Genomic DNA, 55980 nt, shown 5'->3' with positions numbered 1-55980 from the left:
TCTTGCCGCCGGTGCGGCGATAGACGATCACGCTCTTGACTGCCTCGCAGCCGCCCATCGCGAGTGCCTCGTCGGCGATGCTCTTGAGCGGCAGCGTCTTGCCGCCGCGCGCCTGCTCGTCGGCGGTGATGAGCGCCACCGCGCCGACGTCGACGAGGCGCTCGTTCAGCGACTTCGCGGAGAAGCCGCCGAACACGACCGAGTGCGTGGCGCCGATGCGCGCGCAGGCCTGCATCGCGACGATGCCTTCGATGGACATCGGGATGTAGATGACAACGCGATCGCCCTTGCCGATGCCGCGTTTTTTAAGCGCATTCGCGAAGCGCGACACGCGTGCGAGGAGCTCGGCGTAGGTGACGCGGGTGACGGCGCCGTCGTCGGCCTCGAAGATCACCGCGACGCGCTCGCCGTTGCCGGCTTCGACGTGACGGTCGAGGCAGTTGTACGACGCGTTGAGCTCGCCGTCGTCGAACCACTTGTAGAACGGCGCATTGCTCTCGTCGAGCACCTTCGTGAACGGCTTGTGCCAGCTCAGGCCCTCGCGTGCGAGGCGCGCCCAGAAGCCTTCGTAATCGCGCTCGGCTTCGGCGGCCAGTGCGCGGTAGGCCGGCATGCCGGAGACGGTCGCGTGCTCGCGCGTGTCGGCCGTCGGTTCGAAGATTCTGTGTTCCTGAAGGATCGATACGAGGGCGCTCAAGGTGTTCTCCATGAAAATCGTGCAGTGATCGCGTGACTGTCGAAACGCAACTTGCATGCCAATCGATGCGGCACTCGCTCGAAACGGCCGGCATCCCGAGCCGCCATGCGGTTCATGACGTTCGATCGGTACTGCGAAGCCTGAACGAACCGGACGATCGGCGCTTCCGCCCGGCAGCCGGTTGCGTCGAAATGCAGCAGTGGCTGTTGCACGCGTCAACACGGCGAACCGCACCGCGGCGGGCGCGCAGCCGTGCTACGCGATGAATGACCGGAGCGCGCCCAGCGCGTCGGATGCGCGCAGGCGCGCAAGTGCCGCCGCTTCGATCTGCCGCACGCGTTCGGCGGACAGGTTCAGCTGGCGTCCGATGTCGCGCAGCGAGCAGCCCTCGTCCGTTTGCAGCCCATAGCGCAGCCGGAGGACCGTCGCTTCGCGCGATGGCAGCCGGTCGATCGCGGCGGCGATCGTTCTGCGCAGTTGCGCGGCGCCGGCGGCCTCCTCCGGCGACGGCGACGACAAGTCCGGCGCGACGTCCGCGAACGTCATGTCGCCTTCCGGCGAGATCGGCACGTCGGCCGATACCGGTTCCTTGACGATCGCCATCAGGTCGCGCACCTTGTCGACCGGTTCGCCCATGTGAGCGGCCAGTTGCGCGGGCGTGGGCGCCGTGCCCGCGCGTTGCCGGTGTTCGCGCGCGATTCGCGCGAGCTTGTTCAGCGCGTCGGCCGTATGCGTGGGCACGCGGATCGTGCGGCCGAAATCGGCGAGCGCATGCGTGATCGCCTGCCGGATCCACCAGGTTGCGTAGGTGGAGAACCGGAAGCCGCGCCGATAGTCGTAGCGCTCGATTGCCTTCAGCAGGCCGATGTTGCCTTCCTGGATCAGGTCCGCGAACGGCAGCCCGCGATCGGGATAGCGCTTCGCAATCGACACGACGAGCCGCAAATTCGCATCGAACAGCCCGGTGCGGGCGGCGTGCATCGCGCGTTCGATCGCGCCGAGGCGCGCATCGAGCGTTGCGGTCGCGTCGGGCGGAAGCGCCGATGTCCGGGCATCGCGCACGATCGTGTCACGCGCATCGACGAAGTCCGCCGCGCGCCGTGTGAGGATCGGCACGCTGGCCGGATGCGCGGCGATGCACGACGCGAGCCAGCCCGCGTGGTCTGCGTCGGCCGCATGCGCGAACGACGACGCAACGCCCACCTCGGCCAGCATGCGCGCCAGCCGGCCGCGCAGCATGCGCTGTCGGCGTGCGCGGGCGCGCAATGCTTCGCTCATGCGCTCGAGCGCTCGAGCGGACAGATGCAGCGTGCCGAGCAACGCCGCAGCGTCGCGGACATTTGCCCGATAGGCGGCCGACGCCGTGCCGCCGGTCGCGAGCGCCGCGCGCATGCTGCGGGCCAGCGCGTCGAGACCGGCGAGCCGTGCCACGATCGCGTTGCGCTGTACGGAATCGTCGTGGCGTGGGCCCATGTCGTCGCCTTCGTCGGCGCGGATGGATTCACCTGCGATGGCCGGCGCAGCGCGTGCCGCGGCGTCGACGGATCGTGCATCGTCGCCCGCGACCTCGGCGAGACAAACCACGTAGATCGATGCCGGGCTCCGGCATTCGGCGATTTCCGTGCGGATGGCAACCAGCGCGTCGAGTGCTTCGGGATCGCCGCACAGTACCGCGACCGATGCCGCGCGCCCGCGTTCGAGCCGCCGGGCATAGGCGAATTCCTCGTCGCGTGTGAGAAGCGGCGTCATGCCCATTTCGCGCAGGTACAGCCGGACCGGATCAGTCGTGCGCGGCGCGAGCAATTCCGCCGCGGCGAGTGCGCCGGCCCCGTCGACCCATGCGCGCGCGGCCGGCGCCGGGCGGAAGTAGCGCTCGAGCGTCCAGCCGCTCGCGGTATCGGTACGGTCGCGCACGGCGATGCCGAGCTCGCCGAGCACCGCGGCCGCCGCGTCGACGCCGCTTTCGTGCGCGTCGTCGTCGGGCAGTGCGTCGATGATGTCGCCGCGCGTGACGAAACCGCGCGACAGGCCCGTCGCGATCAGCGCTTGCAGATGCGCGGCGGCGTGCGGCAGTGTGCCGCCACCGCCACCGCCACCGCCTGCCGCGGATGCCGGTGCGGACCGCACCGGCATCCCGCCGCGCGCTGCGTCACGCGCGCTTCGCATAGACGTTGCACCAGCCGTCCGCCGCGACCAGCTTGCCACCGAACATCGGACACGTGCCGCTCGCATCCGCTGCTTCGCCCTTGTAGAAGCGGCAGTTCGAGCAGCGCTGGCCGGCCTGGTATTTCGGGAACTGCGCCGCGTCGACGCTCGACGCGTGCGCGCGGTAGCCGAGTGTTTTCGCGGCGGCATCGTTCTCGTCGACGAGCGGCGGCGCCGCGAATCCGGTGCGTGCGGCGGCGAGCGTCGCGCACAGGCCGACGGCGTGGACGAGGAAGGTTCTGCGGGAGGTCGGATATGTCACGTTCGTTTCCTGATGAAGATGAAATTGTGGAGAAGGGCGCGGCACGCATCGCATCGTTCTGCCGCTCGGGCCGGTGTTACTGGCTCGCCTCCTTGTGCCCGGCCGGACCGACGACGAGCGGCGCAGTCGACCCGCGCGCGGTATCGGCCGTCAGCTTCGCGTTGCTCGCGACATAGCCGTTGGACGCGAGCAGGAACGCCATCAGGTCCGCGTATTCGTCGTCCTTCAGCTTGCCGGGCTGGTCCGCCGGCATGTTGGTCGCCATGTAGCCGAATACGCCGCCGATCGTCAGATGCGAATGCGACAGCGGCGCGAACGACGGGCCGCTCAGCGCGGGCGCGGTATTGCCTTCGAGGTCGGCGCCGTGGCATTTCGCGCAGGCGTTGCCGTAGATCTCCTTGCCATGGGCGACTTGCGCGGCGTCGAATGCGGGCGCTGCGTCGCCCGCGCTCGCGCCGACCCGGATGAAGCCCCCGCCTGCGCGCACGTTGCGCGCGTGCAGCAGCCCGGATGTCGAACGGCCGCCTGCCGCCATTGCACCGTCGAGGAAGCGTGCAGGCGTGCTCGACCGGTGCGACTCACGCGACTCGTGCGCTTCGAGCGCACTGCCGGGCAGCGCCCACTTGCGCGTCAGCGCGGCGAGCCGGCCGTCGCGGTTCATCTGCGTGAGCGCTGCGTCGATGCGCTGTTGCAGCACGGCCGAGCGCGGCGCGAACGTGAACGTGAGCTGCCAGTCCGCATACGGCGACGACGTCGCGCCGATACGGAACGCCTGCTTCGGATGCGCGGCCTGATACGCGACGACTGCCGGATACCAGACGATCGCGCGATGCGCACGGCCGCGGGCGACCGCGTCCACCGTTTGCGCGGACGTGTTCTCGAGATCGAAGCGCGCGTCCTTCTGCTGTACCGCGATCAGTTGTGCGGGGCTCGCGTAGGTTGCCGCGACGATTTCCCGGCCGGCCGCCGGCGTGCCGGCGTCGCGGCGCGTGACGCTCACGTAGCCCGAACGCAGGTAACCCTGGGAAAACAGCAGTTTCGTGTCGGATGCGTCGGCGATCGCCGAGCGCGGGAAGCCGGCGAGCACGTCGCAGTCGCGTTCGAGGATGCCGGCGAGTTCGTGTGCGGACACGCCGTCGTCGTCGCTGCCGCCGGCCTCGTGCGCGGCAAACGTTGCGGCGATGCCGGCCGTGCGGAACACGGCGCGGGCGACGGCCTTGTCGAGGGCGGCCGTCGGCGTGCCGGGCAGCGAGCAGACGCGCACCGGCGTCGCGGCCGTGGCCGGCGCCGGAGACAGCGCCGTGCATGCCGCGAGCGCACAGGCTGCGGCGACGCGGGAATATCGAATGTTCATGATCGGACGCTCGGTTGAAAGAGTGACGGGGAGAAGGCGCCCGCGCCGGCGGCGCGGGCGTCATGCGGTTGAAGCGGACGATGCTCAGCCGCGGTTCAGCGCGAACACGTACAGCGTGCCGCCGCGCGGCACATCGTCTGCCGCCTTCGCCATCGGGCCGCCCCAAATCGGATTCGCGCCGCCGTAGCCGGCGAGCACCGCTACGTACTCCTTGCCGTCGACCTCAAACACGGACGGCTGCGCGATGATTCCGCTCGCAAGCTTCGGGCTTTCCCACAGCACCTTGCCGGTCGACACGTCGAACGCGTACAGATGGCCGTCGAGCGAGCCGCTGAACGCGAGGCCGCTTGCAGTCGTCGCGACGCCGCCGTTCCATGGCAGCTTGCTCCAGTGGCTCCACACCTTCTTGCCGGTGTTCACGTCGATCGCCTGCAGTTCGCCGTAGCCTTCGCTGCCCGGCTCCGGCTTGATCTCGAAGCCTTCGCCCAGGTACGGCAGCCCTTCCATGTAGTTGACCGACTTGCCCGACAGGCTCATGCACGCATGCAGCGACGGCACGATCGCGAGATGGCGCTCCGGGTCGTACGACACCGACCACCAGTTCTTGCCGCCGAGGAAGCTCGGACACGTGTCGATCGTCGTGCCGACCTTCGGATACTTCGCGGGATCCTGGATGGGCGCGCCGTCTTCCGTGTAGCCGGTGACCGACGTCGCCTTCACGAACGGCTCCGCGTAGATCAGCTTGCCGCTGTCGCGGTCGATCGCGTGGAAGTAGCCGTTGCGGTCGGCGTGGATAATCGCGTCGTGCTCCTTGCCCTTGTACTTGATCGTCGCGAGCACGGGCGTGTTGACGCCGTCATAGTCCCAGGTGTCGTGCTTCGTGTACTGGTAATGCCATTTGAGCTCGCCGTTCTTCGGATCCAGCGCGAGCAGCGAATCGGAATACAGGTTGTCGCCGGGGCGCAGATCCGCGAGCCACGGGCCCGGGTTGCCGACGCCCCAGTACAGCGTGCGGGTCGCCGCGTCGTAGGTGCCGGTCAGCCACGCCGGTGCGCCGCCGTGCGCCTGCATCCCGTCCGGCCACGTATCGCCGTGCTTCTCGCCCTGACCGGGGATCGTGAAGCGCTTCCACAGCACCGAGCCGTCGGTCGGGCTGAGCGCGGCGATGAAGCCGCGCGCACCGTATTCGCCGCCCGAGCTGCCGACCACGATCGCGCCGTCGATCGCGAGCGGCGCGAGCGAGAACGCATAGCCGAGCCCCGGCTCGAACATCTGCTTCTTCCACACGAGCGCGCCCGTCTGCGCATCGAGCGCGGCCACTTCGCCGCTCAGCATCGCGACGTACACGTTCTTGCCGTACAGCGCGACGCCGCGGTTCACGACGTCGCAGCAGGCCGTCTTGAACGATTCCGCACCGAGCTTCGGCTCGTACTTCCACAGCTGCGCGCCGGTGGCCGCATCGAATGCGTACACGTTGTCTTTCGGCGTGGTCACGAACAGGTAACGGCCGTTGATGATCGGCGTCGCTTCGAAGCCCTGCTTCAGCTCGGCCGGAAACTTGTAGCTCCATGCCTGGGTGAGCTGATTTACGTTCGAGGGGTCGATCTGCTTGAGCGGGGAATGCGCGTGGCCGTTGTACGTACGGTAGTAGGTGAGCCAACCCGGATCGCGCTGCGCATCGGTGAGACGCTGGTACGTGACGGCCGGGTAATCCGCGGCGGCATCCACGACGCCGGGATTCAAGGCGATCGCAGCTGCCGCCGCGATTCCGATCATTGCCAGTCGGCTCGTCGAAGCCGAGAGATTCTTCATGGTTGTCTCCTAAGTCATTGTGGTCGCACCGCGGCCAACATCCGGCCAGGCCGGCTGGGTGGGGTTCCGGGTTCAGTGCGCAGCCAGTCACGCAAATCGCATGCCATTGCTTCGCGAAGGTTGCGCTGCAAGGCAGAGCTGGCGATTGAGCGCGCGGCGGCGACGCGCGCGGAGTAGTGGGGTTGATCCGCGTGTGTTGCGTTCAGGGACAGACGTTGCCCAAGTGTTGCGAAACATGACAGCGCAGCGCTGACGGTGCGGCGCGGACGGCGTCCGTATCGATTCCGTCTGTGGCGGAACGCATGCACGCAGCGGGCAATGACCGTCGGACATTCCGACGGATTGCGGCAGATGTGCGCGTGGATGTCGCGCGCAGCGGCGAGGTGCGGGCCGGCCCCAGCCGGCATCGCGCGGCGACCGCGCGCAGCGGCGGCGTTGATCCAAATTGACACAGGTGCAACGGCGTTGTCACGGGCTGCAACAGTCGAGCATCGCGCTTGTCTGCGCAGCCGCGGCAGGGTGGCCGCGGCGGAACGGTTCGGCGATCGGCATGCTTCTTGCCGTTGTCCACGCCGTGCGACGCAAGCCGTGCGATGTTCCGTCGCTCTCCGATGTAGTGCGTCGGTCAGAGCGAGCTCGAGCGCTGCAGCGGCGTCTACTGTCGATGCATCGTTACGGATAACGACATAACAACAGGCTGGAGGAGACAGGAGATGAAGGGACTGCACGCATCGAAGCGCTGCGTCGCCGCACGGCGCGCGAGCGTCACGCTATGCGTTGGCGGCATGCTGGGTGGCTGGGCGGCGCCGGCGTCGTCGCAGGCAACGCCGGCCGACGACGTCGCTGCGCCGATGCTCGCGCCGATCGTGGTCGTCGGCACGACGCCGCTGCTCGGGATCGGTACGCCGCTGTCGCGCGTGCCGGCCAATGTGCAGACCGTTCGAGGCGGCGACGTCGCCGGTCAGCACCGCAGCGTATTGACCGACTATCTCGAGAAGAACGTGTCGAGCGTCGACATCAACGAGGCGCAGGGCAACCCGTATCAGGCAGACGTGAATTACCGCGGCTTCACCGCGTCGCCGGTCGTCGGCACGCCGCAGGGCCTGTCGGTGTTCGTCGACGGCGTGCGCGTGAACGAGCCGTTCGGCGACGTCGTGAACTGGGATCTCATTCCGCAGGCAGCGATCGACACGATGCAACTGATTCCCGGTTCGAATCCGACCTTCGGCCTGAACACACTCGGCGGCGCGCTCGCGATCACCACAAAGAACGGCAGGACGAGTCCGGGCGGCGCGGCGGAGGTGTCGATCGGGTCGTGGGGCCGCAAGACGGCGCAACTCGAGCAGGGCGGGCGCATCGGCAACCACGTCGACTACTACGTGACCGGCAACGTGACGAACGATAACGGCTGGGCCGATCACAACGGCAGCCGCGTGCGGCAGGGCTTCGGCAAGCTGCGCTATACGGATGCCGATACGACGCTGTCGATCTCCGCCGGCGGCGCCGAGAATTCGCTGCAGGGCACGCAGACGATTCCGCGCTCGTTCCTCGACAACCGCGCGCAGGCGTACACATATCCCGACCTGAATCGCAACAGCGCCGCATACGTGACGATGTCCGGCGATCATTCGTTCAACGATCACGTGCAGCTCAGCGGGAACGTTTATTACCGTCATTACCGCAACACCAACATCAGCAGCAACGTGAACGATGATTTCGGCAGTGTCGACGACAACGGCGCGACCCAGACCCGGCAGGCGACCAACGATCGATCGGCGATCGCGACCGACAGCTATGGTGCGAACCTGCAACTGACACTGCTCGGGAAGGTCGCGGGCATGGAGAACCAGTTCGTCGTGGGCGCGTCCGCCGATCTTGCGAACTCGGGTTTCGACCAGTCGTCGCAGGATGCGACGTTCACGCAGACGCGCGCGACGATCGGCATCGGCGACTTCACGCCGACGACGCGCGCGAAGACGCGCAATGCGAACTACGGCGTCTACTTCGACGATACGCTCGCGCTGACGCGGCAGTGGTCGCTGACGCTGGCTGGCCGCTACAACTGGTCGCGCGCGGCGATCGAGGACGTGAGCGGCCTGCAGCCGTTGCTCGACGCGCGGCATACGTTCGCGCGCTTCAACCCTGCCGTCGGCGTTACGTGGAATCCAGTGCAGGGATTCACCGCGTATGCGACGTACAACGAGGGCATGCGCTCGCCCACCGCGATCGAGCTCGCATGCGCCGATCCAGCCGCGCCGTGCTCGCTGCCGAACGACTTTCTGGCGGACCCGGCGCTGAAACCGGTGATCGCGAAAACGATCGAATTCGGCGGGCGCGGCCGCATCGCGGACGCGACGACATGGAGCGCGGCCGTCTACCGCACGACGCTCGACGACGACATCCAGTTCATCAGCAGCAACGGCGGCGCGGGCACGCTCGGCTATTTCCAGAACGTCGGCAAGACCCGCCGTCAGGGTGTCGAACTCGCGGGCCATACGCGGCTGGGCCCCGTCGGCATCGGTGTCAGCTACAGCTATGTTGATGCGCGTTACCGGTCGACATGGACCGAAAGCAGTGCGAGCAATTCGAGCGCGAACGCACAGGGCAACATCGTCGTGCGGTCCGGCGACCGCATGCCGGGCATTCCGTCGAGCACCGTAAAGTTGCGGCTCGACTATGCGGCGACCCCGAAGTGGAACGTCGGCGCCAACGTCACGTACCGCAGCGGCGTATTCGCGCGCGGCGACGAGAACAACCGGGATGTGAACGGCAAGATCCCCGGCTATGTCCTGGTCGACGTCGATACGACATGGCAGGTGACGAAGCGCATGCAACTGTTCGCGTCGGTCACCAATCTGCTCGACAAGCGCTACGCGAGCTTCGGGACGCTTGGGCGCAACTTCTTCAACGGCCCGAATCACAGCTTCGACGGGCTCAACCCGGTCAACGAGCAGTTCATCGGCCCGGGCGCGCCGCGCGGCGCATGGATCGGCGCACGCTACGCGTGGGACTGAACCGGCGAGTCGACAGGCTGCGCAGTGTCGGGCACGGAGACGGCGAGCATGTCGCGCACCGCACGCGTGACGCCGCGCGCGAGCGCATCGTCGCTCGCGAGGTGACCGGCCCGCACACGTTCGACGATCGCGGCCGGCACCGCGCGAGCGAGACGATCGACGTTGTCGACCGGGCATACGCGGTCGCGCGTGCCGTGCACGGCGCGGATCGGCACGCCGGCCTGCGCGGCCCGTCGCGCAAGCGCGAGCAGCCGGCGCTCGCCGAGCCAGCAATGGCGCTGCAGGTAGTGCGCCTGGATTCGATATTTGTCGACCAGTCGATCGATCGCGGGTTGCGTCGGCCGCGCGCCGCGTGTCGGCCGGCCGGTGAGGATCGCGTCTTCATACGCGTTCCACGCGAGCGCGAGCGCGCGTTGCCGCGCGACGCCGGCACCGGGCTGCAGGCGTCGCGCGCAGCTGTCGATCAGGCGACGGCCGCATGCGGTGCCGGCGGCGGCCGTCAGGCGTCGCCACGCGCGGGGCGCCCGCGCGCGCGCGCCGACGAACAGGCCGCGCACTTCGCGCGGCGATGTGAGGAACAACCCGCGCAGCACGACGCCGGTCACGTGCTCGGGATACCGTCCCGCATACGCGAGCGCGAGCGCGGCGCCCCATGATCCGCCGACGACGCCCCAGCGTGCGATGCCGAGCCGCGCGCGCAGCGCGTCGAGGTCGCCGACCAGCCTCATCGTGTCGTTGTGCCGCAAGCCCCCGCGTGGCAGCGACGCGCCTGCGCCACGCTGGTCGACCAGCACGACGCGCATGCACGTGAGGTCGAACAGGCGCAGCACCGCGGGACGGCTGCCGCTGCCGGGGCCGCCGTGCAGTACGACGACCGGCTCGCCGCGCGGGTCGCCGGCTTCGGTCCACGCGATCGTGCACGCATCGCGGGACAGGTGGCGCATGCGGATGGAGGAGCGGCGGAGCGGTTGCATATGTCGATCGTTCGTGGCGGCGAGGGCAGCGGCGCCGCGCAATGCGGCCTCCGGTGAGATGAAACGTATGAAGCCAGAATCGCACCCGTAATGAAGATAGGGATTCGTCCGGGTGGCGACGCGAGCGCGTTTCACGCTATCACGTTCGCGATGGGCTGGAACGGTCTGCGCAGCGCTGCGCACGTCCCGCTGTCATTCTTGCGTTTTCCTTTCATGTTGCGCAGCACGGCGCCGTGGCCGGACAACGCCGCGCGCATAACCCGTCGTGGCCCGATGTTTGCTTGCACCTATGGGAAACAGTCCGGCACCGACCGGCAGGATCCCCGGAGGAGACAATGCGCGATGACGTTCATCCGACGGCCAACGCACGGGCTACGCAGGTGCCCGGCTGGCCGACGCCGACGATCCAGAAGTCCCATCAGCGGTCTGAAACGTTCGGCCTGCAGGCGTCCGCACGCCCCGACTACGATGTGCTGTCCGGCGCCGCGCTGGCGCTCAAGCGCGAGCAGAACCGCGTGCTGTGCGTGCATGCGATGCCCGTGATGGAGACGTTGCACGAGCAGATCGTGAACACGCAGAGCATGATCGTGCTGACCGATGCGGAAGGGCTGATTCTTCACTCGATCGGCGACGACGACTTCCTGCGGCGCGCGGAGCGCGTCGCGCTGCGCCCCGGCGCGAACTGGGCGGAGAACCGGCAGGGCACCAACGCGATCGGTACCGCGCTGGCCGAGCTGTGCCCGATGGTCGTGCACGGCGATCAGCATTTCCTGGCCGCGAACCATTTCCTGACCTGCTCGAGCGTGCCGATCCTCGATCCGTACGGCGACGCGATCGGCGTGCTCGACGTGACCGGCGACCACCGCAGCTATCACCAGCACACGATGGCGCTCGCGAAGATGTCGGTGCAGATGATCGAGAACCACCTGTTTACGACGACGTTCCAGGAGACATTGCAGGTGTCGTTCCACGGCCGCCCCGAATTCCTCGGCACGTTGATGGAAGGGATCGTCGCGTTCACGGCCGACGGCCGCTTCCTGTCGGCGAACCGCAGCGCGCAGTTCCAGCTCGGCATGCCGCTCGCGGCGCTGCGCGCGCATACGCTCGCGTCGCTGTTCGACGTGACGAGCGCGCAGCTGATCGACCGTATGCGCGCGAGCACGGAGCCGCACGTGTCGCTGAACCTCGGCAACGGCGCGGTAGTCTGCGCGCGTGTGCAGTTCCGGCGCGCGTTGCGCGCCGAAGGCAGCCGGCCCGCCGAAGTGCACGACGGCGCCGCGCCGCCCGCGCGGTCCGGCGCGCCGCAGGGTGCGGCAAACCTGTCGCGGCTCAGCTATCTCGACACCGGCGATCCGCAGGTTGCGGCCGTGATCGCGAAAGTCCGCAAGGTGATCGGCAAGGACATCCCGGTGCTGATCACAGGCGAGACCGGGACCGGCAAGGAACTGCTCGCGCAGGCGATCCACAACGACTCGCCGCGCCGCGACGGTCCGTTCGTCGCGGTCAACTGCGCGTCGATTCCCGAGACGCTGATCGAATCGGAACTCTTCGGTTACGAGGAGGGCGCATTTACCGGCGCGCGCCGCAAGGGTGCGACCGGCAAGCTGCTGCAGGCGAACGGCGGCACGCTGTTTCTCGACGAGATCGGCGACATGCCTTATCCGCTGCAGGTGCGACTGCTGCGCGTGCTGCAGGAGCGCATCGTCAATCCGCTCGGCTCGACGAAGGCAATCGGCGTCGACATCGCGATCATCTGCGCGACGCACCGCGACTTGCGCGACATGATTGCGCAGAACCGTTTCCGCGAGGACCTGTACTACCGGCTCAACGGCCTCGTCGTGCGCCTGCCGCCGCTGCGCGACCGCACCGATCTGGCGGTGGTCGTGCAGAAGATGCTGCAGCGGGAGACGCTGTCGGGGCCCGGCCGCCGCCCGCTCAGCGTCGCGTCGGACGTGATGGCGCTGTTCGAGCGCTGTGCGTGGCCGGGCAACTTCAGGCAGCTCGCGAACCTGCTGCGAACGGCGGCCGCGATGGTCGACGACGACTGCGAGATCCGGTGCGAGCATTTGCCCGACGATTTCTTCGACGACCTGCGCCGCGACAGTGCGCAGACCGCGCAGCACGGCGGCGCGGCGACGGCGCCGTCCGCCGCGCAAGCCGCGACATTCGCGCCGACGGCGAGCGCCTGCGATGCGCGGCTGCAGGACGTGGCGGCCTCGGCGATCGCGGCCGCACTTGCGCGCCATGGCGGCAACGTGTCGGCCGCCGCTCGAGCGCTCGGCGTGTCGCGCAATACGATCTATCGCAAGATGCCGGCCGCCGGGACGGACGCGCGGGAGCCGGACGAACATTGAGCGCGGGCGCAAGTGTCACAGGGGTGTGTCAGGTTGCAACACCCCGGTGTTCACGGATTCAACACCTGCTCAGTCGTCGGCGCACACCGCGAACCATCGGTCGATGGTTTATGAAATAAAGCTGTATTGAAATCGTAAGAATGCCGGTGGCATGCGCACCCGTTGGCAGCCGCATGCGCGCGCGGGCCGTCGCACGCCGCAAAACCGTCCCCGGCACACTCCTTGCTGAATGAGTATCGGCCGCTTGATCGATGCGGTTGTTTCGACTCACCAACTCAACAAGGAGACACATCATGCAGTGGACCACTCCCGCCTATACCGACCTGCGTTTCGGCTTCGAAATCACGATGTACATCGCCAACCGCTGATCGACGCGCGCAGTGCCGCCCGCATCGACGTACACGATGCGGGCGGCACCGGGAGCACACGCAGATGAAGATCAAGATACTCGGGTCGGGCGCCGGCGGCGGGCTGCCGCAGTGGAACTGCAACTGCGGCAACTGCCGTCGTGCGCGGGCCGGCACCGACGGCATCGTGCCGCGCACGCAATCGTCGATCGCGGTCAGCGGCAACGGCATCGACTGGGTGTTGGTGAATGCGTCGCCGGACATTCTCGCGCAGTTGCGCGCCAATCCCGACCTGCAACCGGCCCGTGCGATGCGCGACACCGCGATCGTGGCCGTCGTGCTCTGCGACGCGCAGATCGATCACGTCACCGGATTGCTGATGCTGCGCGAGCGCACGACACCGCTGCCGCTGTACGCGAGCGCGCCGGTGCTCGACGATCTGTCGACCGGCTTGCCGATCGTGCCGCTGCTCGGCCACTACTGCGGCGTCGACGTGCACGCGATCGCATCGGCCGAACCGTTCGCGATTGCGGGCGCACCCGGCCTGCGCTTCACCGCCGTGCCCGTCGACAGCAAGCCGCCGCCTTATTCGCCGCGCCGCGACGCGAGCGTGGAAGGTGACAACATCGCATTCCTGATCGAAGACACGCGGACCGGCCGGCGCGCATTCTACGCGCCGGGGCTTGCCGACGTCGACGACGGCGTGCGTGCCGCGATGCGCGACGCCGATCTCGTATTGGTCGACGGGACGTTCTGGACCGGCACCGAGATGATCGATCTCGGGCTGTCGTCGAAGCACGCGGCCGACATGGGCCATCTCGCACAGTGCGGCGATCCGGCACGGCCGGGCATGATCGACCGGCTGCGGATGTTGCCCGCGCGCACGCGCAAGGTGCTCACGCATATCAACAACACGAATCCGATTCTCGACCCCGGCTCGGTGCAGCGTGCGAAATTGCGCGAGCACGGGATCGAGGTCGCCCACGACGGCATGCAATTCGAGGTTTGACCCATGAACGCACCGATTCCCGCCGCTGCGCTGCACGCGACGCCCTGGAGCGCGGAGGAATTCGAGGCGCGCCTGCGCGCGCTCGAATCGCGCTACCACATCCATCATCCGTTCAACCGGCGGCTGAATGCCGGGGAGTGTTCGCCGGCGCAGATCCGCGGCTGGGTCGCGAACCGCTTCTACTATCAGGTGAGCATTCCGCTGAAGGATGCGGCGATCCTGTCCAATTGCCCGGATCGCGACACGCGCCGGCTATGGGTCGAGCGCATTCTCGACCATGACGGCCACGGCGATCAGGAGGGCGGGATCGAAGCGTGGGCGCGGCTCGGCGAAGCGGTCGGGATCGGGCGCGAGCAACTGTGGTCGCTCGAGCACGTGCTGCCCGGCGTGCGATTCGCGGTCGACGCATACGTCAATTTCGCGCGGCGCGCGCCATGGCAGGAAGCCGTGTGCTCGTCGCTGACCGAGATGTTCGCGCCGCAGATCCACCTCGACCGGCTCGCTGGCTGGCCGTCGCACTATCCGTGGATCGATGCGCAAGGGCTGCAGTATTTCCGCAGCCGCGTGCCGCTCGCACAGCGCGACGTCGAGCACGGGCTTGCGGTCACGCTGCGCCATTTCACGACCCCGGCCGCGCAACGGCGCGCGCTCGACATCCTGTCGTTCAAACTCGATGTGCTGTGGTCGATCCTCGACGCAATTGAAAAGGCGTATCCGGCATGAATACCAACGACGCCGTCAGCGGCGTGCCGCTGCGTCCTTCGCTTAAGGGCATGTACCGTCTGCAATGGGAGGCGGCCCAGGATGCGTACGTGCTCCTGTATCCGGAAGGGATGGTCAGGCTCAATCCGAGCGCGGGCGAGATCCTCGCGCGCTGCGACGGCACGCGCGAGCTCGACGACATCATCGACGAGCTCGAGCAGTTGTTCAGCACGTCGGATCTCGCGTCGGACGTCTACCGCTTTCTCGATCACGCGCGACTGCGCGGCTGGCTCGACTGACATGGACACGACATCCGCTCCGAACCGGCCGTCCCCGCCGCTGTGGCTGCTCGCCGAGCTTACGTACCGGTGCCCGCTGCATTGCGCGTTCTGTTACAACCCCGTCGACTTCGCGACGCATGGGCCGGAACTCGACACCGACACGTGGCGTGCGGTGATCGGCGACGCGCGTGCGCTCGGCGCGGCGCAGATCGGCTTTTCCGGCGGCGAGCCGCTGCAGCGCGGCGATCTTGAAGATCTGGTGCAGCATGCGCGTTCGCTCGGCTTCTATACCAACCTGATCACGTCGGGCGTGGGCCTCACCGACGCACGCATCGACCGGCTCAAGGCCGCCGGGCTCGATCACATCCAGCTGTCGTTGCAGGATTCGACGCGCGAGCTGAACGATTTCCTGACGAGCACGCGCACATTCGAACTGAAGCGCGGCGTGGGCCGGATGATCAAGTCGCGCGGCTACCCGATGGTGCTGAACTGCGTGCTGCATCGGTACAACCTGCCGCACGTCGCGCAGATCATCGAGATGGCGCTCGATCTCGGCGCCGATTTTCTCGAGCTCGCGAACACCCAGTACTACGGCTGGGCGATGCTCAATCGCGACCAGCTGATGCCGACCGCCGAGCAGCTGCGCGAAGCGGAGGAAACCGTCAACCGCTACCGGAAGCTCGTCGGCGAGCGGTGCAAGATCCTGTTCGTCGTCCCGGACTACTTCGAGCACCGCCCGAAGGCTTGCATGAACGGGTGGGGCTCGGTATTCCTCGGCGTCGCGCCGGACGGCACCGCGCTGCCGTGCCATGCCGCACGCTCGCTGCCGGGCCTCGCGCTGCCGAACGTGCGTGACCGTTCGCTAAAGGAGATCTGGTACGAAAGCGACGCGTTCAATGCATTTCGCGGCGACGGCTGGATGCGGGACCCGTGCCGCACCTGCGACGAGCGTCACGCGGATCATGGCGGATGCCGATGTCAGGCATACATGCTTGCCGGCGATCCGGCAGAGGCCGATCCCGTGTGTGCGAAGTCCGCACATCACGGCGTCGTCGAGCAGGCGGTGCAGTTCGCGCGGCGGCCGGCACGGCAGGACGAGCGGCCGCTGGTTTTTCGCAGTGTCGCCAATTCGGTCGGGCGCCCCGCTCCATCCGATGTCTGAAACGCCTTTTTAATTCAAACGCGTCTTCGATGGATGCGTAGCGCGTCGGCATCCGGCGCTGCGTGTCCTGCCTCGCCCGACTCCCCCTTTCGACCGACGCACGACGGTCACAAGAACGATTCGCCCCGCGGGGCGATTTCAGTGCTTACCTGCACGCGTTCGGATATGACAGAAGCGCGTACACCCGCCCCGCGCAATGACCGCGGATTCGCGGGCCATACGCATCCCGCGCAATCGAACGTAAAGCGGAGTAACGCGATGTAATCAGCGATCGGCCATTTCGGCGACAACGTTTGCGCGACGCTATATCGAAGCATTCGATGCCGCGGCCGGTTTTACGTTGGCCATACGATATGAAATATTCGCGCGATTTACATTAATGCGAGCCACACTCTTCGGGAGTGCGCTTTCATGAAATCGAAGTGCGCCAAATGCAAATGCGGCTTCGTCGATTCACTCCGCCATTCCGTATCGCGGCCGCGCAAATGCCGGTAGACGCATGGCGTGCGGACGCTTAAAGCGCACCGCAGTGCCCCGCGACGTCGAACTTCACTCGAAATGCGCGATTAAGCGAGGTAGCGGCCGGGCAGCCCGGCGGGCCGGTGCGCACGGCCTGCCGACGTCATTCTTTGGACGCGTGATTCACACGGTACCGGTATCCGGTTGTGCACCACGGGAATGAAACCGCTGGTGGTCACGCATTCTCATCGCCATACTCCTCCGACGTTCAATGCGGCAGTGCCAGCCGCAATCCGGCGCCGACTCGCCGGTTTCCCCCTCTCGTCGCTCTTCGCGGGACGAGTTGTCTCGGTTATCCCGATTCAAATTGTCAGATGTTGATGCAGATCAATTGCCTGGACAGTTGTATGTGCGCATTTCTACAGGGTGTGACAAATCTCAATAAATAGTGCCGTACCACGGGCTTGATGGATTCGGACAACAACACGGCAAAAACGGACAGTGCGAAATCAGCGGGCGAGGGTCGCCCCTATGATGCGGCGCAGAAAAGACAAATGTAAAAAATTGTTAAAGGGCGGTAATGATGCAAACAGTGTCGACTCATTTCTCGACGGGGTTAAGCGTGAATCGTGGTAGAAGCGCCGGCAACGGGCATCAACGAGCAAGCGTAATCGTACTGTTGCTCGAAGGTTTTTCCATCATGCAAATGGGCAAGCTGGCCGCCGTTTTCGAACTCGCAAATCAGCTAGGGCGCGCCGACGGGTCTTTTACCGACCGGTACGAATTGCGACTGTATTCGGTGCATGGCGGCCCGGTCCGTTCGTCATCGGGCGTCGGCATATGGACAGAAGCGGCCCGTACGCTGGAGGCGAGCACGGTGCACGCGATGTTCGTGCTGAGCGGTCAGGATGGAATCGACGCGCTTGACGAACAGCTGATCGGCTGGCTGCGGCATGCGTATCAGCGCGCGCGGGTCGTGCGCGGCAGTCACGGCGGTCGCAAATTGCTCGCGCAGATTCACCTGACCCAGAAGGGCGCCGAAAAGGCCGCGGCCGGGATGAACTGCGGTCATGCGTCATCCGACGGCCGCGAAGACGGCGAGACGGGCGACGAAGACGAGGGGCCGTTTTCCGACGCATTGTCGATCGTCAGGACCGACATGGGCTACGAAATCGCGCAGGAAATCGTGATGTGCATGGTATCCGGTGCGAACCGCAAGCTGACCGACGTGTTGTTCGGCGCGCGTGTCGCGCGCGCGAGCACGTTGATCCGGATGGCCGCGCATCATCTTCGCGTGAACAGCGAGAACCGGATTTCGATTGCCGATGCCGCACAGGCTGCAGCGATGAGCGAGCGCAATTTCTTGCGGCGCTTCAAGAACGAGATCGGCGTTACCCCGACCGAGTTCGTGTTGAAAATCCGGCTCGAAAAGGCGTGTCGCATGCTGATCGAGACCGACCTTCCGGCGGACAAGGTCGCGCGCCGCACCGGCCTCGGCAGCGGCGACCGGATGGCTAAACTGTTTCGTCAGCACCTGCAGACGTCCCCGACCGAATATCGCGCGGCCGCCCGGAAGAGCGGCGGCGCATCGGCGGACCTGCTCTTCACATCGGACTTTGGCGACTGGATGAGCGGCGCACCATCGTAGGCGTGCCATCGACGTGCGACGTCCGCGGCCGTGCGCCGCGTCGGCCGATGCGGCGCAATTGCATCGTGCGAAGGAATTAATGTCCAATCCGGATAAAGAATGCGTTATTCGGATTTCGTCAATTCGCGCTATAAATCGCGCTTCATGCGACGAAGGCGGATTCAGCCACAATCGTGGCGCGGTCCGACACGGACCGATCCGAAACCGCTTCCCCCGATTAATTTATCGGCTGGCCTTTCGAGGAGTCAGCACCCCGGCACTCCTCGGAATTTTGCCTGCCGTGCTGCATTGCGCACACCGTGCAGGCCTTTTTATTCAATGAGCGAGTGTCCGGCCTTCGATGAGCGGATGCTCGCCTCCAGCCTGCCGCCGTACCGCATCGGTGCGTCGAACGCACGATGCGCAAGCGGCGGCACGCGTGCCGAGTGGCGAATCCGCATGCAATGGCGCGTCGTACGCGCAATTGAAATTCGACAGGAAATGGTTGTGCATGACCGTTGAGTGTGGATTAAACCTGCATCGTTCTATTTATGAAAGCGATCGAATAATTCGCGCTCCGAACCTGCCTTGATGTGTTCCGCCATCAGCAAGGCGAATTCGGACGAAGACGGTAGAAGCACGAGTCGCGACGAATATGATGCGCTGCGGAAACGTTGAAGCAACGGTATCGCGACAGGCGCGCCCGATGGACGCGCCGCGGCACGAGGCTCCGCTGCATCGCGAACGGATGTTGGACGATGAATTAGGAGTTCATATCAATGAATTCGTTGATCAATCGGGCAACCGATGTCGGGCTGATCGTGCTGGGTGCGTTCATTCCCGCGTTGATAGGTGCCACCGGCGGTGTGCGTGGAACCCTGTTCGACGGTGCGCTCGTCGCGTTCGCGGCCGCGCTCGCGCTGTCGGTATTTCCGGCCTGCGGCATCTACGAGGCCGCGCGCACGCGCTCGGCGCTGCACATACTCGGCCGCACGGTGCTCGCCTGGATCGTTGTGCAGGGCATGAGCACCGCGCTGCTGTACCTGCTTCACCGCGCTCACGTGCTGTCGAGCCAGTGGTTCGTGTACTGGACGCTCGCGAGCGGCGTCGGGCTGATCGCATTCCGCGCGCTGACGCTTGCGATCTTCGGCATGCTCGAGCGGGCCAGCGGCCAGATGCGCGCGGTGGCCATCGCGCAGGCCGACCTGCACGGGCAACGCACGGTCAGCCGCATCAAGCGGATCGTCAAGCGCACCTTCGACCTGGCCGGCGCGTCGCTGCTGCTCGTCATGCTCGCGCCGGTGTTGCTCGGCATCGCGTGGCTCGTGCGGCGCGACGGCGGCCCGGCGATCTTCGGCCACGAGCGCGTCGGCCGCGACGGCCGGCGGTTCAAGTGCCTGAAATTCCGGTCGATGGTGACGAACGCGGATGCGGTGCTCAAGGCGCTGCTGGAGCGCGATGCCGATGCCCGAGCGGAATGGGATCGAGAATTCAAGCTCAAGCACGACGTGCGCATCACGCCGATCGGCCGCCTGCTGCGCAAGACGAGTCTCGACGAACTGCCGCAGCTGCTCAACGTGCTGAAGGGCGACATGAGCCTGGTCGGGCCGCGTCCGATCGTCGAAGCCGAACTCGAGCGCTACGGCGCCGACTTGCGCTACTACCTGATGGCGAAGCCCGGCATGACGGGCCTCTGGCAGGTCAGCGGCCGTAACGACACCGACTATGCGACGCGCGTGTCGCTCGATGTGCGCTACGTGCGCGAATGGTCGCTGCGTCGCGATATCGGCATTCTGTTCCGGACGATTACCGTCGTGGTGCGCGGTTCCGGCGCGTATTAGTACGCGAGCGGCGCGCGTCCGCGCGCGAGTGCGCCACGGTGCGGCGACAACGCGGTATTTGGCAGAAGCAGTGGCAACAAGCATGTCCGGTCTCGACAGGGGTGCTGTACTCGCGGGCGACACGCCGCGGGGCGACCGGAGCAATTCCAAATTAAAAAAGTGCGAGGTTGTAATGCAGAGGTTGCATCAAACGGAGTCGGCGCGCGCGTGCGCGCCGTGGCGGCCATCGCGGGCCGGCCGGATCGCGATGATCCTGCCGCTGTGTGCATTGCTGGGCGCATGCGGGATCGCGCCGGGCATGCGCATGCAGCAGCCGGCGTCGATCCCGCTGCACGACGGCGCCACGCCGGCCGACAACGCCGCGGAGCTCCCGGTGCCGGTCACGAACATCGATGTGGCGCTGATCCGGCGCCTGCGCGACTCCGAGCGCAGTGCGCGCGGCGAACCGCACGATATCGTCTCGGCGCCGGACGCATACACCATCGGACGCGGCGACGTGCTGCAGATCACCGTCTGGGACCACCCGGAGCTTGCCGCTGCACTCGGCGCGCCCGCGCAGGCCGCGCCACGCGCCGCGGATGCGCCGCCGGGTTTCGTCGTCGATCAGGACGGCACGCTGCAATTTCCGTTCGCGGGCCGGTTGCCGGTGGCCGGACTGACGGCCGAGCAGGTGCAGACGCAGCTTACGCGCCGCCTCGACAGGACGTTCAGGAATCCGCAGGTGACGGTGCGCATTGCATCGTTCCGTGCGAAGCAGGTGTATATCGAGGGCGAGGTGCATACGCCTGGTTCGCAATCCGTGAACGACATTCCGATGACGCTGTATGACGCGATCGGGCGGGCCGGGGGATTTTCCGCGTCGGCGGACCAGAGCCGCATCGTGCTCGTGCGCGACGGCGTCGAGCGCCGCATCGACCTGACCGAGATGGCCGAGCAGGGCCGCAATCCATCGAAGATCGTGCTGCGCAACGGCGATCTCGTGCGCGTATTGCCACGCGACGAGAGTGGCGTGTTCGTGATGGGCGAGGTCAACAAGCCAGTCACCGCGCTGCCGATGCGAAACGGTCGGCTGACGCTGAGCGAGGCCATCGCGCAGGCCGGCAGCCTCAACGCGAATACGGCCGACGCCGCTCAGCTGTATGTGGTGCGCGGGATGCAGGACGAGCGGCCGCAGGTCTATCACCTCGATGCACGCTCGCCGGTCGCGATGGTACTGGCCAATCAGTTCCAGCTGAAGCCGAAGGACATCGTATACGTCGACGGCAACGGGCTCGTGCGCTTCAGCCGCGTGCTCAGCCTGCTGCTGCCTGCCGTCAACGCAGGTCTGACCGCGGCGATTGCGACCAAATGATCGAATCGATCCTGATCGTCTGCGAGGGCAACATCTGCCGCAGCCCGATGGCCGAAGCGATGCTGCGGCACGCCATGCCCGGGCGGCGCGTCGCATCCGCCGGGCTGAACGCGCTGGTCGGCATGCCGGCCGCACCGTATGCATGCGAGGTGATGCAGATGCGCGGCTTCGACGTGTCGACGCATCGCGCGCAACAGGTCGACCGCTCACTGTGCATCGACGCGGACCTGATCCTCGTGATGGACCGCCGCCAGCGCACGTCGCTCGAGAACCAGTTCCCGTTCGTGCGGGGTCGCGTGTTCCGTCTCGGCGAGTACACGGATTTCGACGTGCACGACCCTTACCGCCAGCCCCGCTTCGTGTTCGAACGCTGCGCACGCCTGATCGAACTCGGCGTGTCCGAGTGGTCGAAGCGCCTGCGTATCGTCTGACGCGGCTGCAGGTCGATGCCTCACTGGAACCCAATACACGCATATCGTCGCCATGACCCAACCCTCCATCCCGCCGCAGCGACCTGCCGATGACGGCAGCGAGACCGATTTCGTCGCGGTGCTCGACATCCTGCTGGAAAGCCGCTGGCTGATCGCGGCCATTACGTGCGCGCTGCTCGCCGCCGGGCTCGCGTATGCCATTCTCGGCAAGCCCGTATTCGAAGCGAACATCATGGTCCAGGTCGAGGACAGCCCCGACACGTCGGCTGCCAAGTCGTTGCTCGGCGACGTTTCGTCACTGTTCGACGTCAAGTCGTCGGCCGCCGCCGAACAGCAGATTCTCGCGTCCCGCCTTGTCGTCGAACGCGCGGTCGACAAGCTCAACCTGTTCATCGACGCTCAGCCGAAGCGCTTTCCGCTGATCGGCGACTGGATCGCGCGCCACAGCGACGGCTTGTCCGATCCGGGCCTGGCCGGCTTCGGCGGCTACGTCTGGGCGCGCGAGCGCATCGACGTGCGGCGCTTCGACGTGCCGCGCAAGAACGAAGGCGACCCGTTCACGCTGACAAGCCTTGGCGGCAAGCGCTATCGGCTGGAAGGCGGCGATCTCGACGCACCCGTTGAAGGGACGGTCGGCGAGCTCGAACGCTTCCGGTCGCCGCGCGGCCCAATCACGCTGCAGGTCGCGTCGATCGCGGCGAAACCCGGCGCCGCGTTCGTACTGGTGCGCAACTCGCGGCTGAAGACAATCGAGGACATCCGCGACCGCCTCAACGTGCAGGAGCGCGTGAAGCAGTCGGATGTCGTCGTCGCCAGCCTGCAGGACACCGATCCGAAATGGGTCAGCGACACGATGAACGAAATCGGCCGTCAGTACGTGCGGCAGAACATCGAGCGGAAATCGGCGGAGGCAGCGCAGTCGCTGGAATTTCTGACTGCGCAGTTGCCGCAGCTCAAGCAGCAGCTGACCGATTCCGAAGCGCGGCTGACGAAACTGCGCGACGAGCGTGGCACGGTCGATCTGACCGAGGAGGCGAAGCTCGCGCTCGCGCAGACCGCCGACGCGAAGACGCGCCTGCTCGAACTACAGCAGAAACGGCAGGAACTGCTGTCGCGCTTCACCGAACGGCACCCGAGCGTCGCGGTGATCGACGAGCAGATCGCCGCGCTCGGCGGCTATCGGAAGGCGGCCGAGCAGCAGATCCGGCGCTTGCCGGACCTGCAACAGGAAATGGTGCGGCTGATGCTCGACGTGAAGGTCAACACCGACTTGTACACTGCACTGCTCAACAACATGCAGCAGTTGCAGCTCGTGCAGGCGGGCAAGACCGGCAACGTGCGCCTCGTCGATACTGCGGCGGTGCCGGAAGTGGCGGTGCGGCCGAAGAAAGCGCTCGTCGTGCTGGCGTCGGTGCTGCTCGGGTTGCTCGCGGGTTGCGGCACCGCGATCCTCCGGTCGATGCTGTTTCATGGCGTCTCGGATCACAATGAGATCGAGCGTCGTCTTGGCCTGGCGGTGTACGCGACGGTGCCGATCAGCGACCATCAGCGCGATCTGGCCGAGGAGGCTGCGCGCAAGAGCGGACACAAGTCGATCCTGGCGATCGACTTCCCGAACGAGCCTGCGGTCGAATGCCTGCGGAGTTTGCGCACTGCGCTGCAGTTCGCGATGCTCGAGGCAAAAAACAACATCGTGCTGATTGCAGGTCCCGCTCCCGGCGTCGGCAAGACCTTTCTGTCGTCGAACCTCGCGGTGGTCATGGCAAGCGCCGGCAAGCGGGTGTTGCTGATCGACGGCGACATCCGCAAGGGCCGGCTGCACGACTATCTCGGCTTCCCGCGCGGCCGCGGCTTCACGGAGCTGATCGCAGGCAGCGCGCGCGTGGACGATGTGATTCACCGCGAAGTGGTCGACGGTCTCGACTTCATCTCCACGGGGACGATGCCGAAGAATCCCGCCGAACTGCTGCTGAACCGCAATCTCGCGACGCTGGTCGGCGATTTGTCGTCGCGCTACGACATCGTCGTCATCGACTCGGCACCGGTACTCGCCGTGCCGGATACCGGCATACTCGGCGCAGTCGCCGGCACCGCGCTGCTGGTCACGATGGCGGGCAAGACGAAGCTCGGCGAAATCGGCGAGTCGGCCAAGCGCTTCGCGCAGAACGGCGTTCGCCTGAACGGCGTGATCTTCAACGGCGTCAATCCGCGCCTCGGACAGTACGGGTACGGGTCGAAGTACGGCGGTTATCGCTACGTCGCGTACGAATACGGGGTGCAGGATGCGTGACGCCTGCGGGATGGCCGTCGTGGGCCGGTCGCGCGCATCCGGTCGTGCACGGCACACGGAGGCGAGATGATCAATCCACGGGATTCGATCGTGTCGCTCGCCGGCGTCGTGGCCGGGCAGATCGCGCTGTTCGTCTGCATATTCGTGATCGGACGGCGTTTCGGTCCGGAGTCGCTCGGCCACTTCAACTATCTGCTCGCGCTCGCGACCTTCATCGGCACGCTGCTCGCGTTGCGTTACGAGCTCGCGTGCGTCGACGATGTGCCGGGCGAATCGTTCAACGCGTTCGTCAACGTGACGATGCTGAGCGTGGCCGTCGTCGCCGGCGTCACGGCGCTGCTTGCGATCGCCGGCCGTGGCGATCTCTATCCGGTTTCCGCCTATGCACTGGCAACGTTCGTGCAACTGGCTGCCGGATCCTATCTGAACAGCCTTCGGCGCTACGGCTGGATCGCGCTGTCCCGCGTGGTGGTCAACGGTGCGTTCCTCGCGGGCCTCATGCTGTCGCTCGCGTGCGATGCGTGCGCGCATGTCGACGTGTTTGCGCTGTACACGTGGGTGAGCGTCGCGGTATCGATCGTGATGGCGGTTGCGATTCTGTTGTCCGGTTATCGGTCCGGGTATTCGTTCCGGCTCTCGCGCGAATTTTTCGTCAGGAACCGGCGTTTCGCGCTGTATATCCTGCCGTCGACGCTATGCGCGTCGGTGCTGACCTACGCGCTGTCGATCGCGATTCCGCACTGGTTCGACGCGCAGAGCGCCGGTTACTTCGCCGCCGCGTACCGGCTCGGGTTCTTTCCGGTGTCGCTGATCGCACAAAGCGTCGGCGGCGTGTTCCGCCGCGACGCGATCGGCGCAATGGCACGCGCGGATGCGGGCACGACGGTGCCGCGCGTGTACCGGATTTACGCGCGCGCGCTCACGGCGCTAGCGGCCATATACCTGGCTGGCGGACTCGTGCTGTTCGCGCCGCTCGTCAACCTGTTCTTCGGCGAAAGCTGGCGCGGCTCGGTCGGGTTCTATCACAGCCTGATGCCGCTGTTCGCTTTGCAGCTGATCTACGTGCCGCTGTCGCAGATCTTCCTGGCGGCGCGTGCGCAACGCATCGATTTCCTGTTTCAGCTGACCTGCGGCGTGTGTCTTGCCGGCGCGCTGTGCATTGCGCGATTGATGGACCTGTCGGCCGCCACGAGCGTGCAGGTCTTTTCGCTGACCGGTACGGTGCTGATGGCGGCAGGCATCGCGCTCACCTACCGGGTTCTCGGGACAAGCCTGTCCGCGCCGCGAGCGGTGGCGTGAGATCGCAGACACGACGAACGAGCACACCATGATCCTGATAGTCGTTGATTCTCTCGAGCGTTACTACTTCGTCACTCGCCTCGTGCACGCCGTGCGTCACGAATACGCGTTCGCGTTCCTGACCAGCGAACCGGTCGCGCATCTCGGCCTGCTGCTGAACGGCTATCGGTCGGTGTATCTGAACCGTCTGAGCCCGATCGGCAAGTCAGACGGCCAGCAGGTCGACCACACGCCATACCAGCTGTCGATCGAAGTGCTGAACGGGCAGATGTCAGAGGCGCGCGCCAAGCGCGAGTCCGCGGCGATTTTCCATATCGCGTCGGAGCTGCTGCGCGCGCTGCGTGTCGAGCAGTGCGTGATGTGGAACGGGCAGCAGCTTGTGTGTCGCGCGGTGCGGCAGGCGTGTGCGGTGCACGGCGTCGCCACGCGCTTCATCGAGATCTCGAACCTGCCGGGCAAGCTGTTCGTCGATCCACTGGGCGTCAACGCACTGTCGACCATCAGCCGCAACCCGGAAGTCGTCGATCGGCTGCCGCGGCCAGACGAGGACACGCATGCGCGCTGGCTGTCGGCATATGAACGCTACAAGCAGATGCCGCTGCCGCAGGCGCGGACCTCGTGGGCCCGCAAGACCCTGTCCGCAACCAACTATGTGCTGAAGGCGCTCAGTCGCGGCGTCGGCCGCAGGCGCGTCGCGAGCGTGCGCGCGCGCAACGGAATGCCGGCGCCGCGCGATGCCAGGCACATGTCGGTCGATACGCTGGCAACCTGCCGCTATGTGTTCCTGCCGCTGCAGGTGTCCGGCGATACGCAGATCAAGCTGCACTCCGACGTCGGCAATCTCGACGCGATCCGTCACGCGTTCGAGTTCGCGGCGAACGAGAACGCCGATCTGTTCGTGAAGCTGCATCCGGCCGAGACGGACTCAGCGGAGATCGACGCGATCGTGCGCCTGCAGCAGACCTATCGCTTCGAGATCGTAACGTCGCCGACGACGGAGCTGCTTCGGCATGCGCATGCGGTCGTGACGATCAATTCGACGGTCGGGCTCGAGGCGATGCTGTACGGAAAGCGCGTTGTGTCGCTCGGCCGTTGCTTCTACAGGGATTTCGACCGCGAGCGGCTGCTGAAGTACATCCATTCGTTCCTGGTCGACGGCATCGACTATTTCGGTGCGGCGCGCATTCCTGCCGATGCCGCGCGACGTGTGTTCGGGAGTCGGTACTGACATGGCCGTATCGTTGCGACAGACCGCCGAGGCGATCGCCGAAGACTGCCGCCGCAACGCGTTCGTCAAGACGCGCTGCGTGGTGATCTTCTACCGCGTCGCACATTACCTCGCGTGCAGGAGCCGGTTCACGCTGCTGGCCGGCGCGCCGCTGATCCTCCTTTACATCGTGGTGTGCGACTGGCTCATGGGCATCGAGATTCCGGTCAAGACGAAGATCGGCAAGGGACTCGCGCTTTATCACGGTACCGGACTCGTGATCAACGGCTATGCGGTGATCGGCGATTACTGCACGCTGCGGCACGGCGTGACCATCGGTAACACGATCCTGAAGGACGGCACGATCGGCGGCGTGCCGACGATCGGCGATCACGTGGAGTTCGGCGTGCACAGCATCGTGCTCGGCGCGGTGCGTGTCGGCGACCGCGCGCGGATCGGCGCGGGGGCAGTGGTATTGCGCGACATACCGGATGGCCGCGTGGCCGTCGGCGTGCCGGCACGGATTCTCGACATTGGGCAGGGACCGACATGAAAGTATTCATTCTCCATCCCGGCAAGGCGAATTATCCCGAGATCGCTGCGTACGGACGTCGTCTGAGAACGCACGGCTTCGAGGTGTTCGACGGCGATCTCGACGCGTACGCGCGCTTTCCGGACCGGCAACAGTGCATTCTGTGGTGCATCATGGGCTTCTATCGCGCGTTGCCGCCTGCGCGATTCGTGATTCATGACTATCGGTCGCTGTCGGTCGGCCGGCTCGCGGCGCTCAAGGATCGCGTGAAGCGAGCGCTGAACGTGCGCCCCGATCTGCGCATCTTCCAGAACGCGCGGATGCGCGACGCGATGGCGTTTCGCGACGGCGTGCGTTCGCTGCTGCTGCCGATGGGCGTGCCGGACTGGATTTTCGACCCGGCCCGCGCCGATGCCCACGACGCCCGGCAAACCGCGGCCGGCCGGTTCTGCTATATCGGCGAGATGAGTCGTGAACGCGGCTTTCATAAGGTGCTGGCCGCCTATCGCGATGCGCGGCGCGACGAAGCGGATACGCTCGTGCTGGTCGGCAACCCGGAGCCCGAGATCCGCGCGGCGTTCGCCGATACGCCGGGCATCCGCTTCGTCGGCCGCGTGCCGCAATCCGACGCGTTGCGGATCGTTCGCGACAGCGAATACGCGGTCTGTTTTTTTCCTTATCACCGTCCGCATTGTTTTCAGACGCCAACGAAGCTGCTTGAGTACGCGTCGCTGGGCAAGAAGATTGTATGCAACGACGCGCCGTCGAATGTGCGTACTGCGCATGAGCTTGGGATTCAGTGTCACGTGACAGGCGCCACGATCTTCGACGAGCTGTTTCCGCTGTCGAAGATTCGCGCGAGCTGTCCCGATCCGGCCGCAATGAAGTCGCTGGAATGGGGGCGCGTGATCGAACGATCGGGGGTGCTCGCGTATATCGATGCGGTGGCCGGGCGCGGGCCGGCAATCTGAGGACCGGACATGAACGTGCTTTCTCTTGTGCCCGCTTGCGGCCAGCAACGCTCGAGTCTGACCGCGGTGATCGTGCTCGGCGGAATATTTGCTGTGCTGTATCCATTCGGCACTTTTTATTTCTATTTGCTGTTTCTTGCGCTCGCCAGCGCTGAACGAAAGCCGGACCGTTTTCTCGTGCTGGTCGCATGCGTTAGTGCCGTCGTCGTGCTTGGCCCACTGATCGCGCTCAAGTTGCCGATCCAGGACGGCGGCAACGACAAGCTTCAGTATCTGGACTTCATGTACAAGATGCAGTCGCTCGGCATCTGGCAATACATGATTCGACAACCTGAGATCGTATCGTTTTCCGTGCTGAACAGTGCGGCGAGCCTCGTCGGCATCAACGACAGCGCGTTCCTGATGATCTTCGTCGCATTTTTCTCGTTGCTGCTTGTCGTGATCTGGCGCGAGCAGTACCAGGCACTTCCGTTGTTCCTCGTTCTGTTGCTCTCTTCGTCGTCCTTCTTTGGCACATATGGAAACGTGATGCGGCAATCCATGGCATTTCCATTGCTGTTCATGGCGATATTTTCGGCAAGCAAGCGCAAGGCCGGGCTGGCTGTCGTGTTGGCGGGGCTGACGCATATACCCTCGCTGATCGTCGGCGCTCCGTTCCTGCTCTACAGGGTGTTCGGGAGGGTCGTGATCTGGTGTTCGATGGCATTGACCGCACTCACTGTACTGGCCTCGAAGCTGGCGCCGGGCTTGTTCGCCACGTTCGGGAGCGATGATTCGTATCTGTCGAGCAAGATCAACCTTTACACGACTTGGGACGCATATAGCGTCGCCGGGGTCGCCGCCGTGGCGTTCATGATCTTCTCCGTCAGCAACGTGCTGTGGCGCAGGCGACAAAAGGCGTTGCAGATCGATTCGGAGAGTTCGTGTCGCGGCATGCGGCATTGCCTGGTCGTGTTGAATTTTTCCGCCCTGGCACTCGTGGCGACCTACGACCTCGCGAAAGTGTTCGAGCGCATCTATATCTATTTCTTCGTGATCGCGCTGATGTATCTGTCTCTGTCCATGGTGCATGTGCGGCGCGGCCCGACCAAGGCGCTAGTCGTGCTCGTCGTCATGGCCTACGGCATCTACGGATTCACGAAAAACCTGTCGATCCAGACGTTGCTGTATGCAGGCGACCCGATAGCCTTTCTTACCGCAAGTCTGTTTGAAATGTACAGCCATTTCATGTAACGGGTGCTCATGAAAATCGTCCACATAGTCGAATCCAGCGCGACGGGCACGTTGTCGATGGTGTGTCTGATCGCGAATCGTCTTGCCCGCGAAGGGCACGACGTGCATGTCGTCTACTCGGTGCGGCCCGACACGCCGCAGGGACTCGCCGCGATGTTCGACGCGCGCGTGTCGCTGCGCCATGTGCAAATGAAAGGCATGGGCCTGCTGCGCACGGTCGGCCGGCTGCGCGCGACGCTGAACGAGATCGGTCCGGACGTCGTACACCTGCATTCGTCATTTGCCGGTTTTCTCGGGCGGCTGTCGACGTTGTTTGCGTTGCCGAAGACGGCATTCTTCTACAGCCCGCACTGCATTTCGTTCATGCGTCGCGATATTTCGGGCATGAAGCGTCTGGCGTTCGTCGCCCTCGAATGGATCGCGTGCGTGCGCAAATGCCTGTACGTCGCGTGTTCCGAAAGCGAAGGCCGCGCGATCCGCGCATGGCTTCGTCAACCGGTGGTGGTGGTCGAGAATGCAGTGAGCGACGTCACGTCGTCTACCCACAGGGGCAACGTCGACGCGTTGGCCGCTGCTCCCCGTTGCGTGGTGACTGTTGGCGGCATCCGTGCGCAAAAGAATCCCGAATTGTTTGCCCGGATCGCGCAACGCATGCGGGCGCGCGGCACCCGCTTCGTATGGATCGGCGACGGCGACGCGGCATTGAAGTCAACGCTGACGGAAGCGGGCGTCGAAGTAACCGGATGGCTGCCGCACGACGAGGTCGCGTGCCGGCTCGGGCGCGCGGACGTGTATCTGTCGACGTCGTCGTGGGAGGGCATGCCGGTATCGGTCATCGAGGCGATGCTGGCCGGCCGGCCCGTGGTCGTGTCCGACTGTGCCGGCAACGTGGACGTCGTGCGTCATATGCAGACAGGCGTGGTCTACGCAACGGCGGCCGACGCAATCGCGTGGCTGACGCGCATCGTCGGCGACGACACGCTATGCAGCGAACTGGGCCGCCGGGCACGCGACGAGGCGCGGCAGCGCTTCGGCGAGGAGCGCCTGTTCGCGGAACTCGCACCGCTCTATGCTGCACGTGCGGCCCGCTGACAGTCGGAAGCGGCCGCGCTTGACCCGAGCGCTCGCGCGGCTGCTGCTGTCGCGCATGCGCTGCAACACCGTCCCCATTTCGTGGAGAACAGGATGAATGTAACCATCACCCCCGACATCATCGCCGGGAACGACCGGCCGTTCGTGCTCTTCGGCGGTCTCAACGTGCTCGAAAGCGTCGACTTCACGCTCGACGTCTGCGGCACGTTCGTCGAGGTCACGCGAAGTCTCGGCATTCCGCTGGTGTTCAAGGCATCGTTCGACAAGGCGAACCGCTCATCGATTCACTCGTATCGCGGCGTCGGGTTCGACGAGGGGCTCAGGATCTTCGATGAGGTCAAGCGCCGGTTCGGCGTACCGGTCATAACCGACGTGCATGAAGTGTGGCAGGCCGAGCCGGTCTATCAGGTCGTCGACGTGTTGCAGGTGCCGGCATTCCTTGCGCGTCAGACGGATCTCGTCGTCGCGATCGCGCAGACGGGCAAACCGGTCAACATCAAGAAGCCTCAGTTCATGAGCCCGACGCAGATCGAGCACGTCGTGTCGAAGTGCCGCGAGGCCGGCAACGGCAACGTGATCCTGTGCGAGCGCGGGTCTTCGTTCGGTTACGACAACCTCGTCGTCGACATGCTTGGCTTCCGCCAGATGCGCGATGCGACGGGCGACTGCCCGGTGATCTTCGACGTCACGCACAGCCTGCAGATGCGCGATCCGGGCGGCGCCGCGTCAGGCGGCCGGCGGCGCCAGGTCCTCGATCTCGCGCGCGCGGGGATGGCGGTCGGACTCGCCGGGCTGTTCCTTGAAGCGCATCCGGATCCCGATCGCGCCCGCTGCGACGGTCCGAGCGCGCTGCCGCTCGCATTGCTCGAGCCGTTCCTGCAGCAGGTGAAGGCAGTCGACGACCTGGTCAAGCGGTTGCCGCCGCTCGAGATCCGATGAGCGGCGCAATGTATCGCGGGCCCGTGCGCCTGGTGCTGTTCGACGTCGACGGCGTGCTGACCGACGGTCAGCTTCATGTCACAGGCGACGGCGAGTTCATGAAGAGTTTTCACGCCAGGGACGGCGTCGCGTTTGCGCTGTTGCGCGCGCACGGCATCCACACCGGCATCCTGTCGGGCAAGCACAGCGGTGCGCTGGCATGGCGCGCGGAGCAGCTCGGCGTGGACGTGCTGGTGACCGGTTGCGACGACAAGGCCGCTGGTTATGCGGACATCAAGAGACGTCAACGGCTCGACGACCACGAGATCGCATATGTCGGCGACGACGTGAACGATCTCCCGGTCATTGAACGCGTCGGCGTGTCGTATGCGCCAGCCGATGCGCATCGTCTCGTGCGTTCGCGGGTCGATCGTGTCACGGATATCGCCGGCGGCCGCGGTGTGGCAAGGGCGGTGGCAGAGCATCTGCTGGCCGAGGGCGGACTATCGTTCGACGACGCGTATCGGCCGCTGCTCGAACAATGGAGCGGTCATGACGTCGTGCAGTAATCTGCGGCCGGTGCGCGTCGTGATTCCCGCCCGGTACGGTTCGACGCGACTGCCCGGCAAGCCGCTCGTCGATCTGGACGGCACGCCAATGATCGTTCGCGTGCATGCGCGTGTGCGCCGTGCGCTGCCGGGCGTCGACATCGTCGTCGCGATCGACGACGCACGCATCGCCGATGTGCTCGACGCACGAGGCGTCCGCTTTGCGATGACCGATGTCCGTCATGCGTCCGGCACCGATCGCGCGGCGGAAGTCGCGCGCATGCTCGGCTGGGCCGACACCGATGCGGTGATCAACGTGCAGGGCGACGAACCGCTCGTGCCGAGCGCGCTGTTGCAAGCGTTCGCCGGCTTCTGTGGCGCCGCGCCGGACCTCGGTGTCGCGACGGTGGCGTGCCCGGTCGGGGACGCCGCGCTGCTCGACGAGCCGGCGATCGTCAAGCTTGTCGTCGATTGCCGCGGCCGCGCGCTGTATTTCTCGCGCGCGGCGATCCCGTTCTGTCGGGACGGGCGACCCGCAGACGCGGCTCACGCAAGTGAATCGGACAGCGGCATGTTCCTGCGCCACATCGGCCTCTACGGCTATGGGAATGCGACCTTGCAGGCACTGGCGAGCACGGCGCCGTGCGAGCTCGAGCAGCTGGAAAAGCTCGAGCAGTTGCGCGCGCTCTGGCTCGGCTTGCCGATCGACGTAATGCGCTGGCCCGATGCGCCGCCGCCCGGCATCGATACGCCCGACGACGTCGAGCGCGTCGTCTCCCTTCTCAAACGGCACACCCATGATGCGACAGAACCATACTGAATCGGCGCGGCAGGTCTTCGAGATCGAGTCGCTTGCACTGGCCGGCGTGGCCGCACGGCTCGACGCGAACTTCGACGACGCGATCGAGATCGTTCTTGCTTCGCGCGGCCGCGTCGTCGTGTGCGGCATGGGCAAGTCCGGCATCGTCGGCAGGAAGATCGCCGCGACGCTGTCGAGCACCGGCACGCCCGCGTTCTTCATGCATCCGGGCGAGGCCTATCACGGCGATCTCGGCATGGTGACGCCGGACGACACGTTTCTCGCGATTTCGAATTCCGGCGAAACCGACGAAGTGATCAAGCTGATTCCGTTCCTGCGCAGCAACGGCAACGACCTGATCGCACTCACCGGCAACGCCGCGTCGACGCTGGCGCGCGCCGCGCGCGCCCATCTCGACATTGGCGTCGAGCGCGAGGCGTGTCCGCTGCAACTCGCGCCGACTGCATCGACGACGGCGACGCTCGCGATGGGCGACGCGCTGGCGGTCACGCTGATGCGCGCACGCGGCTTTCAGCCCGAACACTTTGCGCGCTTTCATCCCGGCGGCTCGCTCGGCCGCCGGTTGCTGTCGACCGTCGACGACGAAATGGCGCGTGGAAACCTGCCGTTCGTGACGGAGGACATGTCGACACTCGATGTGCTGGATGCGATGACGCGCGGGCGGCTCGGGCTCGCGATCGTGAAGCGGCCCGCCGGCTGGGGCATCGTGACCGACGGCGACATCCGTCGCGCGATCGAGCGTCACGGCGACGGTGTGTTGCGGCGAACGGCAGCCGACATGATGTCGATCGAGCCGTCGACGGTGCGGCCCGGCACGCGGGTCGAGGACGCGCTTCAGCTGATGCAGCAACAGCGGATCGGGGCGCTGCTGGTCGTCGACGGCGATGAGGTCGTCGGCGTGTTCAAGAAATAGGTGTTGCCGTCATGATCCTGCCCATACTTGGCGGTCGAACCAAACGTGCCGCTGTGATCGTGCTTGGCATGATCACGATGTGCTGCAGTTCGTGCGCGCAATATCCCGTCGATTCGGGACTGCAGCCGCTGCCGCCGGGCGTGGTGATCGCGCATAGTCCGGCGTCGAGTCGCGTCTATCTCGGTTCGCCGACGCTCGCGATCCTCGCGGATGGAACGTATGTGGCGGCGCATGACACGTTCGGCCCGGGAGCTGCTCAAAACACCGAGATGTTGTATGCATCACGAGACCGCGGACGCTCGTGGCGCAAGCTTGGGGAGCTTCGCGGGCAGTACTGGTCCTCGCTGTTCGTCGAAGATCAGGCGCTTTACATCATGGGAACGAGTGGGTTCTCGGGTGTACCCGTAATTCGGCGTTCGTTGGATGGCGGGAAGACCTGGAGCGTCCCGCGCAGTCGCGACAGCGGCGTGCTCGCGAACGGTGGCCGGTATTTCACTGCGCCGGTGCCGGTGGTCGTTGCGAATGGTCGCATCTGGCGAACGATGGAGGCGGTGGAACAAACCGGGATCTGGCCGTTCATGATGTCGGCACCGCTCGGCAGTGATTTGCTGAAGGCCGACAACTGGACGTTCAGCAACCGTCTTGCACCGAATCCGGGATGGCTCGACGGGAAGTTCGGCGGTTGGCTCGAGGGTAATGCCGTGGCGAAGCCGGATGGCAGCGTGGTGAATGTATTGCGCGTCTATTACAACGCGCTGCCCGAGCGTGCGGCGATCGTTACGGTCAACGCCGATGGCACCATAGCCCGCTTCGATGTCTCCACGGGGTTCGTCGACATGCCGGGCGCCGGCAAGAAGTTCACGATTCGCTTCGATAACAAGACGAAGCTTTACTGGTCGTTGAGCAACGCCGTCACCCGTCTCTATCGGGGTAACAACTATGAGCGCGCACGCAATGTCGTGGCGTTGATCTCGTCACCGGATCTCGTGCACTGGACCATACGCCGAACGGTGTTGTTCCATCCGGACTGGAACAGGCACGGCTTTCAGTATGTCGACTGGCAGTTCGACGGGAGCGATATCGTTGCGGTTGCACGCACGTCTTTCGACGATCCGGAAGGCGGCGCGCATTCGCAGCACGATGCCAATTTCATTACCTTTCACCGTATCGCGAATTTTCGCGACAGCGGCACGGGTGAGTAGGCTTAAGCGAATTCAGGACTTTGTCGCATGTTGCAGAGTATCGGACGCTGCGTCGGGATGAGTTGTACGATTGCTGAACCGGCGTGCCGACCATCTGCGTGTCGCATCTCTGGCTGGAGCTTCAATGAATCGGTAGGTTTGTGTCGCGATTAGCACGACGACAGCGACGTAGCCGAGCAGGATGCAAATCTTCGCCACGATGGAGATTGGTTTCAGCGTGATATGGCCCACGAACACCAGTGGTGCATGTATCAAGTAGACGGAATAGGAAATCCTTCCGAGTGATTGGCACACCGGCGCCTGGAGCATGCGCGCGAGCGGACCACGATCGTCCGAGAGTGTCAGCACGACGACGAAGAAGATCGGCGTTACTGCAAAAGCCAGTCCGGGCACATTGGTCGATTGCCACATCACGATGATCGCCATACTCGCTGCCGCAACCTGCACAACAGACAGGCCGCGCGTGGGGACGCTTTCGATCAGCGTTGCGAGTCGCTCGGCGAAAACGCCGAGCAAAAAGCTTCCGATGCAGCGGGGGAACGCGTATGTCGAATGAGAATCAAGGCAATGACCTACTTGCATGCAATGGTCGACGTGCAGGCTTCCATAGACGGACAGCGCGAGTCCGGACAGCGCGACGATCGCCAGCGCTAGCAATCGCGCGCGCGCTTTGAGCAGATACACGCCGAGCGCCAGTATGAGATACGAATAGAATTCCGTGCTGATGCTCCAGCTTGGACCGTTGATTTCGTATTTCGTTAGTGGACCGATGCCTTGCAAGAGGAAGAGGTTCGTCAATATCTCCGGGATTCCGGGAAACGTGATGGCGTCGACTCCTGGTGCGCTAAGCGCCGCACCCAGGCCGACGTGCTGCATGCTCGTCTTGAGCAAGCGTGATCCGAGCGTGACGCTGACGAAGAAGCAGGCGGAAAAGATGTGTAGCGGGTAGAGCCGACCTATGCGTCGGACCACGAATTTGGCGAGCTTGGGCCAGGACGACAATTGTTTCTCGTATGCACGATAGATGACGAAGCCGCTCAGGATGAAGAACAGATCGACGAGGAGATAGAAGCTGTCGACAATCGTGTTGGGCCGCAGGAATCCGTTGAAATGGTAGATCGCGACCGCTAGCGCTGAGATACCACGCAAGCCTTCAAACGATTTGATCGATGCTTCACCTTTCATCATGTTCCGAGTTGTTTCCATGAAGTATGCCGGCATCGGGCATCGGATCTGGATGCGAGAATTGACAGTCGAATGCTTTACGGGAAGATGCCATCTGAATCGAACCGCCCGGGGGGCGTTCATTAGGGGGGAACGAAGTCGTTGAACGTCCGGTCGGCAAGAATCCCGGCGATAGAGTAGCAAGCTCCTGCGTTGCACATCGGACAGAATTTGGCCGATTTCGCCAGCATCGACCGTAAAACGAATGAAGCTTTCTCCGTTAGGATGGGGAACTCCATTTCAACGGCGACAGCATCGCGCCACCTCTTTTGCTGATGTGTTCGGAAATGAATCTACGTGCGGTGTTTGCGCTATGTGCGGGATGCGCGGCATTTGCGAGCGTGCCAATTGCTCGTGCGGAGGGCTTCTATCTCCGTAATGGTGACGCCGTCGTATTCATGGGCGACAGCATTACCGAAGGAGGGACGTATACCACCGGAGTTGAGGACTACGTCGTGACACGCTTCCCGACGATGCATGTTCGCTTCGTGAACTCCGGTGTAGGCAAGGACACGATTGCCGGCGGCCTTGTCGGGCCAATGAGCGAACGTCTGCAACGCGATGTCGTTCCATTTGCGCCGACCGTGGTGGTAATGATGTACGGAATGAATGACGGACGGTTCAAGGCTTTCGATCCACAAGCATACGGCGCGTTTTTGTCAGGCTACAGTAGCGCACTGACATCGCTTGCCCGGCTGTTGCCCGACGCGAGAATTACCTTGATTCGTCCGTCACCGTACGATGACGTGACGCGTCCGGAATTATTCGACATCGGCTACAACATAGTGCTTCAACGGTTTGGGGAAGGTGTTGCGCAACTCGGTTCGGAGTCGCACACGCATGTGGCCGACTTGAACGGTCCCGTAGTACGCGATTTGCGGCGCCTTGCGCAAATCGAGCCGAACGTTGCACGGACCTTGTTTCCCGACCGCGTTCACCCGGCACCCGCGGGTGGATTGCTGCTAGCAAAAGCGTTGCTGAAAAGCTGGGGCGCGACGCCGCTGGTGTCCGCCGTTGATATTTCGGCCGGCAACCAGCCATGGATCGCGGCGCGGCACGCTGTTGTACGGCATTTCCGCGCAGGCGCCACGCTGAGTTGGGAGGCGATCGACGATGCGTTGCCAATGCCGATTCCGGATGACCGTGCGTCCAGAGCCGTCATGCTCGATACAGATTTCACGGAGAGTCTGAATCAGCAGAACCTCCGAGTTACTGGCTTGCCGGTGAGGGAATACCGCTTATCGATAGATGGACAGGCGATCGCGACTTTCAATGCTGAGGATTTGTCGCGCGGCGTCAATCTTGCCCGGTACGCCAGTCCGATGAATACGCAAGCAGCCGACGTACACGCGCTGACATTGGCGCATAACGCGATACGTGCAATCCGCTGGCGGCGCGTGCAGATGCTGGCGACGACAAGCGCGCTGAACGGCCGCTCATCCGCGTTGCAGGCGCTCGATCACGCGGAATCTGCAATCGTTGCGTTGCAACGAGAGGCTGCGCAACCGGTATGGCACAGATTCGAACTCAACCCGCTGTAGCCCGCAGTGCGTCGAGCCCGTGCAGAACCGCCAAGTGGAATCGCCCGCACAAAAACGGCGAATACCACTCGATCGCCGCCTGAATCGGCGCATGCCGGCCGTAAGCCACGGCCGACACGACGAGCAGCGACCCGGCAGCGAGCGCGCGATACCGGGCCTCGACGCGCGGCATGCCGTGCCGCCGCGCGAAAGCCAGTGCGACCGCCGAGCCGACGAACCAGCCCGCGACGACTTCCGACGGCGTATGCGCGTCGTCGAACACACGCGCGACGCCGATCAGCGCGCCGAGCGCGAGTCCGGCCAGCAAAGGCGTGCCTGCCCGCAGCGGTGCGCCGCTCAGCACCAGCACGCATGTCATCGGCCAGACCGCCGACGCGAGCATCGTGTGTCCGCTGATCACGCGGAAATCGATGGCCTCGATCCGGACCCCGCAACCGGCGTAAAGTATCTTCGTGACACCGACGAGCGCCATGCCGGCCGCGAGCAGCAGCGCCCATGACACTGCCTGACGTCGCCCGGTCGTCGACCACGCGAGCCAGGCGATGCACCAGAGCGCAAGCGGCAACGTCATCGCCGCGTCGCCGAGGTCGCTGACGGCCGTCCACGCGACCGGCTGCGCAGCGCCCACGCGGTCAGGCGACCATCAGCGCCGGCATGCGCGCGGCGAGATAGCTTTCGAAATCCGCAGCGACTTCCGGATGCCGCAACGCGAACTCTACCGTTGCCTTCAGATAGCCGAGCTTGCTGCCGCAATCGAAGCGCGTGCCGTCGTAGCGATGGGCGAGCACCTGCTCGTCCGACAGCAGCGACTGGATCGCGTCGGTGAGCTGCAGTTCGCCGCCCGCGCCCGGCCGCAGCGCGCGCAAATGCTCGAACACCTTCGGCTTCAGCACGTAGCGGCCGACCACGCCGAAATTCGACGGCGCGTTCGCCGGATCCGGCTTCTCGACGATCCCGGATAGCTTGAACAGATTGTCGTCCCACCGCTTGCCGTCGATCACGCCGTACGACTTCGACGCGTCGGGCGCAATCTCCTCCACGCCGATCACTGACGCGTGGTAATGATCGAACACATCGATCATCTGGCGCAGCACGGGTGTCGGGCCGTCCAGCAGATCGTCGGCGAGGATCACCGCAAACGGCTGGTCGCCGACCAGCTTCTCCGCGCACAGCACCGCATGACCGAGCCCCAGCGCTTCGGCCTGGCGCACGTAGAAGCAGTCGACGTGGCTCGGCTTGATGCCGCGCACCAGCGAAAGCAGCTTTTCCTTGCCCCGCGCCTCGAGCTCGGCTTCGATCTCGTAGGACTTGTCGAAGTGGTCTTCGATCGCGCGCTTGCTGCGGCCGGTCACGAAAATCATTTCAGTGATGCCGGCGTCGATTGCTTCCTCGACCGCGTATTGAATCAGCGGCTTGTCCACGACCGGCAGCATTTCTTTGGGGCTGGCCTTGGTCGCCGGCAAAAATCGCGTGCCAAGACCGGCGACGGGAAATACGGCTTTCGTCACTTTCAACATGATTTCGGGATTCCATCCGTTCAGGATCCGGCATCGTGAATGCCGAGGAAGGCGGCGATGCGCGCAAGGCAGTCATCGTTCGCCGGTGGCGGGCCGCTCGCGCAAATGAACTCCGCGCCGTCCGAAAATCGTATGGGCGTTCCCGATCCCGATGGTGACCGAATCTAGTCCGAATCCGACAGCGACGAATCCCGAATTTCCAATCGCCAATCGCCAATCGCCAATCGCCAATCGCCGATCGCGAATGGCAACCGCCGAATTTACGGATGTCGGATGCCATCTAGGAATTGGCGGCACGAAGGTGATTGCATGACATAGATTCAGGCATCCATTACCGGACGGCCAATCACGGCGCCGCGCTCGCGGGCCGCAGGACGCCGTCGGCTCAGGAGCGATCATGACCGGACAGGGCGACATCTTCGATGCAATCGCGCAATTCAATCGCGCGTATCTCGCACTTGCGCAGCGCATGTTGCGTACCGACTACGAGCAGGGGAGGCGCCAATTGGGCATCTCTGACGAAATTGCGGCATCGATTGTCGCGTTGACGCCGGTTCAAATCGACGAACTTGCGGCCAGTGGCGAACTGGTGTGTGAATTTCGCGCAGAAAACGCGCCGGGCCGCGCATGACGGGCTTTCCGGTTTTCCCGAATGGGCGTTCGACTCACGGCCCTCAAGCGGATTGCATCATGGCGATCCCGCGTCCATTCGGTCTTTTATCACGCCATGTAAATGTGGAGGAATCGCATGTCCGGTTATCGCGAATTGAAGGCGCAAGCCGATGAACTGATGAAGCGTGTCGAGGAAGCGCGGCTTGCCGAGCTCGACGCCGTCATTCAGGAGATTCGCACGCGTATCGCGGAATACGGGCTGACCGCCGGCCAGATCTTCGGCCGCCACGCAGGCGCCGCGAGAACGGCGCCGCGCGGGAGCGGATCGGCGCCCCGGTATCGCGATCCGAAGACCGGCGCGACATGGAGCGGGCGAGGGCGCGAGCCGCGCTGGATCAAGGGTGGACGCCGTGAGCGGTTTCTGATCGAGCGCAATCCCGATTGAACGCGCGGCGGCGCGGCGAAAACCGGCGTTCCCGGGCCGCAAACGGGCGCGAGACCCGGCGCTCGCGCCGCCGGATCATCGACGCGCGCGCCGCCGCTCCCGCCGCGCGGCCCGCTCCAGCAGCGCCACGAACGCCGCTTCATCCGCGCGCAGCCCCCTCGGCTTGCGGACGACCTCGAGCGTATCGAGTTCCCCGGCCTCGAACGTTTCAAGCACCAGCGGATGGATATAGCAGCGCCGGCATACGGCCGGCGTGTTGCGCAGGATGTCGGCAACGGCCCGCACCGTTTCGACGATCTGCTTGCGCGCGTGCGTGACGCCCTGATGCGGAATCCGCCTCAATAGCGCCAGCGCCTGCACGCTGCCGGCCCACGTCCGGTAATCCTTCGCGGTGAACTCCGCGCCCGCTGCGTCGCGCAGGTAGTCGTTGACGTCGGATGAGCCGACGGAATGACGTGCACCGTCGTCGTCCAGATACTGAAAGAGCTCGTGGCCCGGCAACTCCGCGCAACGCCGCACGATGCGGCCGACGCGCGGGTCCTCGACGGTCACGTCGTGTTCGATCCCGCTCTTGCCGGTGAAACGCAGCCGCACTTGCCCCGGGCGGATCGTCACGTGGCGCTTGCGCAGCGTCGTCAGTCCGTACGACGCGTTCTCGCGCGCGTACTCGGCGTTGCCGATTCGCGCCAGCGTCGTGTCGAGCAGCCGGACGATCGTCGCGACGATCTTGTCGCGCGGCATCCCGGGCAGCGCCAGGTCCCGCGCGACCCGTGCGCGGATGCGCGGCAGCGCGCGCGCGAAGGCCGCCATCCGCGCGTATTTGTTCGCATCGCGCGTCTCGCGCCACAGCGGGTGGTAGCGATACTGCTTGCGCCCGCGCGCATCGCGGCCCGTCGCCTGCAAATGGCCGCGCGCGTCCATGCAGATCCACACGTCGGTGTACGCGGGCGGAATCGCGAGCGCGTTGATGCGCGCGATCTCGTCGGCATCGCGGATTCGCACGCCATCCTGCGTGTAATACGCGAAGCCGTTGCGCAGCCGGCGGCGCGTGTACCCGGGGCGCCGGTCGTCGACATGGCGCAGCGACGCGGCAACCGCACACGCGTTCGCCGGCGCCGTAAGCGACGCGCGTTTGTTCATGCTGCGCCGCGCCAGGCGGGCGGGTCGTCCGGATGCCGGATGCTGCGTTCAAACGCGGCGTTCATCGTCGTTCTCCTTGTTGGCGGCAGTTCGCCGCGATGCGCGAGCGGGCGCTGGCGAGGGAGGCAGCAAGATTCGTGCGCCGCCGACCGGCTCCGCGGCGAGGCGCGCCGGACGTGGCGAAACTCGACGAGACAACGTGCGGCCCTGCACGGCGCGCCGCGCGCCCGAGCGCCGCGGGGACTTAGGTGTTTATACGTATGCCGATACCGATATCGCTGGAATCCAAGATTTCATTGGAAGGTTATCGGACTTGTTCATAGACTGATCCGGGGGTACATCTCTGGCCGGCCGCACGCGCGGGGCCGCTGCGCCCCGAACCGCGTCCGCGCCATGCAGAACCACAACAGCACGGCATCGCGCCAGGCCGGCGCCGCGGCATACAACGACACCATCGGAGACGAACCATGACATTCCTCAGGAAGCTGGCGGCCGGCGCGATCGTCGCGGCGGCGACGGCGCTGGCCACCGGCGCGCACGCGCAGCAAAAGCCGATCACGCTCGGGTTCTCGCAGGTCGGCGCGGAAAGCGCGTGGCGCACGGCGAACACCGTGTCGGTGAAGAGCGCGGCGAAGGACGCCGGCATCAACCTGAAATTCTCGGATGCGCAGCAGAAGCAGGAAAACCAGATTCGCGCGATTCGCTCGTTCATCGCGCAGAAGGTCGACGTGATCGCGTTTTCACCGGTGGTCGAGTCGGGCTGGGAGCCGGTGCTGACCGAAGCGAAGGCGGCCCACATCCCGGTGATCCTGACCGACCGCGGCGTCGACGTGAAGGATCCGTCGCTGTACGTGACGATGATCGGCTCCGACTTTCTCGAGGAAGGGCGGCGCGCCGGACACTGGCTGGAAGAGCGCTACAAGAACGACGCCGGCCCGATCAACATCGTCGAGTTGCAGGGCACGGTCGGCTCCGCGCCGGCCAACGACCGCCGCGCGGGCCTGCTCGAAGTGATCAAGAACAATCCGAAGTTCAAGGTGATCGCATCGCAAAGCGGCGACTTCACGCTCGCTGGCGGCAAGCAGGTGATGGAAGCGTTCGCGAAAACCTACGGCAAGCAGATCAACGTCGTCTATGCACACAACGACGACATGGCGCTCGGTGCGATCCAGGCGATGGAGGAGGCCGGCATCAAGCCCGGCAAGGACGTGAGCGTCGTGTCGTTCGATGCGACGAAGGGCGGCTTCCAGGCGATGGTCGCCGGCAAGATCAATGTCGACGTCGAATGCAGCCCACTCCTCGGCCCGCAACTGATGACCGCGGTGAAGGACGTGGTCGCCGGCAAGCAGTTGCCGAAGCGGATCGTCACGAACGAAACGGTGTTCCCGATGAACGTCGCGGCGCAGGTGCTGCCGACCCGCAAGTACTGAGCACCGTCGGCGGCCCGGGCGGCGGTGCAATTCCCGCCGTCCGGCAACTCCATCGAATCGAGGGCGACCCATGACGAATTCGCCGGTGGTCGAGATGACCGGCATCGACAAGGCGTTTCCGGGAGTCCGTGCGCTGCAGCGCGTGAACTTCCGGCTGTTTCCGGGCGAGATCCATGCGCTGATGGGCCAGAACGGCGCCGGCAAGTCGACGCTGATCAACGTGCTGACCGGCGTGCATGCGCACGACGCGGGCGAGATTCGCGTCGGCGGCGCGCCGGTGAATTTTGCGGCGCCGCGCGAGGCCGAGGCGGCCGGTATCCAGACGCTGTATCAGGAAGTGAACCTGTGCGCGAACCTGTCGGTCGCGGAGAACATCTTTGCGGGCCGGCAGCCGATGCGGCGCGGTGCGATCGACTGGAAGGCGATCCATGCGCGGGCGCGCGACGCGCTCGCCGAACTCGACCTGTCGCTCGACGTCACGCGCTCGCTCGATTCGTATCCTATCGCGGTGCAGCAGATGGTCGCGATCGCGCGCGCCGTGTCCGTCGATGCGCGCGTGCTGATTCTCGACGAGCCGACGTCGAGCCTCGACGACGGCGAAGTCGCGCGGCTGTTCGAGGTGCTGCGCCGGCTGAAGGCGTCGGGCATCGCGATCCTGTTCGTCACGCACTTCCTCGAACAGACTTATGCGGTGTCCGACCGGATCACCGTGATGCGCAACGGCGAGCGCGAAGGCGAGTACCTTGCGCGCGACCTGCCGGTCGACATGCTCGTCGCGAAGATGACCGGCCGCGAGCCGATGTCGGGCACGCTGCGCGCAGGCGCTGCGGCCGTATCGGCCGACGCGGGCGCGGCTGCGCCGTTCCTGTCGATGCAGCAGGTCGGCCGGCGCGGGATGATGAGCCCGCTCGACCTCGACGTGCGGCCCGGCGAAATCGTCGGGTTGGCCGGGCTGCTCGGCTCGGGGCGCACGGAAACGGCGCGGCTCGCGTTCGCGGCCGAGCGTACCGACACCGGCACGATCGAGATCGACGGTGCGCGCAAAAGGCTGTCGTCGCCGCACGACGCGGTGCGCAACGGCATCGCGTATTGTCCGGAGGATCGCAAGAAGGAGGGGATCGTTGCCGCGCTGTCGATCCGCGAAAACATCGTTCTTGCGCTGCAAGCGCGGCGCGGCTGGTGGCGGCTGATCAGCCGCGCGCGCCAGCGCGAACTCGCCGAAACCTACATCGCGCGGCTCGGCATCAAGGCGCGCGATGCCGAACAGCCGATCGGGCTGCTGTCGGGAGGCAATCAGCAGAAGGTGCTGCTCGCGCGCTGGCTCGCGACGGAGCCGAAGCTGCTGATCCTCGACGAACCGACGCGCGGGATCGACGTCGCCGCGAAGTTCGACATCATGGAACGCGTGCTCGCGCTGTGCGCGCAGGGGCTCGCAATCCTGTTCATCTCGTCTGAAATCAGCGAGGTCGTGCGCGTGAGTCACCGCATTGCGGTGCTGCGCGATCGCCGCAAGGTCGCCGAATTGTCCGGCGCCGACGCCTCGGAGGAACATGTGTACCACCTGATCGCGGGAGGCCGCTCATGATGCGGCTCCGTACGCTGCTTCGCCATCCGCTCGTGTGGCCGGTGCTGACGCTCGCGCTGCTGTTCGCGCTCGACGTTGCGCACCGGCCGGGCTTCCTGTCGATCTCGCTGCTCGACGGGCATCTGTTCGGCGCCCCGATCGACATCCTGAATCGCGCGGCGCCGCTCGTGATCGTGTCGCTCGGGATGACGCTCGTGATCGCGACGCGCGGGATCGACATCTCGGTCGGCGCGATCGTCGCGATCGCGGGTGCGGCCGCGGCGATCGTGCTCGACGGCGATCCGACGCGGCTCGGCACGGCGCTCGCCGCCGCGCTCGCGGTCGGCCTGCTCGCGGGCGCGTGGAACGGTGTGCTGGTCGCGTTCGTCGGCATGCAGCCGATCATCGCGACGCTGATCCTGATGGTCGCCGGACGCGGCATCGCGCAACTGCTCACCGGCGGGCAGATCATTCCGATCGGCGCGCCCGGCTACCTCGAACTCGGCGGCGGCTATCTCGCGGCCGTGCCGTGCGCGGTGTGGATCGCGATCGCGACGATCGCGGCGACCGCGCTGCTCGTGAACCGCACCGCCCTCGGCCTGTTCATCCGCGCGATCGGCGTGAACCCGGTTGCGACGCGCCTCGTGGGCTTGCGAGCAGGTGCGGTCGTGTTCGGCGTGTATTTGTGTTCGGGCGTGATGTCGGCGCTCGCCGGCGTTCTCGCGAGCTCGAACGTGCGCAGCGCGGACGGCAACAACGCGGGGCTGCTGCTCGAGCTCGATGCGATCCTCGCGGTGACGCTCGGCGGCACGTCGCTGCTCGGCGGGCGCTTCAGCCTTGCAGGCTCCGTGCTCGGCGCGCTGATCATTCAGACGCTCACGTACACGACGTATTCGATCGGCGTGCCGCCGGAGGCGACGCTCGTCGTGAAGGCGATCGTCGTGATCGTCGTGACGCTGATCCAGTCGGACGCGGCGCGCGCGCTGGTGGTCCGGCACGCGTCGCGGCTGCTGCCTTTCGCGCGTTCGCGCGCCGCCACCGGAGCAACGCCGCGATGAACCGATTCCTCGCACGGCTTGCCGACCCGCGCACGCTGCCGATCGTCGTGACGATCGTGCTGTTCGCCGCTTTGTTCGGCTTCGGATCCGTGATGTACACGGGGTTTTTCTCGATGCAGGTGCTGACCGGTTTGCTCGTCGACAACGCGTTCCTGCTGATCGTCGCGATCGGGATGACGTTCGTGATCGTGTCGGGCGGCATCGATCTGTCGGTCGGATCGGTCGTTGCGCTGACAACGATCCTGTGCGCGATCGGCGCCGAGCGGCTGCACTGGCCGGTGTGGGCGATCGTGCCGGTCGTGCTCGTGCTCGGCGCGCTATACGGCGCCGCAATGGGCGCGCTGATCCATTACTTCAGGCTGCAACCGTTCATCGTCACGCTGGCCGGGATGTTCCTCGCGCGCGGTGCATGCTTCCTGATCACGACGCAATCGATCACGATCAACGAGCCGACGTTCCATGCGCTTGCAGGCATCAGCGTGCGGCTCGGCGGCGGCACGCTGAGCGCAGGCGCGCTGATCGCGCTCGCGACGCTGGCCGCTGCCATCTACGTCGCGCATTTCACGCGCTTCGGCCGCAACGTGTACGCGGTCGGCGGCAACGAGCGCTCGGCGCTGCTGATGGGGCTGCCGGTCGCGCGCACGAAAGTGGGCGTGTATGCGCTGAGCGGCTTCTGTTCGGCGCTGGGCGGCGTGGTATTTACGTTGTACGTGCTGTCCGGTTACGGGTTGCAGGCGCAGGGAATGGAGCTTGACGCGATCGCCGCGACCGTGATCGGCGGCACGTTGCTGACCGGCGGCGTCGGTTATGTCATCGGCTCGGTGTTCGGCGTCGGCATCCTGGGCACGATCCAGGTGCTGATCACGTTCGACGGCACGCTGAGCTCGTGGTGGACGCGCATCGTGATCGGCGCGCTGCTGTGCGTGTTCTGTCTGCTGCAGCGGGTGATCGAGCGACACGCGGCGCGGCGGCGCAGCGGCGGCACCGGGCTCGATCCGAAACGCGCGAAGCGCGATGCGGCGGACGTGACGCCCGCTGCGCCCGGCGACGATGCTGCGCCGGTGTCGACGACGCGCAGGCTGCTGGGCTTTCAGCGTTCCGCATGAGTGCGCCGCGGGCCGCCGATTGCGCAGGCGGCCGGCACGCTTGCTTGTCGGTTCCTGGTGCTGAACGGATGCGCGTTCGCGGGCGACTGCGCGGCGAATGCGTGCCGCGCGGCGTTGGCGCGCAGGTCGCAATCACACCGGGTCGGCCAAATCCGGTTCTGCATCGAACGACCGATCGGCGATGCCCGTGCGCTTCAGCGATTCGGCGAGCCGCTCGATCGCATGCAGGTCGAGCATGTCGAGGCGTTCGCGCACTGCCTGCACGAACGCTGCATGCCGCGGCGCGTGCGCATGTTGCCCGAGCCATTCCTCGATATCGGTGAGGCGTCCTTCGCTCGCGAGCGCGCCGAGTTCGTCGAGCGCGTCGGCGGGCGGGCAGTGCATCGCGAACGCGTCGGGCGCCACGTCGGCATGATCGGCACGCGCGTCGGCCCGCACGAGCGCCGACGCCGGAATCAAAGCACGGCCGATTGCCGGCGCGACGATCTGGACCGTAAACGACGTGCCGATGCCCGGCTGGCTCGATACGGCGAGTTCGCCGTGCATCGCGCGCACGATCCGCTGCGCGATGAACAGCCCGAGCCCCGTGCCGCCGTTGACCGCCTGCACCTGCTGGTACGCGCGGAAGATGTCGGTCGTCTCGTCGATGTCGATGCCGATGCCGGTATCGGATACTTCGAACACGATCCGCCACGCATCGTCGTGCGGATACGCGCCGACCGATAGCGCGACCGTGCCGTCGCGCGTGAACTTCGACGCGTTCGACAACAGATTGAGCAGCACCTGCTGCAGCCGGATCGCATCGATCGACAGCTTGCGCGGCAACGGCGTGAGCGGCCGATAGTCGAACCGGTTGTTCTGCTGCGAACACAGCGCGATCGCGTAGTCGCCGATGTCGTTCAGCAGACCGGGCAGGTCGACCGTATCCGGCGAAATGCCGAGCGGCTGCAGTTCCGCCTTCGTGTATTGCAGCAACTCGTCGATCAACGCGAGCTGGTAGCGGATGCTTCGGTCGATCGAGCGGATCAGCCGCGCCTGGCCTTGCGTGGCGCTTTGCAACAGCAACTTCGCGTAGCCGTTGATCGTCGACAACGGCGCGCGCAGATCGTGGCTCACGTAGCCGAGCGTCTCGATCTTCTGCTGCATGTGCGTTTTCGCCTGTTGCAGCGCGTCGTTGAGCGCGACCGTGCGCTTCGCGACCTCGTCGCGAAGGCGATCCTGCTCGGTGAGTTGCCAGTGTTCGAGGCGCTTGCGCGCTTCGGTGCGTTGGCGGCCGACGTGGTGGATCCATGCGGCAAGCACGACCAGGTGCGTGGCGAGGCCGATGATCGCAATCACCGGGTTCGGGTAAATCTCGGATTTCAGCCAGAACAGCCAAGGCGGAACCGCACTCAGGCCGTCGAGGATGCGCATCAGCAAATTGAAGGCGCCGAACGCGACGGCGATCAGCATCACGCGGCCGGTCGGCGTCCTGCGGATCGCAAGCGTTAGCGCGATGCCGAGATTGACGACCGCGAGCACGGCGTTCAGCCGCACGCAGAACCACGTAAACGTCAGCAGATCGCCGAATGCGGCTCCGAACATGCCGACGCATTCGAGGCCCAGGATCGTCAGATAGACCGCGCGTAGCGGCAGCCGGGCCTTTTCGCGACGAGATACCGTGAGGATGAAGACGATGAACAACGCGATCGCGAGGTACACGAAGATCACCTCGCCGCGTGCGGACCATTCGCGCTCACCAGGCCAAAGGATCAACGTCGTATAGCCGCGATACGCCGCCTCGAACAGCGTCGTGCACAATGCGATGCCGGCCAGGATGTGAAATACGCTGCTGCGCGAGAAGAAGCCGATCAGCATTGCGCACCACATGAGCGCCAGCATGCCGCCGAGAAACCCGAAGTCCCACATCGCCGCGTGCATTTCCTCGGCGTCCCACGCGTCGCGCGTGAAGGCGGCGGGCGCGAGCCGCATTTCCTTGCGCGACGTGACGCGGATCAATACCGGCAATTGCTCGCTGGGGCGCAACGTCGTATCGAGCACCGGGTATCGCGAATGCCGCCGGATCGCGCCGTCTCCGTCGCCGGGGAAACGGCCGACGAACGTCCACGTGCCGCCGCGGTACGCATAGAAGTCGGCGCGGTCGACGCGCGCGTCGCGCAATGCCAGAACCAGATCGCGGGCGACGCCGCCGCGGTTGACGAGCGTCGTGCCGACCCACCATGCCGAGCGCGAGAAATCGATATTGAACGATGGCTGCGGCGGCGCGCTCGCGCGGTGCCGAGGGTCCGCAAGCCGCGCGGCCGCCTGATCGGCGGACAGCGTATGGCCCGGATCCTCGATCAACGCGGCTGCGTCGACACGCGCAGGGTTTTCGCTCGCGTGTGCGCGGTGCACCCCGAATGCGGCAATCAGCGCGAGCACGACCAGCAGTGCGGCATGCCACGCCGATGTGCGCCGCCTATGCATCGTGCGGCCGATCGTGCGACGCGGGTTGGACATCGATCGCGGGACGCTGGCGCCGCCAGTCCGACGGCGTGATGCCGAACCGCTCGCGAAACGCGGTTGCGAAGTTGCCCGGCGTCGAAAAGCCGATTTCCTCGGCGATGTCGCCGATCCCCATCGACGTTTCCGCGAGGAAGTGCTTTGCGGCGCGCAGCCGCGTATCGCGCAGGTACTCGAATACGGTCTGGCCGAGATGGTCGCGGAACACGCGTGACAGCTTTTTTTCGTGCGTGCCGACTTGCCGTGCGAGTTCTTCCAGCGTCGGCGGATTGCGCAGTTCGCGCAGCAGGACTTCGCTTGCCGCGCGCACGAGCGCGGCATCGGGATGGTCGGGCAATTGCGGAAGCTGTGTGAACGGCTGGCTGCGCCGCGCGCGCTTCAGGTGATTACGGATTCGCGCGATGACCTCGACCGGCTCGAACGGCTTCACGATGTAGTCGAGTGCGCCGGTTTCGAGCCCGGCGATGCGATCGTCGAGATCGCTCGCGGCGGTCAGGATGATCACGGGAATGTGCTGCGTCGACGGCGTCGACGCGAGCAGCCGGCACGCGGCGAACCCATCCATGCGCGGCATCCGTACGTCCATCAGGATCAGGTCCGGTGCGATCCCTTGCGCGCGGTGATACGCCTGCAGGCCGTCGAACGCGACGCTGATGCGGCAGCGCGCGGCACGCAGGATCTCCGTCAGGAGCCGCAAGTCGTTCGGGCGGTCGTCCACGACGAGAATGTGTGCGCCAGCGAGATCCGGCGTGGCGCGGAGCGACGCCGGACTGGACGAGCGGGATGCCATGGTTGCGAACGCGTAGAGGAGGTAGGCCTGATCGACACCGATGCATCTATGCGCATCATTGTTGCGAAAAATTATATGCCGACACGCCTGCCGGCGGCGGGGTGTCCGTGCGGCGCGTGTGGAAATATTTGACAGCCCGATCGGCGTGCCCGGCGCCCGGAAACCCTACGGAAAATAAAGCGGGAAAAAGTGCCGAGTCGAATAAGAAATATCGGTCGTTATTTCCGGGCGCAATTTCCGCGAACGGCATTGGCCCGCACGATGAATTAGAGCGGAATGTGTCGTGCGGGTGGCGGACCCCGGTGCGAATCGCATTCATCAATTCAATGTCCCCGTACTTAAGATTCTATTTATTCGAGCTTAAAAATACTTTCATATTCGAGTCGAGCGCCGCGCCGACGTGTATGAATGTAAATATCGTCTGCCCGGGAAAAGATTTTGTCCGCCCGGGAAAAGATTTGATCCGATGAATCCCGTCACACTAGGCCCGACACGGCTGGAATCGGTTTTTCTGACAAACCGGGCTCCCCGCGAAATCCATTTGCCGCACTGCCCAGTCTGAATGCGCATATGTTCAATGTGACATTGCGCACTGACAATCCCGGAATCCGGGAACCGGGGCGGCGGCGAGTGCCGGCACGAGGGCAGTGCGAGCTTCGTCGTCCTTCGAAAGTATCGATATACAAGCGAAAGGAAGGATTTCGAGGCTGCTGAGAGTTTGACATACAAGGCGACAACAAATAGTCAAAGAAAGTCAGTTGATTAATGCGATGTAGGGTCGTCCGGCCAGTCATCGGTATTTCCGGAAATCCGGACTTGCGGATGTGTGCCTGGATGGAAAGGGGTGAGTGAATTCGTGTCGACCGCCGGACAATGCGATTCCATGGCCGGCGGTCGCGCGCAAAGCGCTCTCGAATCAGGCGGCACGAAAAAACATGAACATTAAAAGCGTGGCAGATCAAAGCACCGGATCGCTGGACCCGGTGTCGGCTGTCAGCGTCCCCGCTCCCGCGACGCATGCATTAGTTCCGGGGTGCGTGCGGCGTCAGCCGCCTCCCGAATGAAACAGGACCGTCGGCCTGCGGTTCGAGCCGACGCGCGTCCGTGTGGCGTCTGAACGACGCATCCCCATGAAATTCGAAGTCGCCGCCGATGCGGTGCGATGGCGCTCGCGTGCGCGTTTCCGCAGCGGGCCGCGCAACGTGCTCACACGACGCCGGCGACGTCGGCTTCCATGATTCGATCCGATCCGGTTGTCGCCGCGAGTCGCGCCTGACCGCCCCGCGCGGTGTGCGACCGCGTGATCGCGGCGTGAATTGCGCGTGTCGTGCAGAGCTGTACGGATTTTCAGTTAGTCGTACGAAGTGAGTAAGCAAGCGTGGCGACACGGGCGATCAAGGAGACGGAGTTTTCGCCCGTCCGCGTGCGCTGTCGCGTCATCCAGCACATGTAAACCGAGGGAAAACAAGATGAACAAGTCGTTCAAGTCGATCTGGAACGAAGCGCTGGGCGCCTGGGTTGCGGCGTCCGAGCTCGATCGTGCGCGCGGCAAGCGCGTGGCATCGTCGCGAAGTGCTTCAGCGCATGCAGCCGACGCGCCTGCAGTCGCGCCCATCGCAACGCCGGCAGCGCTATCGCCCCGGCGATTCGTCGTGACGATGGCCGCCGCGTACCTCGGGCTCTTTCATGCCGGCGCCCACGCGCAGTACTCGGCGGGCGGGGGTTCGGCCACCGGCGGCGCGAGTTCGATCGCGGTCGGCAACGGTTCGATCGCGACGCAGGTGAATTCCACCGCGTTCGGCAACCTGGCCACGGCGACGGGCGTGTCGGCCACGGCCCTCGGCCCGGGTGCGCACGCGATCGCGGACGCTTCGACCGCGATCGGCATCAACTCGCAGGCGACGGGCGTCAATAGCGTTGCAATGGGCGTGCAGGCAATCGGATCAGGCGGATATTCGGTGGCCCTCGGCAATCAGACGCAGGCGACGCAGTCCGGAACGGTGGCGATCGGCAGCGGTGCGACGGCGACCGGCGTCTCCGCAATCGGCCTCGGAAACAATGCAACGGCCTCCGGTCAATATGCGGCCGCACTCGGTCTCGGTGCGTTCGGAACCGGCGCGCAAAGCGTCGCGCTCGGCTATGCATCGCACGCGACCGACACGGGCAGCGTCGCGCTGGGCAACCAGTCAACGAGTTCGGGCGCTGCCGGCGTCGCCGTGGGTAGCGGCGCACTGGCTTCCGGGAATTCGGCTGTCGCGATGGGCGTGAACAGCGGCGCGAAGGGCGGGTCGTCGATCGCCATCGGTTGGGGCGGCACCGCCGGCGTGCCCGGCTCGGGCACGCAGTCGCTCGGCACCAGTTCGATCGCGATGGGCTCCGGCACCACGGCGGGCGCGGACAATGCGCAGGCGTATGGGCTGAACGCCAACGCGGCGGGCCTCAGTTCGATTGCGATGGGCGTTCAGTCGACCGCGACGCAACAGTTCGGCGTCGCAATCGGCAACCTCGCGCGCTCGACTGGCATTTCGGCCACGGCGCTCGGCGCCGGCGCGACGGCGTCCGCATTGAACGCGACGTCGATCGGTATCAATAGCGTGGCCGCGGCTGGATCGACCGTTGCGATCGGCGACAGCAACTCGATCGCCGCGACCGCGGGCGCGGGCTCGATCGCCGGCGGCAACTTGTCGAAGGTGCTGGGCGGTACCGGCGCCGTCGCGCTCGGCTTCGGCCAGACCGTGAGCGGCGACGGCGCGGTCGCAATCGGCGACCCGAGCAGCGCGATCGGCACCGGCGCGGTCACGACGGGTTCGAACAACACCGCGAACGGCAACGGCGCGGTCGCGATCGGCAATTCGAACAATGCGCAGGGTACGGGTTCGCTCGCGCTCGGCAATACGTCGACCGCCGCTGCGGCAGGTGCAGTCGCGTTCGGCGCGTCGGCCATCGCGAATAACGCAAACGACGTTGCCCTCGGCTCCGGCTCGGTGACGGCCGCGCCGAATCCGACCGCGACCGGCACGATCGGCGGCGTCACGTACAGCTTCAACGGCATCAATCCGACCAGCGTCGTCAGCGTGGGGAGCGTTGGCGCCGAACGTCAGATCACCAACGTTGCCGCCGGGCGGATCAGTCCGTCGAGCACGGACGCGATCAACGGCTCGCAGCTCGATGCGACAAACCAGGCGGTGACGTCGCTGTCGACGTCGACGCTGTCGAGCATCACGTCGCTGTCCACGTCCACGTCGACCGGTATCGGTTCGTTGTCGACGGGCTTGAGTTCGACGAACAGTACGGTCGCGTCGCTGTCGACGTCGACGTCGACGGCCGTCGGTTCGTTGTCCACCGGCCTGAGCTCGACCAACAGCACGATCTCTTCGTTGTCCACGTCGACGTCGACGGTCGTCGGTTCGTTGTCCACCGGTTTGAGTTCAACCAACAGCACGATCCAGTCGCTGTCGACTTCGACCTCCACCGGAATCAGCTCGCTGTCCACGTCGACGTCGACGGCCGTCGGTTCGTTGTCCACCGGCCTGAGCTCGACCAGCAGCAGCCTGACGTCGCTGTCGACGGCAACGTCCACCGGCATCAGTTCGTTGTCGACGGGCCTGAGCTCGATCACGAACAACAACACGAACCTCGGCAACAGCACGGCCGGCGCGATCGGCGGCGGCGCCACCTACGATCCGACCACCGGCACGATCTCCGCGCCGTCGTACGTGACGTACAACAGCGACGGCTCCACCACGATCAACAACAACGTCGGCTCCGCGATCGACAACATCAACGCGAACGGCATCAAGTATTTCCACGCGAATTCGACCGCGCCGGACAGCCAGGCGCTCGGCCTCGACAGCGTCGCGATCGGACCGAACGCGATCTCCCGCGTGGACGGCAGCATCGCGCTCGGCGCGGGCTCGGTCGCCGATCGCGCGGTGGCGCCGTCGTCGGGCATCATCCGCAACGGCAGCGCGTCGATTCCGTTCGATACGACCGACCAGACGCTGCTCGGCGCGGTGTCGCTCGGCGACGCGACGAGCAAGACGTATCGCCAGATCACCAACGTCGCCGACGGCACCGGACAGCACGATGCGGTGACAGTGCGGCAGCTGACCGGCGCATTGCAGTCGTTCGCGGTCACGAGCCAGAAGTACTTCCACGCGAATTCGACGGCGGGCGATTCGCTGGCGGTCGGCGCGGAATCGATTGCGGTCGGGCCGACCACGGTCGTCAACGGCGACAACGGCGTGGGGATCGGCAACGGCGCGATCGTCGACCAGACCGCGCCTGGCGGTGTCGCGATCGGCCAGGCGGCGAGCTCCGCGCAGGCCGATGCGATCGCGCTCGGCAGCGGTGCGACGGCGACCGGCGCGCAGTCGGTGGCGCAGGGTGCGAACGCGGTCGCGGTGAGCGTGGGCAGCGTCGCGCTCGGCTCGGGTGCGCGCAGCAGCGCGACCGATGCACTGGCACTCGGCGCCGGCGCATCCGCGACGTTCGCGAACAGCGTGGCGCTCGGCGCGGGGTCGCTGACCACGGTCGGCGCGCTGACGAATTACGTTGCCTACGGCTTGAGCAGCCCGCAGTCGTCGGCCGGCGAAGTGAACGTCGGCAATCGCCAGATCACGGGTCTCGCCGCCGGCAAGAACGGCACGGATGCGGTGAACGTGTCGCAGCTCGATTCGATTGCGAACCAGCTGACGACGCTGATCGATCAACGCACGACCAACCTCGGCGGCCAGTACACGACGAACCCGCCTGGCGGCAACGTGCCGCCGGGGGCGAGCGGTTCGAACTCGTCGGCGGGCGGCTCGGGGGCGGTCGCATCGGGCTCGAACAGCACGGCGGTCGGCAATAGCGCGACGGCGTCGGGCAACGGTTCGACGGCGATCGGCGTCGGCTCGACCGCGTCGGGCAACAACTCGACGGCGATCGGCGCGGGCAGCAACGACGGCGGCCGCTCGAACGTCGTCGCGGTCGGCTCGGCGGATTCGCCGCGGCAGGTCGTGAACGTCGCGGCCGGCACGCAGGGTACCGACGCGGTGAACGTGAACCAGCTGAATGCCGTATCGAACCAGTTCACGCAGTCGCTGAACACCGTCAACAACCAGATCTCGCAGATGCAGCAGCAGATCCAGCAAACCGATTCGATGGCGCGCGAAGGTATCGCCGCGACGGCCGCGCTGGCATCGATTCCGCACATGGACCGCGATTCGAATTTCGCGATGGGGCTCGGCACCGCGTCGTTCCAGGGCCAGAAGGCCATGGCGGTGGGCGTGCAGGCGCGCATCACGGAAAACCTGAAGGCGACGCTGAACGGCGGTTTCGCCGGCAGCCAGCGCGTCGTCGGCGCGGGCATGCTGTATCAGTGGAAGTGATCGCGTGCGGCGGTTCGTTCCGGCACGTTCGGCCGGAGCGGACCGCGCCGACCGCAAACGCACGCGTGCGGTCGCGCCATCGAGCCGCGCGCGCTGCGCCCATCGCATTCTCGGAGTAAACAAGTGAAAAACATCCATCTTGCATTGCTGGCCTCCGTCGTTTCCCTCGCCGCGTGTTCGAGCGCGTCGGGGCCTACGTTCAACGCATACGAACTGCAGCCGCGCGACGGCATTCGCACCTTCCGCGTCGATTGCCACGGGATCCTGTCGAGCGTCAACACCTGCATGAAGGTCGCGACGCGGATGTGCGGCAACGAGCCCGTGCGTCGCATCGATTCGACCACGCCTTACCGCGACGGCGCCGATCCGCACTCGCTCGTGTTCCAGTGCGGCGCGGCACCCGCGCCGGCTGCCGCGACCGGTGCGCCCGCGGCTGCTCCGGTCGAAAAAGCGAGCCTGACCGGGGACGCGTATTTCGCGACCGATTCCGCGGTGCTGACGCCGGCGGCCACCGCCGCGCTCGACAGGCTGCTGAACCAGCAGGGCGACAGGCACTTCGCGCGCGTGGAAGTGGACGGCTATACCGACGCAACCGGCTCGGAAGCGCACAACCAGGCGCTGTCGAAGCGCCGGGCCGATGCGGTCGCCGCGTACTTGCGCGAACACGGGCTGAAGGCCGATGCGTTCGCCGCGACCGGGCATGGCGAAGCGAATCCGGCTGCGTCGAACGACACGGCGGAGGGGCGCGCGCGGAATCGTCGGGTGGAGATTT

The 55980-nt window shown here is 65.5% G+C and carries 44 protein-coding genes (1 of these 44 running past the window's edge); 32 read left to right on the top strand and 12 right to left on the bottom strand.

The window, feature by feature from the left end:
• The 5 genes from KDW55_RS11300 to KDW55_RS11280 form a co-directional block, all read right to left on the bottom strand.
• Positions 1-709, bottom strand: a 709-nt coding sequence (locus tag KDW55_RS11300; protein ID WP_212161466.1) for an AMP-binding protein, incomplete at its 3' end; no start/stop codon positions are given.
• Positions 710-952: 243 nt separating this feature from the next.
• Positions 953-2863: a sigma-70 family RNA polymerase sigma factor gene (locus KDW55_RS11295; RefSeq protein ID WP_212197956.1), complete on the bottom strand. Its 1911-nt coding sequence runs from the start codon at positions 2861-2863 to the stop codon at positions 953-955.
• Positions 2847-3164: a high-potential iron-sulfur protein gene (locus KDW55_RS11290; protein WP_349252598.1), complete on the bottom strand. Its 318-nt coding sequence runs from the start codon at positions 3162-3164 to the stop codon at positions 2847-2849. Before KDW55_RS11290 ends, KDW55_RS11295 begins: the two co-directional genes overlap by 17 nt.
• 76 nt (positions 3165-3240) lie before the next feature.
• A complete protein-coding gene (locus KDW55_RS11285) occupies positions 3241-4518 on the bottom strand; it encodes a transporter substrate-binding domain-containing protein (RefSeq protein ID WP_212161469.1) in 1278 nt (425 codons plus the stop codon).
• A gap of 84 nt (positions 4519-4602) precedes the next feature.
• Positions 4603-6330, bottom strand: a complete 1728-nt coding sequence (locus tag KDW55_RS11280) for a methanol/ethanol family PQQ-dependent dehydrogenase (RefSeq protein ID WP_059548893.1) — start codon at positions 6328-6330, stop codon at positions 4603-4605.
• Positions 6331-7043: 713 nt separating this feature from the next.
• Between KDW55_RS11280 and KDW55_RS11275 the strand changes: the two genes are divergently transcribed.
• Complete coding sequence (locus tag KDW55_RS11275; protein WP_212161471.1) at positions 7044-9344, top strand: TonB-dependent receptor; 2301 nt, start codon at positions 7044-7046, stop codon at positions 9342-9344.
• Here the strand turns inward: KDW55_RS11275 and KDW55_RS11270 are convergent.
• Complete coding sequence (locus KDW55_RS11270; protein ID WP_249174087.1) at positions 9329-10318, bottom strand: alpha/beta fold hydrolase; 990 nt, start codon at positions 10316-10318, stop codon at positions 9329-9331. The genes KDW55_RS11275 and KDW55_RS11270 overlap by 16 nt on opposite strands.
• 335 nt (positions 10319-10653) lie before the next feature.
• Here KDW55_RS11270 and KDW55_RS11265 point away from each other — a divergent pair, with 335 nt between their 5' ends.
• The 22 genes from KDW55_RS11265 (at position 10654) to KDW55_RS11160 (ending at position 34907) form a co-directional block, all read left to right on the top strand.
• Positions 10654-12672 (top strand): sigma-54-dependent Fis family transcriptional regulator, encoded by a 2019-nt coding sequence (locus tag KDW55_RS11265; RefSeq protein ID WP_212197955.1) that lies wholly within the window; start codon positions 10654-10656, stop codon positions 12670-12672.
• Positions 12673-12965: 293 nt separating this feature from the next.
• Complete coding sequence (pqqA, locus tag KDW55_RS11260) at positions 12966-13040, top strand: pyrroloquinoline quinone precursor peptide PqqA (RefSeq protein ID WP_006410019.1); 75 nt, start codon at positions 12966-12968, stop codon at positions 13038-13040.
• 64 nt (positions 13041-13104) lie between these two features.
• Positions 13105-14028, top strand: coding sequence for a pyrroloquinoline quinone biosynthesis protein PqqB (gene pqqB / locus KDW55_RS11255; RefSeq protein WP_209825887.1), 924 nt, complete (start codon positions 13105-13107; stop codon positions 14026-14028).
• A gap of 3 nt (positions 14029-14031) precedes the next feature.
• Positions 14032-14751 carry a pyrroloquinoline-quinone synthase PqqC gene (gene pqqC / locus KDW55_RS11250; RefSeq protein WP_069242324.1) on the top strand — a complete coding sequence of 240 codons (720 nt, stop codon included), beginning with the start codon at positions 14032-14034 and terminating at the stop codon, positions 14749-14751.
• Complete coding sequence (gene pqqD, locus KDW55_RS11245; RefSeq protein WP_038571643.1) at positions 14748-15029, top strand: pyrroloquinoline quinone biosynthesis peptide chaperone PqqD; 282 nt, start codon at positions 14748-14750, stop codon at positions 15027-15029. The genes pqqC and pqqD overlap by 4 nt, the downstream gene beginning before the upstream one ends.
• Before the next feature lies 1 nt (position 15030).
• Complete coding sequence (gene pqqE, locus KDW55_RS11240; protein ID WP_069242325.1) at positions 15031-16173, top strand: pyrroloquinoline quinone biosynthesis protein PqqE; 1143 nt, start codon at positions 15031-15033, stop codon at positions 16171-16173.
• 1039 nt (positions 16174-17212) lie between these two features.
• Entirely contained in the window at positions 17213-18280 is a 1068-nt protein-coding gene (locus tag KDW55_RS11235) for a helix-turn-helix domain-containing protein (RefSeq protein ID WP_080294432.1), read from the top strand.
• Positions 18281-19038: 758 nt separating this feature from the next.
• Positions 19039-20100: a sugar transferase gene (locus KDW55_RS11230; RefSeq protein WP_038571651.1), complete on the top strand. Its 1062-nt coding sequence runs from the start codon at positions 19039-19041 to the stop codon at positions 20098-20100.
• Positions 20101-20272: 172 nt separating this feature from the next.
• Entirely contained in the window at positions 20273-21451 is a 1179-nt protein-coding gene (locus tag KDW55_RS11225) for a polysaccharide biosynthesis/export family protein (RefSeq protein WP_038571653.1), read from the top strand.
• On the top strand, positions 21448-21882 hold the full coding sequence (locus tag KDW55_RS11220) for a low molecular weight protein-tyrosine-phosphatase (RefSeq protein WP_038571655.1): 435 nt from the start codon (positions 21448-21450) through the stop codon (positions 21880-21882). Before KDW55_RS11225 ends, KDW55_RS11220 begins: the two co-directional genes overlap by 4 nt.
• 52 nt (positions 21883-21934) lie before the next feature.
• A complete protein-coding gene (locus tag KDW55_RS11215; protein ID WP_212161472.1) occupies positions 21935-24172 on the top strand; it encodes a polysaccharide biosynthesis tyrosine autokinase in 2238 nt (745 codons plus the stop codon).
• 66 nt (positions 24173-24238) lie between these two features.
• The gene (locus KDW55_RS11210) at positions 24239-25471 is read left to right on the top strand and encodes an oligosaccharide flippase family protein (RefSeq protein WP_069242328.1); all 1233 of its coding nucleotides are present in this window, start codon (positions 24239-24241) and stop codon (positions 25469-25471) included.
• 28 nt (positions 25472-25499) lie between these two features.
• Positions 25500-26699, top strand: a complete 1200-nt coding sequence (locus KDW55_RS11205) for a capsular biosynthesis protein (protein ID WP_212161473.1) — start codon at positions 25500-25502, stop codon at positions 26697-26699.
• Between the two features lies 1 nt (position 26700).
• Positions 26701-27231 (top strand): serine acetyltransferase, encoded by a 531-nt coding sequence (locus tag KDW55_RS11200; protein WP_038571663.1) that lies wholly within the window; start codon positions 26701-26703, stop codon positions 27229-27231.
• The gene (locus KDW55_RS11195) at positions 27228-28181 is read left to right on the top strand and encodes a glycosyltransferase (protein WP_212161475.1); all 954 of its coding nucleotides are present in this window, start codon (positions 27228-27230) and stop codon (positions 28179-28181) included. Before KDW55_RS11200 ends, KDW55_RS11195 begins: the two co-directional genes overlap by 4 nt.
• 9 nt (positions 28182-28190) lie before the next feature.
• The gene (locus KDW55_RS11190) at positions 28191-29414 is read left to right on the top strand and encodes an EpsG family protein (protein ID WP_212161476.1); all 1224 of its coding nucleotides are present in this window, start codon (positions 28191-28193) and stop codon (positions 29412-29414) included.
• Between the two features lie 9 nt (positions 29415-29423).
• Positions 29424-30506 carry a glycosyltransferase gene (locus KDW55_RS11185; protein WP_212161477.1) on the top strand — a complete coding sequence of 361 codons (1083 nt, stop codon included), beginning with the start codon at positions 29424-29426 and terminating at the stop codon, positions 30504-30506.
• A 93-nt stretch (positions 30507-30599) separates the two neighbouring features.
• A complete protein-coding gene (gene kdsA / locus KDW55_RS11180) occupies positions 30600-31445 on the top strand; it encodes a 3-deoxy-8-phosphooctulonate synthase (RefSeq protein ID WP_212161478.1) in 846 nt (281 codons plus the stop codon).
• The gene (locus tag KDW55_RS11175; protein ID WP_212161479.1) at positions 31442-31993 is read left to right on the top strand and encodes an HAD-IIIA family hydrolase; all 552 of its coding nucleotides are present in this window, start codon (positions 31442-31444) and stop codon (positions 31991-31993) included. The genes kdsA and KDW55_RS11175 overlap by 4 nt, the downstream gene beginning before the upstream one ends.
• Positions 31977-32792 carry a 3-deoxy-manno-octulosonate cytidylyltransferase gene (kdsB, locus tag KDW55_RS11170; RefSeq protein ID WP_212161480.1) on the top strand — a complete coding sequence of 272 codons (816 nt, stop codon included), beginning with the start codon at positions 31977-31979 and terminating at the stop codon, positions 32790-32792. The genes KDW55_RS11175 and kdsB overlap by 17 nt, the downstream gene beginning before the upstream one ends.
• A complete protein-coding gene (locus KDW55_RS11165; RefSeq protein WP_209825891.1) occupies positions 32770-33705 on the top strand; it encodes a KpsF/GutQ family sugar-phosphate isomerase in 936 nt (311 codons plus the stop codon). Before kdsB ends, KDW55_RS11165 begins: the two co-directional genes overlap by 23 nt.
• A gap of 11 nt (positions 33706-33716) precedes the next feature.
• On the top strand, positions 33717-34907 hold the full coding sequence (locus tag KDW55_RS11160) for a sialidase family protein (RefSeq protein WP_249174088.1): 1191 nt from the start codon (positions 33717-33719) through the stop codon (positions 34905-34907).
• A gap of 12 nt (positions 34908-34919) precedes the next feature.
• On the opposite strand, the gene KDW55_RS11155 is transcribed toward KDW55_RS11160, so the two are convergent.
• The gene (locus tag KDW55_RS11155) at positions 34920-36095 is read right to left on the bottom strand and encodes an acyltransferase (protein WP_212161481.1); all 1176 of its coding nucleotides are present in this window, start codon (positions 36093-36095) and stop codon (positions 34920-34922) included.
• Positions 36096-36418: 323 nt separating this feature from the next.
• On the opposite strand from KDW55_RS11155, the gene KDW55_RS11150 reads away from it, so the two are divergent.
• Positions 36419-37672 (top strand): SGNH/GDSL hydrolase family protein, encoded by a 1254-nt coding sequence (locus KDW55_RS11150; RefSeq protein ID WP_212161482.1) that lies wholly within the window; start codon positions 36419-36421, stop codon positions 37670-37672.
• On the opposite strand, the gene KDW55_RS11145 is transcribed toward KDW55_RS11150, so the two are convergent.
• Together KDW55_RS11145 and galU are read right to left on the bottom strand one after the other, a co-directional pair.
• Complete coding sequence (locus KDW55_RS11145) at positions 37659-38243, bottom strand: phosphatase PAP2 family protein (RefSeq protein ID WP_212161500.1); 585 nt, start codon at positions 38241-38243, stop codon at positions 37659-37661. The two genes, KDW55_RS11150 and KDW55_RS11145, sit on opposite strands and share 14 nt — an antisense overlap.
• 61 nt (positions 38244-38304) lie before the next feature.
• Positions 38305-39189, bottom strand: a complete 885-nt coding sequence (gene galU, locus KDW55_RS11140; protein WP_038571687.1) for a UTP--glucose-1-phosphate uridylyltransferase GalU — start codon at positions 39187-39189, stop codon at positions 38305-38307.
• A gap of 397 nt (positions 39190-39586) precedes the next feature.
• On the opposite strand from galU, the gene KDW55_RS11135 reads away from it, so the two are divergent.
• Positions 39587-39820: a flagellar transcriptional regulator FlhD gene (locus tag KDW55_RS11135; protein ID WP_038571689.1), complete on the top strand. Its 234-nt coding sequence runs from the start codon at positions 39587-39589 to the stop codon at positions 39818-39820.
• A 117-nt stretch (positions 39821-39937) separates the two neighbouring features.
• Positions 39938-40246 carry an H-NS histone family protein gene (locus tag KDW55_RS11130; RefSeq protein WP_038571692.1) on the top strand — a complete coding sequence of 103 codons (309 nt, stop codon included), beginning with the start codon at positions 39938-39940 and terminating at the stop codon, positions 40244-40246.
• 75 nt (positions 40247-40321) lie between these two features.
• On the opposite strand, the gene KDW55_RS11125 is transcribed toward KDW55_RS11130, so the two are convergent.
• A complete protein-coding gene (locus tag KDW55_RS11125; protein ID WP_069242338.1) occupies positions 40322-41386 on the bottom strand; it encodes a DNA topoisomerase IB in 1065 nt (354 codons plus the stop codon).
• A 467-nt stretch (positions 41387-41853) separates the two neighbouring features.
• Between KDW55_RS11125 and KDW55_RS11120 the strand changes: the two genes are divergently transcribed.
• The 4 genes from KDW55_RS11120 (at position 41854) to yjfF (ending at position 46544) form a co-directional block, all read left to right on the top strand.
• The gene (locus KDW55_RS11120; RefSeq protein WP_038571695.1) at positions 41854-42816 is read left to right on the top strand and encodes an ABC transporter substrate-binding protein; all 963 of its coding nucleotides are present in this window, start codon (positions 41854-41856) and stop codon (positions 42814-42816) included.
• A gap of 70 nt (positions 42817-42886) precedes the next feature.
• Positions 42887-44401 carry a sugar ABC transporter ATP-binding protein gene (locus KDW55_RS11115; RefSeq protein ID WP_212161483.1) on the top strand — a complete coding sequence of 505 codons (1515 nt, stop codon included), beginning with the start codon at positions 42887-42889 and terminating at the stop codon, positions 44399-44401.
• Entirely contained in the window at positions 44398-45438 is a 1041-nt protein-coding gene (locus KDW55_RS11110) for an ABC transporter permease (protein ID WP_212149156.1), read from the top strand. The genes KDW55_RS11115 and KDW55_RS11110 overlap by 4 nt, the downstream gene beginning before the upstream one ends.
• Positions 45435-46544: a galactofuranose ABC transporter, permease protein YjfF gene (gene yjfF / locus KDW55_RS11105; protein WP_038571701.1), complete on the top strand. Its 1110-nt coding sequence runs from the start codon at positions 45435-45437 to the stop codon at positions 46542-46544. The genes KDW55_RS11110 and yjfF overlap by 4 nt, the downstream gene beginning before the upstream one ends.
• A gap of 132 nt (positions 46545-46676) precedes the next feature.
• Here the strand turns inward: yjfF and KDW55_RS11100 are convergent, their stop codons facing one another.
• On the bottom strand, positions 46677-49010 hold the full coding sequence (locus tag KDW55_RS11100; RefSeq protein ID WP_212161501.1) for a sensor histidine kinase: 2334 nt from the start codon (positions 49008-49010) through the stop codon (positions 46677-46679).
• Entirely contained in the window at positions 49003-49836 is an 834-nt protein-coding gene (locus KDW55_RS11095; protein WP_069242343.1) for a response regulator, read from the bottom strand. Before KDW55_RS11095 ends, KDW55_RS11100 begins: the two co-directional genes overlap by 8 nt.
• A gap of 1469 nt (positions 49837-51305) precedes the next feature.
• On the opposite strand from KDW55_RS11095, the gene KDW55_RS29630 reads away from it, so the two are divergent.
• Positions 51306-55208, top strand: a complete 3903-nt coding sequence (locus KDW55_RS29630) for a YadA-like family protein (RefSeq protein ID WP_069242344.1) — start codon at positions 51306-51308, stop codon at positions 55206-55208.
• Positions 55209-55331: 123 nt separating this feature from the next.
• Positions 55332-55980: the 5' portion of an OmpA family protein gene (locus KDW55_RS11085; protein ID WP_212161484.1), read on the top strand. It continues 14 nt past the right edge of the window; 649 of the gene's 663 nt are visible here — the first part of the coding sequence; it begins with the start codon at positions 55332-55334; the stop codon falls past the right edge of the window.

Source organism: Burkholderia sp. AU19243 (genome assembly GCF_018148075.1).
Lineage (GTDB): Bacteria > Pseudomonadota > Gammaproteobacteria > Burkholderiales > Burkholderiaceae > Burkholderia > Burkholderia latens_A.
Note: the sequence above shows the minus strand (reverse complement) of the source record. Positions and strands in the feature narration are given on the sequence as shown.

What these genes read in the sequence shown, in the direction of transcription:
- galU (WP_038571687.1), bottom strand. Translation starts at nt 39,189, where the DNA reads ATGTTGAAAGTGACGAAAGCCGTATTTCCCGTCGCCGGTCTTGGCACG.
- KDW55_RS11265 (WP_212197955.1), top strand. Translation starts at nt 10,654, where the DNA reads ATGCGCGATGACGTTCATCCGACGGCCAACGCACGGGCTACGCAGGTG.
- KDW55_RS11270 (WP_249174087.1), bottom strand. Translation starts at nt 10,318, where the DNA reads ATGCAACCGCTCCGCCGCTCCTCCATCCGCATGCGCCACCTGTCCCGC.
- pqqE (WP_069242325.1), top strand. Translation starts at nt 15,031, where the DNA reads ATGGACACGACATCCGCTCCGAACCGGCCGTCCCCGCCGCTGTGGCTG.
- KDW55_RS11100 (WP_212161501.1), bottom strand. Translation starts at nt 49,010, where the DNA reads ATGCATAGGCGGCGCACATCGGCGTGGCATGCCGCACTGCTGGTCGTG.
- KDW55_RS11285 (WP_212161469.1), bottom strand. Translation starts at nt 4,518, where the DNA reads ATGAACATTCGATATTCCCGCGTCGCCGCAGCCTGTGCGCTCGCGGCA.
- pqqD (WP_038571643.1), top strand. Translation starts at nt 14,748, where the DNA reads ATGAATACCAACGACGCCGTCAGCGGCGTGCCGCTGCGTCCTTCGCTT.
- KDW55_RS11095 (WP_069242343.1), bottom strand. Translation starts at nt 49,836, where the DNA reads ATGGCATCCCGCTCGTCCAGTCCGGCGTCGCTCCGCGCCACGCCGGAT.
- KDW55_RS11160 (WP_249174088.1), top strand. Translation starts at nt 33,717, where the DNA reads ATGATCCTGCCCATACTTGGCGGTCGAACCAAACGTGCCGCTGTGATC.
- KDW55_RS11130 (WP_038571692.1), top strand. Translation starts at nt 39,938, where the DNA reads ATGTCCGGTTATCGCGAATTGAAGGCGCAAGCCGATGAACTGATGAAG.
- KDW55_RS11235 (WP_080294432.1), top strand. Translation starts at nt 17,213, where the DNA reads ATGATGCAAACAGTGTCGACTCATTTCTCGACGGGGTTAAGCGTGAAT.
- KDW55_RS11150 (WP_212161482.1), top strand. Translation starts at nt 36,419, where the DNA reads ATGAATCTACGTGCGGTGTTTGCGCTATGTGCGGGATGCGCGGCATTT.
- KDW55_RS11195 (WP_212161475.1), top strand. Translation starts at nt 27,228, where the DNA reads ATGAAAGTATTCATTCTCCATCCCGGCAAGGCGAATTATCCCGAGATC.
- KDW55_RS11220 (WP_038571655.1), top strand. Translation starts at nt 21,448, where the DNA reads ATGATCGAATCGATCCTGATCGTCTGCGAGGGCAACATCTGCCGCAGC.
- KDW55_RS11210 (WP_069242328.1), top strand. Translation starts at nt 24,239, where the DNA reads ATGATCAATCCACGGGATTCGATCGTGTCGCTCGCCGGCGTCGTGGCC.
- KDW55_RS11205 (WP_212161473.1), top strand. Translation starts at nt 25,500, where the DNA reads ATGATCCTGATAGTCGTTGATTCTCTCGAGCGTTACTACTTCGTCACT.
- pqqC (WP_069242324.1), top strand. Translation starts at nt 14,032, where the DNA reads ATGAACGCACCGATTCCCGCCGCTGCGCTGCACGCGACGCCCTGGAGC.
- KDW55_RS11115 (WP_212161483.1), top strand. Translation starts at nt 42,887, where the DNA reads ATGACGAATTCGCCGGTGGTCGAGATGACCGGCATCGACAAGGCGTTT.
- KDW55_RS11275 (WP_212161471.1), top strand. Translation starts at nt 7,044, where the DNA reads ATGAAGGGACTGCACGCATCGAAGCGCTGCGTCGCCGCACGGCGCGCG.
- KDW55_RS11225 (WP_038571653.1), top strand. Translation starts at nt 20,273, where the DNA reads ATGCAGAGGTTGCATCAAACGGAGTCGGCGCGCGCGTGCGCGCCGTGG.
- pqqB (WP_209825887.1), top strand. Translation starts at nt 13,105, where the DNA reads ATGAAGATCAAGATACTCGGGTCGGGCGCCGGCGGCGGGCTGCCGCAG.
- KDW55_RS11280 (WP_059548893.1), bottom strand. Translation starts at nt 6,330, where the DNA reads ATGAAGAATCTCTCGGCTTCGACGAGCCGACTGGCAATGATCGGAATC.
- KDW55_RS11125 (WP_069242338.1), bottom strand. Translation starts at nt 41,386, where the DNA reads ATGAACAAACGCGCGTCGCTTACGGCGCCGGCGAACGCGTGTGCGGTT.
- kdsA (WP_212161478.1), top strand. Translation starts at nt 30,600, where the DNA reads ATGAATGTAACCATCACCCCCGACATCATCGCCGGGAACGACCGGCCG.
- KDW55_RS11230 (WP_038571651.1), top strand. Translation starts at nt 19,039, where the DNA reads ATGAATTCGTTGATCAATCGGGCAACCGATGTCGGGCTGATCGTGCTG.
- KDW55_RS11135 (WP_038571689.1), top strand. Translation starts at nt 39,587, where the DNA reads ATGACCGGACAGGGCGACATCTTCGATGCAATCGCGCAATTCAATCGC.
- yjfF (WP_038571701.1), top strand. Translation starts at nt 45,435, where the DNA reads ATGAACCGATTCCTCGCACGGCTTGCCGACCCGCGCACGCTGCCGATC.
- kdsB (WP_212161480.1), top strand. Translation starts at nt 31,977, where the DNA reads ATGACGTCGTGCAGTAATCTGCGGCCGGTGCGCGTCGTGATTCCCGCC.
- KDW55_RS11175 (WP_212161479.1), top strand. Translation starts at nt 31,442, where the DNA reads ATGAGCGGCGCAATGTATCGCGGGCCCGTGCGCCTGGTGCTGTTCGAC.
- KDW55_RS11200 (WP_038571663.1), top strand. Translation starts at nt 26,701, where the DNA reads ATGGCCGTATCGTTGCGACAGACCGCCGAGGCGATCGCCGAAGACTGC.
- KDW55_RS11155 (WP_212161481.1), bottom strand. Translation starts at nt 36,095, where the DNA reads ATGATGAAAGGTGAAGCATCGATCAAATCGTTTGAAGGCTTGCGTGGT.
- KDW55_RS11190 (WP_212161476.1), top strand. Translation starts at nt 28,191, where the DNA reads ATGAACGTGCTTTCTCTTGTGCCCGCTTGCGGCCAGCAACGCTCGAGT.
- KDW55_RS29630 (WP_069242344.1), top strand. Translation starts at nt 51,306, where the DNA reads ATGAACAAGTCGTTCAAGTCGATCTGGAACGAAGCGCTGGGCGCCTGG.
- KDW55_RS11215 (WP_212161472.1), top strand. Translation starts at nt 21,935, where the DNA reads ATGACCCAACCCTCCATCCCGCCGCAGCGACCTGCCGATGACGGCAGC.
- KDW55_RS11145 (WP_212161500.1), bottom strand. Translation starts at nt 38,243, where the DNA reads ATGACGTTGCCGCTTGCGCTCTGGTGCATCGCCTGGCTCGCGTGGTCG.
- KDW55_RS11295 (WP_212197956.1), bottom strand. Translation starts at nt 2,863, where the DNA reads ATGCGAAGCGCGCGTGACGCAGCGCGCGGCGGGATGCCGGTGCGGTCC.
- KDW55_RS11120 (WP_038571695.1), top strand. Translation starts at nt 41,854, where the DNA reads ATGACATTCCTCAGGAAGCTGGCGGCCGGCGCGATCGTCGCGGCGGCG.
- KDW55_RS11110 (WP_212149156.1), top strand. Translation starts at nt 44,398, where the DNA reads ATGATGCGGCTCCGTACGCTGCTTCGCCATCCGCTCGTGTGGCCGGTG.
- KDW55_RS11185 (WP_212161477.1), top strand. Translation starts at nt 29,424, where the DNA reads ATGAAAATCGTCCACATAGTCGAATCCAGCGCGACGGGCACGTTGTCG.
- KDW55_RS11165 (WP_209825891.1), top strand. Translation starts at nt 32,770, where the DNA reads ATGATGCGACAGAACCATACTGAATCGGCGCGGCAGGTCTTCGAGATC.